The sequence below is a fragment of the Pseudomonas sp. NPDC089996 genome, from assembly GCF_044748405.1.
Taxonomy (GTDB): Bacteria; Pseudomonadota; Gammaproteobacteria; order Pseudomonadales; family Pseudomonadaceae; genus Aquipseudomonas.
Genome location: NZ_JBIVGA010000002.1, coordinates 517,477 through 559,020, shown reverse-complemented (window position 1 = coordinate 559,020; position 41,544 = coordinate 517,477). Strand labels below are relative to the sequence as shown.

General features: G+C 63.9%; 45 protein-coding genes. 16 read left to right on the top strand and 29 right to left on the bottom strand.

The annotated features are described in order from the left end of the window. Window positions 1-125: 125 nt before the first annotated feature. From ACIPW4_RS05465 to ribBA, 5 genes are all read right to left on the bottom strand, one after another. Window positions 126-1,274, bottom strand: coding sequence for an ABC transporter ATP-binding protein (locus tag ACIPW4_RS05465; RefSeq protein ID WP_400655557.1), 1,149 nt, complete (start codon window positions 1,272-1,274; stop codon window positions 126-128). A 19-nt stretch (window positions 1,275-1,293) separates the two neighbouring features. Then, the gene (locus ACIPW4_RS05460; RefSeq protein WP_400655555.1) at window positions 1,294-2,100 is read right to left on the bottom strand and encodes an ABC transporter permease; all 807 of its coding nucleotides are present in this window, start codon (window positions 2,098-2,100) and stop codon (window positions 1,294-1,296) included. A 6-nt stretch (window positions 2,101-2,106) separates the two neighbouring features. Then, a complete protein-coding gene (locus ACIPW4_RS05455; RefSeq protein ID WP_400655553.1) occupies window positions 2,107-3,024 on the bottom strand; it encodes an ABC transporter permease in 918 nt (305 codons plus the stop codon). After that, on the bottom strand, window positions 3,021-4,046 hold the full coding sequence (locus ACIPW4_RS05450) for an ABC transporter substrate-binding protein (RefSeq protein ID WP_400655551.1): 1,026 nt from the start codon (window positions 4,044-4,046) through the stop codon (window positions 3,021-3,023). The genes ACIPW4_RS05455 and ACIPW4_RS05450 overlap by 4 nt, the downstream gene beginning before the upstream one ends. Window positions 4,047-4,399: 353 nt before the next feature. After that, the gene (gene ribBA, locus ACIPW4_RS05445) at window positions 4,400-5,521 is read right to left on the bottom strand and encodes a bifunctional 3,4-dihydroxy-2-butanone-4-phosphate synthase/GTP cyclohydrolase II (RefSeq protein ID WP_400655549.1); all 1,122 of its coding nucleotides are present in this window, start codon (window positions 5,519-5,521) and stop codon (window positions 4,400-4,402) included. Window positions 5,522-5,599: 78 nt separating this feature from the next. Between ribBA and ACIPW4_RS05440 the strand changes: the two genes are divergently transcribed. Continuing rightward, window positions 5,600-5,893 carry a DUF1330 domain-containing protein gene (locus tag ACIPW4_RS05440; RefSeq protein WP_400655548.1) on the top strand — a complete coding sequence of 98 codons (294 nt, stop codon included), beginning with the start codon at window positions 5,600-5,602 and terminating at the stop codon, window positions 5,891-5,893. 114 nt (window positions 5,894-6,007) lie between these two features. On the opposite strand, the gene ACIPW4_RS05435 is transcribed toward ACIPW4_RS05440, so the two are convergent. After that, a complete protein-coding gene (locus tag ACIPW4_RS05435; RefSeq protein ID WP_400655546.1) occupies window positions 6,008-6,730 on the bottom strand; it encodes a pirin family protein in 723 nt (240 codons plus the stop codon). A gap of 55 nt (window positions 6,731-6,785) precedes the next feature. Further along, on the bottom strand, window positions 6,786-7,805 hold the full coding sequence (locus ACIPW4_RS05430; RefSeq protein ID WP_400655545.1) for an alpha/beta hydrolase: 1,020 nt from the start codon (window positions 7,803-7,805) through the stop codon (window positions 6,786-6,788). Window positions 7,806-7,952: 147 nt separating this feature from the next. Here ACIPW4_RS05430 and ACIPW4_RS05425 point away from each other — a divergent pair, with 147 nt between their 5' ends. Beyond that, window positions 7,953-8,837, top strand: a complete 885-nt coding sequence (locus ACIPW4_RS05425) for a LysR family transcriptional regulator (protein WP_400655544.1) — start codon at window positions 7,953-7,955, stop codon at window positions 8,835-8,837. Window positions 8,838-8,952: 115 nt separating this feature from the next. On the opposite strand, the gene ACIPW4_RS05420 is transcribed toward ACIPW4_RS05425, so the two are convergent. From ACIPW4_RS05420 to purU, 6 genes are read right to left on the bottom strand one after another with little or no spacing between them, the layout of a single operon-like run. After that, window positions 8,953-9,558, bottom strand: coding sequence for a sarcosine oxidase (locus ACIPW4_RS05420; protein WP_400655543.1), 606 nt, complete (start codon window positions 9,556-9,558; stop codon window positions 8,953-8,955). A 3-nt stretch (window positions 9,559-9,561) separates the two neighbouring features. Next, window positions 9,562-12,465: a 2Fe-2S iron-sulfur cluster-binding protein gene (locus tag ACIPW4_RS05415; protein ID WP_400655541.1), complete on the bottom strand. Its 2,904-nt coding sequence runs from the start codon at window positions 12,463-12,465 to the stop codon at window positions 9,562-9,564. Then, a complete protein-coding gene (locus ACIPW4_RS05410; RefSeq protein WP_400655539.1) occupies window positions 12,462-12,767 on the bottom strand; it encodes a sarcosine oxidase subunit delta in 306 nt (101 codons plus the stop codon). The genes ACIPW4_RS05415 and ACIPW4_RS05410 overlap by 4 nt, the downstream gene beginning before the upstream one ends. Before the next feature lie 12 nt (window positions 12,768-12,779). After that, window positions 12,780-14,021: an FAD-dependent oxidoreductase gene (locus tag ACIPW4_RS05405; protein WP_400655537.1), complete on the bottom strand. Its 1,242-nt coding sequence runs from the start codon at window positions 14,019-14,021 to the stop codon at window positions 12,780-12,782. Then, complete coding sequence (folD, locus tag ACIPW4_RS05400) at window positions 14,003-14,914, bottom strand: bifunctional methylenetetrahydrofolate dehydrogenase/methenyltetrahydrofolate cyclohydrolase FolD (protein ID WP_400655535.1); 912 nt, start codon at window positions 14,912-14,914, stop codon at window positions 14,003-14,005. Before folD ends, ACIPW4_RS05405 begins: the two co-directional genes overlap by 19 nt. Further along, complete coding sequence (gene purU, locus ACIPW4_RS05395; RefSeq protein ID WP_085674145.1) at window positions 14,911-15,777, bottom strand: formyltetrahydrofolate deformylase; 867 nt, start codon at window positions 15,775-15,777, stop codon at window positions 14,911-14,913. The genes folD and purU overlap by 4 nt, the downstream gene beginning before the upstream one ends. Before the next feature lie 224 nt (window positions 15,778-16,001). Here purU and ACIPW4_RS05390 point away from each other — a divergent pair, with 224 nt between their 5' ends. The 5 genes from ACIPW4_RS05390 (at window position 16,002) to ACIPW4_RS05370 (ending at window position 19,114) form a co-directional block, all read left to right on the top strand. After that, window positions 16,002-16,403, top strand: a complete 402-nt coding sequence (locus ACIPW4_RS05390) for a hypothetical protein (protein WP_400655532.1) — start codon at window positions 16,002-16,004, stop codon at window positions 16,401-16,403. A gap of 88 nt (window positions 16,404-16,491) precedes the next feature. Further along, entirely contained in the window at window positions 16,492-16,713 is a 222-nt protein-coding gene (locus ACIPW4_RS05385; protein ID WP_027918508.1) for an MbtH family protein, read from the top strand. Continuing rightward, window positions 16,710-17,429, top strand: coding sequence for a thioesterase II family protein (locus ACIPW4_RS05380; RefSeq protein ID WP_400655530.1), 720 nt, complete (start codon window positions 16,710-16,712; stop codon window positions 17,427-17,429). The genes ACIPW4_RS05385 and ACIPW4_RS05380 overlap by 4 nt, the downstream gene beginning before the upstream one ends. A gap of 57 nt (window positions 17,430-17,486) precedes the next feature. Further along, window positions 17,487-18,038, top strand: coding sequence for a hydrolase (locus ACIPW4_RS05375; RefSeq protein ID WP_400655528.1), 552 nt, complete (start codon window positions 17,487-17,489; stop codon window positions 18,036-18,038). Window positions 18,039-18,064: 26 nt separating this feature from the next. Further along, window positions 18,065-19,114: a DUF1615 domain-containing protein gene (locus ACIPW4_RS05370; protein ID WP_400655525.1), complete on the top strand. Its 1,050-nt coding sequence runs from the start codon at window positions 18,065-18,067 to the stop codon at window positions 19,112-19,114. A 115-nt stretch (window positions 19,115-19,229) separates the two neighbouring features. On the opposite strand, the gene ACIPW4_RS05365 is transcribed toward ACIPW4_RS05370, so the two are convergent. The 9 genes from ACIPW4_RS05365 to ACIPW4_RS05325 all read right to left on the bottom strand — a co-directional run bounded on the left by ACIPW4_RS05365 (window position 19,230) and on the right by ACIPW4_RS05325 (window position 26,788). Beyond that, window positions 19,230-20,099, bottom strand: a complete 870-nt coding sequence (locus ACIPW4_RS05365) for a metal ABC transporter solute-binding protein, Zn/Mn family (RefSeq protein WP_400655522.1) — start codon at window positions 20,097-20,099, stop codon at window positions 19,230-19,232. After that, the gene (locus ACIPW4_RS05360) at window positions 20,096-20,995 is read right to left on the bottom strand and encodes a metal ABC transporter permease (RefSeq protein WP_400655520.1); all 900 of its coding nucleotides are present in this window, start codon (window positions 20,993-20,995) and stop codon (window positions 20,096-20,098) included. Before ACIPW4_RS05360 ends, ACIPW4_RS05365 begins: the two co-directional genes overlap by 4 nt. Further along, the gene (locus tag ACIPW4_RS05355; RefSeq protein WP_400655518.1) at window positions 20,995-21,741 is read right to left on the bottom strand and encodes a metal ABC transporter ATP-binding protein; all 747 of its coding nucleotides are present in this window, start codon (window positions 21,739-21,741) and stop codon (window positions 20,995-20,997) included. The genes ACIPW4_RS05360 and ACIPW4_RS05355 overlap by 1 nt, the downstream gene beginning before the upstream one ends. Next, window positions 21,738-22,640, bottom strand: coding sequence for a metal ABC transporter substrate-binding protein (locus ACIPW4_RS05350; protein ID WP_400655516.1), 903 nt, complete (start codon window positions 22,638-22,640; stop codon window positions 21,738-21,740). The genes ACIPW4_RS05355 and ACIPW4_RS05350 overlap by 4 nt, the downstream gene beginning before the upstream one ends. Before the next feature lie 16 nt (window positions 22,641-22,656). Continuing rightward, window positions 22,657-23,226, bottom strand: a complete 570-nt coding sequence (locus tag ACIPW4_RS05345) for a DUF6162 family protein (protein ID WP_400655513.1) — start codon at window positions 23,224-23,226, stop codon at window positions 22,657-22,659. A gap of 11 nt (window positions 23,227-23,237) precedes the next feature. After that, window positions 23,238-23,558, bottom strand: coding sequence for a hypothetical protein (locus ACIPW4_RS05340; protein ID WP_400655510.1), 321 nt, complete (start codon window positions 23,556-23,558; stop codon window positions 23,238-23,240). Continuing rightward, window positions 23,555-24,094, bottom strand: a complete 540-nt coding sequence (locus ACIPW4_RS05335; protein WP_400655508.1) for a thiamine pyrophosphate-binding protein — start codon at window positions 24,092-24,094, stop codon at window positions 23,555-23,557. The genes ACIPW4_RS05340 and ACIPW4_RS05335 overlap by 4 nt, the downstream gene beginning before the upstream one ends. Continuing rightward, complete coding sequence (locus ACIPW4_RS05330; protein ID WP_400655506.1) at window positions 24,091-25,284, bottom strand: PepSY-associated TM helix domain-containing protein; 1,194 nt, start codon at window positions 25,282-25,284, stop codon at window positions 24,091-24,093. The genes ACIPW4_RS05335 and ACIPW4_RS05330 overlap by 4 nt, the downstream gene beginning before the upstream one ends. A 169-nt stretch (window positions 25,285-25,453) precedes the next feature. Further along, entirely contained in the window at window positions 25,454-26,788 is a 1,335-nt protein-coding gene (locus ACIPW4_RS05325; RefSeq protein ID WP_400655505.1) for a lysine N(6)-hydroxylase/L-ornithine N(5)-oxygenase family protein, read from the bottom strand. Window positions 26,789-26,987: 199 nt separating this feature from the next. Between ACIPW4_RS05325 and ACIPW4_RS05320 the strand changes: the two genes are divergently transcribed. Next, a complete protein-coding gene (locus ACIPW4_RS05320; RefSeq protein WP_400655504.1) occupies window positions 26,988-27,425 on the top strand; it encodes a hypothetical protein in 438 nt (145 codons plus the stop codon). An 84-nt stretch (window positions 27,426-27,509) separates the two neighbouring features. Here the strand turns inward: ACIPW4_RS05320 and pbpG are convergent, their stop codons facing one another. From pbpG to ACIPW4_RS05305, 3 genes are all read right to left on the bottom strand, one after another. After that, entirely contained in the window at window positions 27,510-28,436 is a 927-nt protein-coding gene (gene pbpG / locus ACIPW4_RS05315) for a D-alanyl-D-alanine endopeptidase (RefSeq protein ID WP_400655502.1), read from the bottom strand. Window positions 28,437-28,676: 240 nt separating this feature from the next. Continuing rightward, window positions 28,677-28,859: a hypothetical protein gene (locus ACIPW4_RS05310; protein ID WP_152956113.1), complete on the bottom strand. Its 183-nt coding sequence runs from the start codon at window positions 28,857-28,859 to the stop codon at window positions 28,677-28,679. 94 nt (window positions 28,860-28,953) lie between these two features. Continuing rightward, window positions 28,954-29,295 carry a hypothetical protein gene (locus ACIPW4_RS05305; RefSeq protein ID WP_400655499.1) on the bottom strand — a complete coding sequence of 114 codons (342 nt, stop codon included), beginning with the start codon at window positions 29,293-29,295 and terminating at the stop codon, window positions 28,954-28,956. Between the two features lie 160 nt (window positions 29,296-29,455). On the opposite strand from ACIPW4_RS05305, the gene ACIPW4_RS05300 reads away from it, so the two are divergent. After that, complete coding sequence (locus ACIPW4_RS05300) at window positions 29,456-30,277, top strand: shikimate 5-dehydrogenase (RefSeq protein WP_400655497.1); 822 nt, start codon at window positions 29,456-29,458, stop codon at window positions 30,275-30,277. A 148-nt stretch (window positions 30,278-30,425) separates the two neighbouring features. Here the strand turns inward: ACIPW4_RS05300 and ACIPW4_RS05295 are convergent, their stop codons facing one another. From ACIPW4_RS05295 to ACIPW4_RS05285, 3 genes are all read right to left on the bottom strand, one after another. Next, complete coding sequence (locus ACIPW4_RS05295; RefSeq protein ID WP_400655495.1) at window positions 30,426-30,668, bottom strand: hypothetical protein; 243 nt, start codon at window positions 30,666-30,668, stop codon at window positions 30,426-30,428. Between the two features lie 97 nt (window positions 30,669-30,765). Next, window positions 30,766-31,293, bottom strand: a complete 528-nt coding sequence (gene gloA / locus ACIPW4_RS05290; RefSeq protein ID WP_400655493.1) for a lactoylglutathione lyase — start codon at window positions 31,291-31,293, stop codon at window positions 30,766-30,768. A 223-nt stretch (window positions 31,294-31,516) separates the two neighbouring features. Next, on the bottom strand, window positions 31,517-31,879 hold the full coding sequence (locus ACIPW4_RS05285; protein WP_400655491.1) for a histone-like nucleoid-structuring protein, MvaT/MvaU family: 363 nt from the start codon (window positions 31,877-31,879) through the stop codon (window positions 31,517-31,519). A 359-nt stretch (window positions 31,880-32,238) separates the two neighbouring features. Here ACIPW4_RS05285 and ACIPW4_RS05280 point away from each other — a divergent pair, with 359 nt between their 5' ends. Both ACIPW4_RS05280 and cobF read left to right on the top strand, forming a co-directional pair. Then, window positions 32,239-33,528 (top strand): OprD family porin, encoded by a 1,290-nt coding sequence (locus ACIPW4_RS05280; protein ID WP_400655489.1) that lies wholly within the window; start codon window positions 32,239-32,241, stop codon window positions 33,526-33,528. A 20-nt stretch (window positions 33,529-33,548) separates the two neighbouring features. After that, complete coding sequence (cobF, locus tag ACIPW4_RS05275) at window positions 33,549-34,298, top strand: precorrin-6A synthase (deacetylating) (protein ID WP_400655488.1); 750 nt, start codon at window positions 33,549-33,551, stop codon at window positions 34,296-34,298. Window positions 34,299-34,356: 58 nt separating this feature from the next. Here the strand turns inward: cobF and ACIPW4_RS05270 are convergent, their stop codons facing one another. Further along, window positions 34,357-34,707 carry a response regulator gene (locus ACIPW4_RS05270; protein ID WP_400655485.1) on the bottom strand — a complete coding sequence of 117 codons (351 nt, stop codon included), beginning with the start codon at window positions 34,705-34,707 and terminating at the stop codon, window positions 34,357-34,359. 252 nt (window positions 34,708-34,959) lie between these two features. Here ACIPW4_RS05270 and ACIPW4_RS05265 point away from each other — a divergent pair, with 252 nt between their 5' ends. The 5 genes from ACIPW4_RS05265 to ACIPW4_RS05245 are packed head-to-tail and all read left to right on the top strand — an operon-like array spanning window position 34,960 to window position 41,459. Then, entirely contained in the window at window positions 34,960-38,427 is a 3,468-nt protein-coding gene (locus tag ACIPW4_RS05265) for a response regulator (RefSeq protein WP_400655482.1), read from the top strand. After that, window positions 38,424-39,245 carry a CheR family methyltransferase gene (locus tag ACIPW4_RS05260; RefSeq protein WP_400655481.1) on the top strand — a complete coding sequence of 274 codons (822 nt, stop codon included), beginning with the start codon at window positions 38,424-38,426 and terminating at the stop codon, window positions 39,243-39,245. Before ACIPW4_RS05265 ends, ACIPW4_RS05260 begins: the two co-directional genes overlap by 4 nt. Next, the gene (locus ACIPW4_RS05255; protein WP_400655478.1) at window positions 39,242-39,817 is read left to right on the top strand and encodes a chemotaxis protein CheB; all 576 of its coding nucleotides are present in this window, start codon (window positions 39,242-39,244) and stop codon (window positions 39,815-39,817) included. Before ACIPW4_RS05260 ends, ACIPW4_RS05255 begins: the two co-directional genes overlap by 4 nt. Beyond that, complete coding sequence (locus tag ACIPW4_RS05250) at window positions 39,811-41,037, top strand: ATP-binding protein (protein WP_400655476.1); 1,227 nt, start codon at window positions 39,811-39,813, stop codon at window positions 41,035-41,037. Before ACIPW4_RS05255 ends, ACIPW4_RS05250 begins: the two co-directional genes overlap by 7 nt. Window positions 41,038-41,081: 44 nt before the next feature. Continuing rightward, window positions 41,082-41,459, top strand: a complete 378-nt coding sequence (locus ACIPW4_RS05245; RefSeq protein ID WP_110632390.1) for a response regulator — start codon at window positions 41,082-41,084, stop codon at window positions 41,457-41,459. Window positions 41,460-41,544 lie beyond the last annotated feature (85 nt).

Below are 41,544 nucleotides of genomic sequence, written 5' to 3'. Positions count from 1 at the left end.
TCTCCCACGGTCTGTACTGCTGCGAACAGTCAGAAGCGAGCTATGTCCCTCCTCCTCCCTTCAAGTCCTACCATACAAGCGGGTTTACCCGCGAAGAGGCCAGTACAGCCACTAACCCATTGGGATCAATGCGCCCCAGCCGACTTGCTCAGGTCACTCTCAGCCCACTCGGTATAGATGCAGGCATCCGCCACCGCCCAGCGCACTTTCACCGTATCCCCAGGCTGCATCGGCATTCCGGCGGCAGACAATGCCTTCACCGTCAGCTCGGTACCGCCCGCAGTCACCACATGGCAGGTCTGGCTCTCACCCAGGAACAGCACCTCACCAACCTTGGCACTGACCTCGTTCCAGCCCGCCGGCAATGGCTCGCGCGCGGCCTGTTCGGCGGTCAGGGCCAAGGCCTTCTCCGGGCGCACCATGATCAGTGCATCCTGCTCGGCGCTCAGGCCCGGGGTCAGGCGGATCGCCACCGCCTGGCCTTCGAAGCTGCCAGCACCATTGCTGCTGGCCTTGATCCGCAGGAAGTTCGAGTTGCCCAGGAACGACGCGACAAAGGCATTCGGTGGGTTCTGATAAAGGTCATAGCCGGTACCCAGGCCAACGATCTTGCCATGGCTGAAGATGGCGATGCGCTGGGACAGGCGCATGGCCTCTTCCTGGTCATGGGTCACGTAGACGATGGTAATGCCCAGCCGACGGTGCAGCTGGCGCAGTTCATCCTGCAGGTCTTCACGCAGCTTCTTGTCCAGAGCGCCGAGCGGTTCGTCCATCAGCAGGATGCGCGGCTCGTACACCAGCGCCCGTGCAATTGCCACGCGCTGCTGTTGGCCACCGGACATCTGCGATGGCTTGCGGTGGGCGAATTTTTCCAGCTGCACCAGCTTGAGCATGGCATCGACGCGCTTGGTCGTTTCGGTGGCGCTGAGCTTGCGGATCGCCAGCGGGAAGCCGATGTTGTCACGCACGTTCAGGTGCGGGAACAGCGAGTAACGCTGGAACACCATGCCGATGTCACGTTTGTGCGGGGGCACGTTGACCAGCGACTGGCCTTCGACCAGGATCTCGCCGCTGCTCGGCGTCTCGAACCCGGCCAGCATCGACAGCGTGGTGGATTTGCCCGAGCCGCTGGAGCCGAGGAAGGTCAGGAATTCGCCGTCCTGGATTTCCAGGTCGAGGTTGTCCACGGCGGTGAAGTCGCCGTAGTGCTTGTTCAGGCCGCGCAGGCTGACCAGGGTCTTGCCGGGCGCGTTTTCTTTGATCACTGCACTCATTTTTATTCTCTCCGCGCGCTCAGGCGTTTTCGGTGCGCCGGCGCAAGGCGGCGGCAATGAACATGACGAGAAGCGACAGGCCGATCAGCAGGGTCGAGGCCACGGCGATCACCGGGCTCAGGTCCTGGCGCAGGGTGGTCCACATCTTCACCGGCAGTGTCTGCAGGTCGGGGCTGGCCATCATCACGCTCAGCACCACTTCATCCCACGACACCAGGAAGGCGAACAGGCCGCCGGCGATCATGCCCGGGCGGATCGCCGGGAACGTCACCTTGAAGATCGCCTGCAGGCGCGAGGCACCGCAAATCACCGCGGCATCCTCGATCGACTGGTCGAACAGTTTCAACGAGTTGATGATCGAGATGATGGTAAAGGGCAGGGCGACGATCACATGGCTGACCACGAAGGCGAACAGCGTGCCGGTGTAGCCAAGCTTGAGAAACAGCGCGTACACCGCCACGGCGATGATCACCAGCGGCACGATCATCGGCATGGTGAACAGCCCGTAGAGCATTTCACGGCCGGGGAAGCGGCCTCGCACCAGAGCGAACGCGGTGGGCAGGCCGAGCAGCACGGCGGCAATGGTGGTGAGCACGGCGACCTTGAGGCTGGCCAGGGCGGCGTCCATCCACTCCGGATTGGAGAAGAACTGGCCATACCATTTGAAGGTCCAGCCCGGTGGCGGGAACACCAGCCACTGGGACGAGCCGAACGACAGCAGCACGATGAACACCACCGGCAGCAGCAGGAAGGCCGCGATGACCCCGGTGGTCAGGTACAGGCCGGTACGCAGCGGGCGGCCCATGGCATTGGGAGACAGGAGCATGGCGGTTTACCTCGCGTTGCCGACCGGGGATTCCGGCTGCAGCTTCAGGTACAGGTAGAAGAGCACCAGGGTGATCACCACCAGCAGTGCGGCGGCGGCGCTGGCCAGGCCCCAGTTGAGGAACGACTGCACCTGCTGGATGATGAACTCGGGCAGCATCATGTTCTGCGCACCGCCGAGCAGGGCCGGGGTGACGTAGTAACCGAGCGACATCACGAACACCATCAGCGCCCCGGAGAACAGCCCCGAGCGGCACAGTGGCAGGAACACCTTCCAGAAGTTGGTCCACGGGCTTGCGCCGCAGATCGAGCCTGCCTGCAGCACCATCGGGTCGATGGCGTGCATGGTCGCCTGCAGTGGCAGCACGATGAACGGGATCATGATGTAGCTCATGCCGATCACCACGCCAGTGAGGTTGTGCACCATCTCCAGCGGGGCATCGATGATGCCCATGGCCATCAACGCCTTGTTGATTACCCCCGAGCCCTGCAGCAGCACCAGCCACGAGTAGGTGCGTGCCAGCAGGCTGGTCCACATCGACAGCAGCACGATGTTCAGCAGCCAGCGGCCCCAGCCCTTGGGCACCAGGGTGATCGCCCAGGCCAGCGGGAAGCCCAGCAGCACGCTGATCAGGGTAACCACGCCGGCCACCGAGAAGGTGTTGAACAGCACCCGGGCATAGGCCGAGTTGGCGAACAGCTGCTCGTAGTTGCCCAGCCCTGGCGTTGGCTCCAGCACCCCGCGCAGCAACAGGCCGACCAGCGGGGCGAAGAAGAACAGGCCGAGGAACAGCAGCGCCGGCAGCAGGTTGCGGCTGCCTTTCCAGCGCTGGCTCAGGCTGACGCGGCGTGGGGCCGTTCCCGGGGCGCCGGTGCCCGTGGGGGCACCTTGCGCGTTATGCAGGGCGTTGATGGCAACTTTCATTTGACCAACCACTCATTCCAGCGCGCTGCGATGGCCTGGCCGTTTTTCGCCCAGTAGGCAAAGTCCAGGGTGACCTGGTCCTGGGCATAGGCGGTCGGCAGGTTCGGCGCAAGGTCTTTGTCGAGCTTGCTGACGCTATCGAGGTTCACCGGGGCGTAGGCGGTCTTGTTGGCGAATTCGGCCTGGCCTTCGGCGCTGCTGGCATTGGCCAGGAACTTCATGGCCGCGTCCTTGTTCTTGGCACCCTTGGGGATGACCAGGAAGTCGGCCATGACCAGGTTCTGCTTCCAGCTCACGCCCACCGGTGCACCGTCTTGCTGCAGGGCATAGACGCGGCCGTTCCAGAACTGGCCCAGCGAGGCTTCACCGGAAGCCAGCAACTGCTGCGACTGGGCGCCACCGCCCCACCAGACGATGTCTTTCTTGATGGTGTCGAGTTTCTTGAAGGCGCGGTCCAGGTCCAGCGGGTAGAGGTCTTTGGGGGCTACGCCGTCGGCCAGCAGGGCCAGTTCCAGCACGCCGGGGCTTGGCCATTTGTACAGGGCGCGTTTGCCAGGGTAGGTCTTGGTGTCGAACAGCGCGGTCCAGTCGGCCGGCTTGTTGGCACCGAGCTTGCCTTCGTTGTAGCCGAGCACGAAGGAGAAGAAGAACGAGCCGACGCCGTGATCGGAAACGAAACGGGGGTCGATCTTGTCGCGCTTGATCTGGCTGAAATCGAGGGGTTCGAGCAGGCCTTCGCTGGCGGCACGCAGGGCGAAGTCGGCTTCGACGTCGACCACGTCCCACTGCACGTTGCCGCTCTCGACCATGGCCTTGAGCTTGCCGTAGTCGGTGGGGCCGTCCTGGACGACTTTGATGTCGGTGCTTTTGGTGAAGGGTACGGCCCATGCTTCTTTCTGGGCGTCCTGGGTGGTACCGCCCCAGCTGACGAAATTCAGGCTGTCAGCGGCCTGGGCGGCCTGACATGCCAGGGTCAGCAGGCTGGCGGACAGCACTGCGGTTACACGTTTGCTCAACAGCATGGTTACGCCCTCGTTGCTTTTGTTATTCGAGGCGGGGCTTCTGGTGCGCCCGCCAACAGTATTCGGGGAGCAGCTAAAACAAAGTGTCTTGTGGCCGTTGGTAATTGTAGGTGCCGGCCTGCAGATTCAAGGTCTACGGGATATCATATTATGGTATTCCAAGCTTTTGGCAAGAGGAATGAGGCTACCGGCCATCACTCCGTACTCATCAGACTGCCGCAGCCTTTGTAGGAGCGGCCTTGTGTCGCGAAAGGGCCGCGAAGCGGCCCCGGCAATTTATGTGTTGACGCTGAAATCCTGGGGCCGCTTTGCGGCCCTTTCGCGACACAAGGCCGCTCCTACTGGGGAAGGTGTCAGCCCAACATGGCGGGCTCGAACGGAATGCTCTGCACCACTTCCAGTTCGTACCCGGCCAGCCCCGCATATTTCAGCGGTGGCCCCAAATGACGCAGCTTGCCCACACCCAAATCCTGCAGAATCTGCGCCCCGGTCCCGACCTCCGAATACACCTTCGACTGCCCACGCTGGTAAGGCCGCACCGGTTGGGTCAGTTGCGGCACGCGCTCGAGCAATGCCTGGGAAGACTCGTGGTTGGCCAGGATCACCACTACCCCGCAACCTTCCTCCGCCACCTTCTGCAGCGCCGCCCACAACGTCCAGTTGGCGGGGCCTGCGTATTCGGCACCGACCAGGTCACGCAGCGGGTCGATCACATGCACCCGCACCAGGGTCGGCTGCTCACGGCGGATATCGCCCATGACCATGGCCATGTGCACGCCGCCTTCGATGCGATCCTCGTAGGTCACCAGGCGGAACGTGCCGTGCACGGTCGGCAGTTCGCGTTCGCCGATGCGCTTGATGGTCTGCTCGGTGCTCAGGCGATAGTGGATCAGGTCGGCGATGGTGCCGATCTTGATGCCATGCTGGGCGGCAAACACTTCCAGGTCGGGACGACGGGCCATGGTGCCGTCATCGTTGAGCACCTCGACGATCACCGAAGCCGGGGTGAAACCGGCCAGGCGGGCCAGGTCGCAACCGGCTTCGGTATGCCCGGCGCGGGTCAGCACGCCGCCTTCGCGGGCGCGCAGAGGGAAGATATGGCCCGGCTGCACCAGGTCTTCGGGGCGCGCATCGGCCGCCATGGCGGCAGCAACGGTACGTGCCCGGTCAGCGGCGGAGATGCCGGTGGTGACGCCAGTGGCAGCTTCGATCGACACGGTGAACGCGGTGCTGAACACGCTGCCGTTGGCCGGTACCATCTGCTCGAGCCCCAGGCGCTGGCAGTGGTCGTCGGTCAGCGTCAGGCAGATCAGGCCGCGCGCCTGGCGGGCCATGAAGTTGATGGCCTGGGCGTCACAGCGCTCGGCGGCGATCAGCAGGTCGCCTTCGTTTTCCCGGTCCTCGTCGTCCACCAGCAGCACCATCTTGCCTTGCCGGTAGTCTTCGAGGAGTTCCTCGATGGTGTTGAAAGCCATGTTGCACACTCACTGTGGTGGGGTGATTTTATGGTATACCATCATACACAAATATCGTTGCTACAGGAGAACCCGCGGATGAAGGCCTACTGGATCGCCCACGTCGACGTGACCGACCCCGAGCAGTACCAGCAATACACCCAGCGCGCTCCCGCTGCCTTCAAGGCATTCGGTGGTCGCTTCCTGGCTCGCGGCGGGCGCAGCGAGGCGATGGAGGGGCGGCCCACTCCACAGCGTAGCGTGGTGATCGAGTTCGATTCCTATGAGCAGGCGGTGGCGTGCTACCGGTCGGAGTTGTATCAGGAGGCGTACAGCCATCGCCAAGGGGTGGCAAAGGCCGAAGTGATCATCGTTGAAGGCTTCGAGCCCTGAGTCTTTGCTGATGGGCCTTTCGCGGGCACGCCCGCTCCCACAGGTACTGCACAGTTTTCAGAACCTGTGCGGTACCTGTGGGAGCGGGCGTGCCCGCGAAGAGGCCGGTCCTGCTTATGGCATGCCAGGCAACTCATGGGGCCGCAGGTCGAACACCAGCACCTCTGCATCCACGCCATTGCCCAGCTCCAGCACCTGTTCCTGCCTTACCCGCACCCCATCCCCCTCATTCAGCATCTGGCCATTGAGCTCGATGCTGCCGCGAGCCACATGCACATAAGCATGGCGGTTCTTCGGCAAGGTCAGCGTCGCACGCTCCGCGCCATCGAACAGGCCCGCATACACCCGCGCGTTCTGCCGCACCTGCAATGATCCTTCGGCACCATCCGGCGAGATGATCAGGCGCAACTTGCCGCGTTTCTCCTCGGCACTGAAGTGCTGTTGCTGATACCGCGGCGTCGCTCCTTTCACATTGGGCACGATCCAGATCTGCAGGAAGTGCACCGGCTGCGCCTGGCTGTGGTTGAACTCGCTGTGCGCCACGCCATGGCCGGCGCTCATCAGCTGCACGTCACCCGGGCGGATCACCGAGCCGGTGCCCAGGGTGTCCTTGTGCTCCAGCGCGCCTTCGAGCACGTAGGAGAAGATTTCCATATCGCGGTGCGGGTGCTCGCCAAAGCCTTTGCCAGGGATGACACGGTCGTCGTTGATCACCAGCAGGTCGGAAAAACCCTGTTCGTCCGGGTTGCGGTAGTGGCCGAACGAGAAGGTGTGGAAGGATTTCAGCCAGCCATGAAAGGCCAGGCCGCGGTCTTGGGCGTTACGGACGGTGAGCATGACGAGTCTCCAGTGAGGGCAGGGCTTCTGGACCCTGCCATGGGGTTGGCTGGCGTTATTGCAAATGCACGTTCAGTTCGTTTGCGGCCTGGCGCATGGCCGCCTTCACAGCCGGCACCTGGCTCAACGGGTTGAGCAGCCCGTAGTCATGGATCATGCCGTTGTAGCGCACCGAGGTAACGGTCACGCCCGCCGCATTCAGCTTGCGTGCATACGCTTCACCCTCGTCGCGCAGCACATCGAACTCGGCCGTCTGCACCAGCGCCGGTGGCAGGCCTTTCAACTGTTCACTGCTAGCCCGCAGCGGCGAGGCGTAGATCTCTGCCCGTGCCTTGGCATCAAGGGTGTAGTTGTCCCAGAACCATTTCATCATCCCGGTGGTGAGGAAGTGCCCCTCGGCGAACTGCTTGTACGATGCCGTCTCGAAGCTGGCATCGGTCACCGGCCACAGCAGCAGCTGGAAGCGCAGCGCCGGGGTGCCGGCCTCTTTGGCCTTGAGCGCGACCACCGCCGCCATATTGCCGCCTACGCTGTTGCCGGCCACGGCCAGGCGCTTGCCGTCGACGCCGATTTCCTTGCCATGCGCGGCCACCCATTGGGTTGCGGCGTAGGCCTGGTTGATCGCCGTCGGGTAGTGCGATTCCGGCGACGGGGTGTAGTCCACATAGACCGCCACCGCGCCCGAGCCGACCACCAGGTCGCGGATCAGCCGCTGGTGGGTCGGGAAGTCGCCCAGCACCCAGCCGCCACCGTGGAAGAACATGAACACCGGCAACTCACCTTTGACATTGGCCGGGCGCACCACTTGCAGCGTGATCGACTGGCCGTTGGCCTGGATGGTGTGTTGCTTGACCTCGATACCGGACAGGTCGACCTTCACCGAAGCCTGGGCACCGGTCAGCACGGCGCGGGCGTCTTTCGGGCTGAGCTGTTCGAGCGGCTTGCCGCCACCTTGCTCGAGTGCTTCGAGGAAGGCTTGGGTGTGCTGTTCGACGCCTGGGCTACCGGCAGCGAATGCGCTGGATACGGACAGGGCGAGGAGAGAGGCGGTAAGGGTCTTGTGGACAATGTTCATGAGCGAATCCTTTTCTGTGCAAGTGTTGGTAGTGGGCGTCTTGCCTGGCCTTCAGGGGCCATCGCTGCGACCTGTGTGTAGATTAAGCAGATGCACTCTTGGGAAAAAGCCGCTATAAAGCGTTTGACTGTCACCAAGAGCGAGACAATGAACCCGTACGAAGACATGCGCATCTTTGCCCAAGTGATGGAGGCCGGCAGCTTCACCGCCGCAGCCGACCGCCTGGGCATGTCCAAGCAATCGGTCAGCCGCCGCCTGATGCAGCTCGAAGAGCGCCTCGGCGTGCGCCTGCTCAACCGCTCCACCCGGCGCCTGGACGCCACGCCGCTGGGCCAGCATTACTACCAGTCGGCGCTGCGCCTGCTGGGTGAAGTGCAACAGGTGGAGCACGACATCAGTGGTCAGACCCAGGCCCTGCGCGGCACCCTGCGCCTGAGTGCGCCGCTGTCGTTCGCCATGGCCCACCTGGGCTGCCTGCTGACCGAGTTTCTGCAGTTGCATCCGCAGGTGGATGTGGAGGTGGACCTCAGCGACCGCCCGGTGGACCTGATTGGCGAGGGCTATGATTTGGCGCTGCGTATTGGCGCGCTGGAAGACTCCAGCCTGATCGCCCGGCGCATTGCCGATGTCGAGCGGGTGTATTGCGCGAGCCCGGCGTACCTTGAAGCCCATGGTGTTCCGACCAGGCCTGAACAACTGGCCGAGCATGATTGCCTGCCTTACGGGCACTCGCGGCAAGTGCAGTGGCAGTTCAGGCAGGCTGGCAAGACCCAGTCGATCCAGGTGAGCGGGCGGATGCGCGCCAACAATGGCGAGTTGCTCAGGGATGCGGCGATTGCCGGGATGGGGGTGACCTATTTGCCGACCTTCATCGTCGGCCAGGCGCTGGCGGACGGGCGCCTGGTGACGGTGCTGGATGAGTGGGTGCCGCCGGCATTACAGCTGTCGGCTGTGTATCCGCAGCACCGCCAGGTGGCGCGGCCGGTGCAGGGGTTTGTGACCTTCCTGCGCGAGCGGTTGGTGCAGTTGTAATGCCGGGGCTGCTTTGCAGCCCTTTCGCGACACAAGGCCGCTCCTACAAGGGAATGCGATCTCCTGTAGGAGCGGCCTTGTGTCGCGAAAGGGCCGCACAGCGGCCCCAGGGATTTCAGACGATCAATTCATCTACCCCAACCCACCCGCCATCGAACTCATCCATGGCATCCAGCATCGCCTCCTGGAAATACGCCAGCGACGCCCGGTCGAACAGCAGCTGCAACGCCGGCATTTCATCACTCCCGACATTCACCACGATCACATTGATCCGCGCCGCCGAAGTCTGCGCCACGGCGCCGATTGGAAACGCCTGCTGACGCAGATCAACCCCGCACAACTTGGCCATCACTGCACTGCAGTGCGCCCCCGACAGCTGCAACCAGGCATGGCTGTCCTGACGCGGCAGCAGGTAGTTGCGCCGGGCATCTTGTACCCAGGCATTTTCTTCGGCGGCTACCCGCGCGCCCTGGTCGGCAAAGCTGCCGAGCAACAGGTACTCACTGGCTGACAGGCGCGCCACCCAGCTCCCGTCGTCCTGGCACAAAGCCTGGTTAGGCAGCGAGGGCAGGCGGTAACCGCGTGCCTCCAGGTAAGCCGCACTGTCCCCGCCGCGAAACCCGACTCGCGCCAGTTCGGTCAGGTCGGTCAACGCACAGGTGTTCAACAGCTCGGCCCGCGGGCTGCGTGGGATGAAGGCTTCAGCTTTCAGGCTGGTCATGGTTCACAGCTCCTGGCGCAAGTTGTCGGGATCATGGAAGGGCAGCTGCACCACCTGGGCATTGACCATCACGCCGCCTTCCACGCGGATCGGGATGTGCATGCCAGGCGTTGCCTGTTGGGCACCGGCGTAGGCCAGGCCGATGATCTGCCCCAGGGTCTGCGAGTATTCGCAGGAGGTGACGTTGCCGCTGATGTCCGCACCGTCCAGCACCAGGTGGCCCTCCAGCGGCTGCGGGCTGCCCTTGGGCAGGGTGAAGCCGACCAGCTTGCGCTTGAGCGGCTGCGCTTCGAGGATCTCGATCGAGCGCTTGCCGACGAAGAAAGGCTTCTTGCGGCCGATCGCCCACTGCATGTCGATTTCGGCCGGGTGGGTCATGCCGTCGGTGTCCTGGCTGATGATCACGTGGCCTTTTTCCAGGCGCAGCAGGCGCTGGGTCTCGACGCCGAACGGGCGGATGCCCAGCCCGGCGCCGGCCTGCATCAGCGCGTCCCACAGGCGTTCGGCGTGACGCGCTGGCACGTGCACTTCATAACCCAGCTCGCCAACGAAACCGACCCGCATGATGCGCGCCGGGATGCCGGCCACCGTGCCCAGGCGCACACCCAGATAAGGGAAGGCTTGGGCCGACAGGTCTAGGTCGGCACAGACCTTGGCCAGCACCTGGCGCGACAGCGGCCCGGCCAGGTTGACCGCGGCCAGGGCGGCGGTGACGTTGGTGATGTCCACGTCCAGGCGCCACTGCGCGTTCCACTTGAGCATCTGCTGGTAGATGCGGTCGACGCCGCCGGTGGTGGCAGTGACGTAGAAGTGCTGCTCGGCCAGGCGCGCGCAGACGCCGTCGTCGATCACCACGCCATGCTCGTTGGTCATCAGCGCATAGCGGGTGCGGCCGATGGCCAGCTTGGCGAAGCCGAAGGTGTAGAGGCGCTCCAGCAGTTCGGCGGCATCGGGGCCGCGTACATCAAGGCCGCCAAGGGTGGAGACGTCGATCAGGCCGACTTTCTCGCGCACATGGCGGGCTTCCTCCTGCATGCAGCGTTCGCGTTCTTCCGGCTTGCCATAAAAGGCCGGGCGCTGCCAGATGCCGGCGGGCATCATCTTCGCGCCCGCTTGCAGGTGGCGGCGGTGCATCGGCGTCTGACGGTACGGGTCGAACGCACGGCCGGCAACATGCGCCAGCTTCTCTGCCTGGAACGGCGGGCGGGCGGTGGTCACCCCGGTTTCGCTGATGCTGCGGCCGGTGGCCTGGGCCACCAGCCGTGCGGTGGGCAGCGCCGAGTGGCGGCCCTGGGACGGGCCCATGCCGACCGTAGAGAAGCGCTTGACCAGTTGCACGTCGCGATAGCCGCTGCGGGTGGCATTGACGATATCGCGCACCTGCAGGTCTTCGTCGAAGTCGACGAAATCCTTGCCCTTGGGGTGCGGGAAGATGGGCCAGGGAAAGTTGACCTTGGCCTCGGCAACGTAGGCCGACGGCGCCTGAGCTTGCAGGCCCAGTGCAGCGAGGGCTTCGGCGGCACTGCGGCTGGCGTCGGTGAGTACGTTGTCCAGGCGATGCCGGCCGTTCACCGAGCCTGCGATATCCAGCCCGGTGGGCAGGTCGCTGAGGGTGAACTCGTCACGGTTGACGTCATAGGCCAGCTTGCCACCGGCCTGGCACAGCAACTGATACACCGGCATGTAACCGGCGGACATGCACAGCAGGTCGCAGGCCACGCGCAGGCCGTGGTCGCCAACCTTGCCCTGGCCCGTGATCGGGCGGATGTCTGCGCCCGTGACATGGCGCATGCCCGCTTCGTGCAGGGCTTCAAAGACGGTGCTGCCCAGGTGCAGGGGAATGTCGCGACGCTTCAGCTCGCTGGCCAGCGCGGCGTCGGCAGGCGCGGCGCGCATGTCGACCAGGGCGGCGACAGCGACACCTTGCTCCTGCAGGTCGAGTGCGGCCAGGTAGCCATCATCATGCCCGGTGAGAATCACCGCACGTTGCCCCGGCTTGACCGCGTAAAGCTTCATCAGCCGTTGCGCGGCGCTGGTCAGCATCACCCCGGGCAGGTCGTTGTTGCGGAACACCACCGGCTGGTCGAACGAACCGGCGGCCACCAGGCAGCGCGTGGCGCGTACCTTGTACAGGCGTTTGTGCTGGATCACCGGCAGGTAGTTGTCGGTGAACCAGCCGTTGCAGGTGGCCTCGCACAGCATCTGGATGTTCGGGTGGCCTTCGACGGCGCCCAGCAGTTCCGCGCGCAGGCTGGCGGCACGGGTGCCGGCGATATCGAAGCGGGCGTAGGTCAACGAGCCGCCGAGTACCGGCTGTTGTTCGACCAGCAACACCTTGGCCCCGGCATTGGCGGCGTCCAGCGCAGCGCGCAGGCCGGCCGGGCCGGCACCGATGACGGCCAGGTCGACAAACAGATAGGCCTTGTCGTAGTACTGCGGCCTGAAGCCGAGGTCGAGCACGCCGAGGCCGGCCTTCTTGCGGATCAGCGGCTCCCAGACCTTCCACATGCCCTTGGGCTTGTAGAACGAGCGGTAGTAGAAACCCACTGGCATGAAGCGCGAGAACTTGCCCAGGTAGGCGTCACGGTCGTGCTCCAGGCTGCCGTTGAAGTTCTGCCCGGCGACCACCAGACCGTCACGGGCAGCCTCCATGTCAGCCAGCACGTTAGGCTCTTCGGGGAGCTGCACCAGGGTGTTGGCGTCCTGCCCGGCCATGCTCAGCGGGCCGCGTGGGCGGTGGTACTTGAACGAGCGTGACAGCAGCCAGCGGCCGTTGCCGAGCAGAGCGCTGGCGATGCTGTCACCGGCAAAGCCCAGGCAAGGCTGGCCGTCGAATTCGAACCGCAGCGGCCGCTCGCGGTCGATCAGCAGGCCCATGGGCGCGGGGAGGCGGGGGAGGCTGTTCATCCGGCGATCTCCGGGGTGGCGGCGGGGGTGAAGTCGACGCGGCGGTCGAACAGGTCTTTCGGGTCGAAGGTGCTCAGTACCAGGTCGCTGACCGTGTGGCGCTCGGCCAGGAACCAGTAGCTCGAAGCATTGTGCAGCCACCACTCGATGACCACGCCGGCCAGGTTGTCGCTGTTGAACACGTAGTCGGCCCACTCGGCGTCACTGCAGCGAGCAGGGTCGGGCATGTGCTTGAACTCGCCACCGTAGGTGAACTCGCTGATGTTGCGCGGGCCGTTCAAGGGGCAGGTCAGGATCTTCATCGTCGTGTGCTCCTAATGGCTGGCCGCAGTGGCGCCCATTTCGTTGACTTGCTGGAAGCGGCTGAAGCGCTCCAGGGCGAAGGGCGCAATCATTTCCGGCACCTTGCCGCCACTGGCCACCAGCTCGGCCATGGTCTTGCCGCAGATGGGCGTCGCCTTGAAGCCCCAGGTGCCCCAACCGGCGTCCAGGTAGTAGTTGTCCACCGGCGACAGGCCCATGATCGGGCTGTAGTCCGGGGTCATGTCGGTCATCCCGGCCCACTGGCGCATCAGCTTGGCGTTGGCCATGAAGGGGAACATCTCGATGGCGTGGGCCAGCAGGCTTTCCTTGAGGTCGAGGGTGGAACGGGTGTTGTACAGCGGGTACGGGTCCGAACCACCGCCGAAGACGATCTCGCCACGGCTGGTCTGCTGCACGTAACAGTGCAGCGCCGAAGAGCTCACCAGCGGGTCGAGGAACGGCTTGAACGGCTGAGTGACCATGGCCTGCAGCGGGTAGGTGTGGATCGGTGCGCGGATGCCGGCCTTGGCCATCAACAGCGAACTGGCGCCGGCCACCGCCTGTACCACGCAACCGCACTGCACGGTGCCGCGGTTGGTCTTGACCGCTTCGATGCGGCCATTGCGGATCAGCAGGTCCTGCACTTCGGTCAGTTGGTGAATTTCCACGCCGCGCTTGGCGGCCTGTTTGGCGTAGCCCCAGGCCACCGCGTCATGGCGCGCGGTGGCGCCGTCGATGTGCCAGAGGCCGGCCAGTACCGGCAGGTGGCCGGGGTCGAGGTTCAGGCTCGGTACCAGCTCGCGGATCTGCTGGCGGTCGATCATTTCGGTGCGCCCGCCGAAGTGCTTGTTGACCTCGGCGCGCTGGCGGAAAGCACGTACCGTGGCGTCGGTGTGCGCCAGGGTCAGCTGGCCACGTTCGGAATACATGATGTTGAAGTCGAACTCGTTGGACAGGTGCTGGAACATCCGCACCGATTCTGCGTAGAAGCGCACGCCTTCGGAGGTCAGGTAGTTGGAGCGGATCACCGCGGTGTTGCGCGCAGTGTTGCCGCCGCCCAGGTAGGCCTTTTCCAGCACGGCAACATTGGTTATGCCGTGGTACTTGGCCAGGTAATAGGCAATGGCCAGGCCGTGGCCGCCACCGCCTATGATCACCACGTCATAGCGCGGCTTGAGTTCGCTCGGTGGCGGCAGGTCGACCTCCACCGGGTAGTCGGCGCTCAGGCCGTATTTCAGCAGGGCGAAAGGCATGCGGTGCGCTCCTGGTGGGCGGCCTGCTGTTGCAGGTCGAGGGCGAGCAGGGTGTTCTTCATCAGGTAGGCGATGGTCATTGGGCCGACGCCGCCGGGTACCGGGGTGATGGCGGCAACCTGAGGCAGCGCGGCGGCGAAGTCGACGTCGCCGACCAGGCGGCTGTGGCCGCCTTGCTCGATGCGGTTGATGCCGACGTCGATCACCACGGCGCCGGGCTTGAGCCAGTCAGCGCCGATCAACTGCGGCTTGCCGACGGCAGCGACGACGATGTCGGCCTGGCGGCACAGCGCCGGCAGGTCGCGGCTGCGTGAGTGGACCACGGTCACCGTGCAGTCGGCCTGCAGCAGCAGCGCCGCCATCGGTTTGCCGACGATGTTCGAGCGGCCGACCACCACCGCATGCTTGCCGCGCAGCTCGCCGCAGGCATCGCGCAGCAGGCGCATGCAGCCGCTGGGGGTGCAGGGCGTAAGCACGTCGCGCCCCTGTGCCAGGCCGCCGACGTTTTCGCTGTGGAAGCCGTCCACGTCCTTCAGCGGGCTGATCGCCTGGAGAATGCGGTGTTCATCCACATGCGTGGGCAATGGCAGCTGTACGAGGATACCGTTGACCTCGGTGTCACGGTTGAGCCGGTCAATCAAGGTCAGCAGCTGAGCCTGGGTGGTATCGGCAGGCAGGCGATGCTCCAGCGAGCGGATGCCCACTTCCCCGGCGCGCAGCACCTTGTTGCGCACATACACCTGGCTGGCGGCATCGTCCCCGACCAGGACCACCGCCAGGCCCGGCTGCACGCCAGCCTGGTGCAAGGCCTGCACCTGCTCGCGGACCTCGGCCAGCACACGCGCAGCGGTGGCCTTGCCGTCGATCAGCTTGATGCTGGGGATGGCGTTCATTTGAAGATCACCGTGCGGTCATGGTTGAGGAACACCCGGTGTTCGAGGTGGTACTTCACCGCGCGGGACAGGGCGATGGTTTCGGTGTCGCGGCCGATCGCCACCAGGTCGTCGGGGGCATAGGCGTGATCCACGCGCTGCACTTCCTGCTCGATGATCGGGCCTTCATCGAGGTCGCTGGTGACGTAATGGGCGGTGGCGCCGATCAGCTTGACCCCGCGCTGGTAGGCCTGGTGATAGGGCTTGGCACCCTTGAAACCGGGCAGGAAGGAGTGATGGATGTTGATCGCCCGGCCCGACAGCTGGCGGCACAAGTCGTCGGAGAGAATCTGCATGTAGCGCGCCAGCACCACCAGTTCGGTGCCGGTGTCCTCGACGATGCGCATCAGCGCGGCTTCCTGCTCGGCCTTGGTCTCCTTGGTCACCGGCAGGTAGACGAAGCGGATGCCCTGACGCTCGGCCATCGGCCGCAGGTCGAGGTGGTTGGAAACCACGGCGGTGATCTGCATGTCCAGTTCGCCCTTGGCGTGGCGATAGAGCAGGTCCGCCAGGCAGTGGTCGAACTTGCTGACCATCAGCAGCACGCGCAGTGGCCGGGCGCTGCTGTGCAGGCTCCAGTCCATGTCGAAACGCTGGGCCACATCGGCGAATCCTGCTTCCAGCTGCGGCGTGTCACCGCTGACACCGGTGTTGTAGCGAAACACCGCACGCATGAAGAAGCGGCCATTGTCCTCGTCGTCGAACTGCGCCATCTCGCTGATGTAGCAACCGTGCTCGGCCAGGTAGGTGGTCACCGCCGCGACGATGCCGGACACGGCCGGGCAACTGACGCGCAGGATAAAGTGATCGGGAGCGGGGTGCATGTCGGATAGGCCTCGTGATGGAGTGGGGCAGGTCTGGCACAAGGGCAAAAGAAGCTTCGCGGCGGGCGAAGTGATGTTTCTTGATGGGAATATAAATTTCCCTTGGGGGATTTATAGGCGAAGCAAGGGGGCGTGGTCCAGTGGTTTGTGAAATTTTTTATCCTGTCAGGAAAGTTTTGTTCATGCCTTCACTGCGAACAGGCGGGTAAGGCTATGCTTGCTCCATGAGCACCCCACCCCCTCTTCGCCAACCTTGCCCCCCTGGCGCCTGTGACTGCGGCCGCGAACACCTGGGCGAACATCCGCCAGCGGCCCGGCGCATCCTCCTGCTCACCCGCCAGGAAGAAAAGCGCCTGCTCGAACGCCTGGAAAACCTCAAGGACCTCGAAGACCTGCAGCGCCTTCAGCAACGGCTGTACGAAAACCTCGGCATCCGCGTGCATATCAGCCCCGGCTTCAACGAAGTGCGCACCATGCGCGGCATCGTCATCGAACTCGACGACCAACCCGGCCTGTGCCGCAAGACCCGCCAGTCGATCCCGGCGGCGATCCGCCGGGGGCTGGAGCGCAATCCGGAGGTGGCGTTCCGCTTGCTCGACGCGCATGACCTGCTGAGAGACGCGTGAGGCTAATTTTTCCTGCGCGCCCTACGTCTACCTGAGAACATCCCTGCGCCAGGCGCGCAGCGGCATCCATCACCCAAGGAGACAGGCAATGACTTCCGTATTCGACCGCGACGATATCCAGTTCCAGGTAGTGGTCAACCACGAAGAGCAATATTCCATCTGGCCCGACTACAAGGCCATCCCCGAAGGCTGGCGCGCGGTGGGCAAAAGTGGGCTGAAGAAGGACTGCCTGGCCTATATCGATGAAGTCTGGACCGACATGCGCCCCTTGAGCCTGCGCCAGCAGATGGCTGAAGCTGCCGCCCAGTGACCACGCTCAACCTGCTGTGCCTGCCGTACTCCGGGGCCAGCGCCATGGTCTACAGCCGCTGGCGGCGCAAGCTGCCGGCCTGGCTGCAGGTGCGCCCGGTCGAGCTGCCCGGGCGTGGCGCCCGCATGGGTGAGCCACTGCAGACCGATATGCAGGCGCTGGCCCGGCAGTTGGCCAACGAGCAACGGCTGGTTGCCAGTGCGCCTTATGCGCTGCTCGGCCATAGCCTGGGCGCACTGCTGGCCTTCGAACTGGCCCACGAGCTGCAAGCGCTGGGCTGCCCGCCGCCCACTGCGCTGTTCGCCTGCGGCACCGCAGCGCCGACCCGGCGCGAGGACTATGACGGCAACAACTGGCGCGCACCCAAGAGCGACGCCGAACTCAAGCACGAACTGCGCGAGCTGAACGGCACCCCGCCCGAGGTGCTGGACAACGCCGAGCTGATGAGCCTGACCTTGCCGGTGCTGCGCGCCGACTTCCTGCTCTGCGGCCGTTACCAGTACCGTCAGCGGCCGGCCTTGCAGTGCCCGCTGCATGTGCTGGGTGGCGAGGCGGACCGGGCCAGTGCGGAACAACTGCAGGCCTGGCGCAAGGAAACCCACGGCACCTTCTCGCTGCAGATGTTCCCCGGCGGCCATTTCTTCATCCACGAGCACGAGGACCGCGTGCTCGGCGCGTTGACGCAGGCCCTTGAAGCGCATCGGCTTTCTGCCTGATTGACGTTGTCGCCCGCCTGGGAGAGGCTAGGCCTTTTCCCAGGCGAGGGGCAGACAATGCTGATCGAATATCACAAGGCCACGCTGCTGGCCGTCGACATCCAGGAAAAGCTCATCGGTGCCATGAGCGACCCACAGGGCACCCGTGCCCGGGCTCGCTGGTTGCTGGCCGCCTGCAGCGACCTGGAGCTGCCAGTGGTGATCTCCGAGCAGTACCCCAAGGGCCTGGGCCATACCTTGGCGGAACTGATCGCGGTGGCCCCGGCGGCCGAGGTGGTTGAAAAGTCCCATTTCTCCTGCGTGGCCGCCGAGTGCCTGCCCCCAAGCCTGATGGCCCGTGAGCAAGTGATCGTCTGCGGCATGGAAACCCACGTCTGCGTGCTGCAGACCGTGCTCGGCCTGCTGGGCCTGGGCAAGCAAGTGTTCGTGGTCGAGGATGCCTGCGACAGCCGTACCCCGGCCAACAAGGCTGCCGGCCTTGCGCGCATGCGCCAGGCCGGGGCGCAGGTGGTGACCCGGGAGATGGTGCTGTTCGAGCTCATGGGCAGCGCCAGCCACCCGCAGTTCCGTCATGTCAGCAAGACCTACCTGGTCGGTGAACAGCCCTGAACGGGCGGTTATTGGCGGCAGGGCTGATGGCCCTGGCGCTGCTGCAGGGCTGCGCCGGGCGCCGCGAGGAAGAGCCCGAGGCCGACCCGGCCAAGGTGCGCGCCCAGCTGATGCGCCTGCTGCCGGCGCAGGCCAGGGACCGCGAAGGCTGGGCCAAGGATATCCAGGTGGCATTCGAGGCCCAGCGCATCACGCCGAGCAAGCGCAACCTGTGCGCGGTGCTGGCGGTGACCGAGCAGGAGTCCACCTTCAACGCCGACCCGCAGGTGCCCAACCTCGGGCGCATCGCCCGTGAGGAAATCGACCGCCGCGCGGCGCGCCTGCACGTGCCCAGGCTCTTGGTCGACGGTGCGCTGAACACACCCTCGGGCAACGGCCAGAGCTATCAGCGGCGCCTGCTGGAAGTGCGCAGCGAGAAGCAGCTGAGCGCGCTGTATGACGAGTTCATCGCGCGCCTGCCACTGGGCAAGACGCTACTCGGCGGCCTGAACCCGGTGCACACCGGCGGGCCAATGCAGGTCAGCATCGAGTTTGCGCAAAAGCACGCCCAGGATTATCCCTATACCTATGACGGCACCGTCCGCCAGGAAGTTTTCAGCCGCCGAGGGGGCATGTACTTCGGTATCGCTCATCTGCTCGGCTACCCCGCGCATTACGAGCGCCAACTGTACCGTTTTGCCGACTTCAACGCGGGCTGGTACGCCAGCCGCAATGCTGCGTTCCAGGCGGCCTTGAGCAACGTGACAGGGACGGAGCTGGAGCTGGATGGCGACTTGATCGCCCCCGGCTCGATCATGCCCGGCAGCACTGAACTGGCAGCGCGCAAGCTGGGGGTCAAGCTGGGGCTGCGTAATCCGCAGATTCGCAGCCAGCTTGAGCTGGGTGACAGCCTGGCGTTCGAGGACAGCAAGCTTTACAGCGGAGTGTTCGCTCTGGCCGATGCGAAGGGCAAACCCGCGCCGCGAGCGGTGCTGCCGGGGATCGAGCTGAAGAGTCCGAAGATTACCCGCAAGCTGACCACTGCGTGGTTTGCCGGGCGGGTGGATGAACGTTATGAGCGGTGCATGAACCGTTAGACCTCACTGGCCTCTTCGCGGGCAAGCCCGCTCCCACAGGAATATCACTGACCTCAAGAACAGTGATATCCCTGTGGGAGCGGGCTTGCCCGCGAAGAGGCCGGTACAGGCGATATCACCCTTCGCCCAGTGCTCCGACCACCTGCTCGACACTCGCCTTGAGCCCAGCCACCGCATCCTCGGGATCACTCTCCACCACCAGCAACTTCGCCCCGGCCGCCGCGATCACCTTGGCCAGCGCCGCATCCGGCTGCCGATGGTCCAGCACCAGCGCCACATCCTGCTGCTTGAGGTTCTCACCCAGTGCCTTGAGCGCCGTCTCATCCCACTTGCCATCCGCCGGCAACGGCTGCTCCACTACATCCAGGTTCAACCCGCTGGCCAGATATCCCAGGCGCTCGGACAGGCTGACCACGCTCAGGTTGTCGACCTTGGCCAGTTGCGTCTGGCTGCTGGCGGTCATCTCCAGCAGCTGGCGCTTGAGCGCCGCCAGGTTGCCCTGGATCCTGACCTTGTCGGCAGGCGCCAGGCGCTCCAGGTCGTTGGCCAGCACATCGGCCATGCGCCCCAGGTTGGTCGGGTTCAGCCAGGGATAGGCGCCATAAGCGTCGTCGCCGCTCACGGCGATGCCCGGCAGCGCGCCATCCACCGGCCGCGCGGCATCGATCTCGACGATGCGGATGTTGCTGCGCCGGGCCATCGGGTACAGCGGGTCGTCACGCCAGATCGAGCGCACGCCGATCACCGCGTCAGCCTGCTCTGCGGCCTTGGCCAGTGCAGCGCCGCCACGGCTACTGAAGTACGACGGTTGGCGGCTGGCCGGCAGGTTGGCTGGCGCGGCACGCTTGAGCTGCACGGCGGTGCCGTCGAGGAGGGCGCTGGCCAGGCTGTGGGTCACGGGCAGGGTGGTCAGTACTTGCGTGGCCGATGCCAGTGCCGGCAGTCCGGCGAGGGCGATGGCAAGGGAGAGGTGTTTCAGGTTCATGCCGGGTTTCCTTGCAGGCGAGGGACGAGGGCGCGGGCCAGCGCGGCGAGGGCGAAGCAGATGCCGGCGACCAGGATGATCGCAGCGCCCGAGGGCACCGGCAGGTCGAGGACGATCGGCAGGAGGATGCCGAGCAGGGTGCTCAAGGTGGCAATCAGCACCGAAACGAAGAAAAAGCCCTTCAGCGACTGGCTGACCAGGCGCGCCGCCGCTGCTGGGATCACCAGCAAGGCACCGACCAGAATTGCCCCGATCACCTTTACCGAGGCCACTGTGACCAGCGTCACCAGCACCACGAACAGGTAGTCCAGGGTCTTCACCGCCACCCCGCGCACCGCCGCCAGCTGCGGGTTGAAGCTGGCCAGCATGATGCGGTTGTACAGCGGCAGGGCCAGTGCCAGCACCAGCACGGCGACAATGCCCAGCACCACCAGGTCCTGGCCGCTGACGGTCAGCACCGAGCCGAACAGCACGTTCTCCAGGATATGTACGTTGATCTTGCCGGCCAGCATCAGCAGCAGGCTGGCGCCGAGGGCCAACGACACCGACAGAAACACGCCGATCAGCGTGTCAGGCGACAGCCCGGTGCGGTTGCGCAGGAAGTTGAGCAAAATGCCGAACAGCAGGCAGTAGCCGAACAGGCTGCCATAAGGGCCGGTATACGGCTCGCCGAGCAAGATGCCGATGGCGACCCCGGTCAGCGCGGCATGGCCGACGGCTTCGGAGAAGAAGGCAAAGCGCTTGACCACTACCAAGGTGCCCAGGCCACCCAGGACCGGGCCGATCATCAAGCCGGCCAGCAAGGCATTGATCACGAAACCGTAGGCCAGCGCCTCCGGCAGGTAGCCAGCGCCAGCCCATTCCTGGACCAGCTGGCGGAATGCTTCAAAACTCATCAGGCAAGGCTCTCGCTGCGAGGGTGAACGGAGAACAGGCTGAGCAAGCGCTCCGGGGTCAGGGCCTGGGCGGGTGGGGCATCGAACAGCACCTGTCGGCTCAGGCCGGTGACCCGGTCGGCCAGGCGCAGCACAGCTTGCAGGTCGTGCTCGATCCACAGCACGGTGGTGCCGGCCTGGCGCCAGCCCTGCAACAGTTGCTCGAACACCTGGATGCCGGCTTCGTCGAGCGCCGACATCGGCTCGTCGAGCACCAGCAGTTGCGGCTCGGGAATCAGGCCCTGGGCCAGCAGCACGCGCTGGCGCTCACCGCCGGACAACGCACCCATGCGCCGCTTGCGTTTGTCGAGCATGCCGACCCGCGCCAGCGCCGCGTCGATCGCCGGCTGCACTCGGCGTGACAGGCCGAGGAACGCCGGGCGCCGCTGGCACATGGCGGCCATGAAGTCGTCCACAGTCATCGGCAGCCCGCGGTCGAATTCCAGTGCCTGCGGCACATAGCCAATCACTTGCTGCGCGCCTGGCCAATGCAGGGTCAGTTGGCCCTGATGCGGCATTTGCCCGAGCAAGGTCTTGATCAGCGAACTCTTGCCGCCGCCGTTGGGGCCGACGATGGCATGCACGCTGCCTGCGGCAACGCTGAACTGCACCTGTTCGAGGATGCGCGTGCGGCCCAGGGTCAGGTCGATGCCGGCGAACTCGATGCGCGGCCCGCCGGGCGCCGTCAGGTTGGCGGCGGCGGTCATGCGCGGTTCTCCTGGATGGCGCGGACCACGGTATCGAGGTTGCGCTTCATCTCCACTTCGTACTTTTCCTTGGTGTACTCACCGTAGGAAATGTGCGTCAGGGGATACAGGCGCACGCCGGATTCACGCTGGATGGTTTCCACGTAGGCCGAAGGGAAGTCCATCTCCGAGAAGATCACTTTCACGTCCAGCGCCTTGAGCTGGTCGATGGTCTTTTTCAACTGCGCAGGGCTCGGTTCGATGCCGTGGGCGGGCTCGACGACGGCGGTCACTTCCAGGCCGAAATCGCGCACCAGGTAGTCATAGGCGGCATGGATGGTGGCGACGCGGAAAGTGGCGGAGGGCGCTTCGGTGACTTTGGCCAGGGCCTCGGCACGCAATGCGCGCAGGCGCTTGGCATAGGCGCGAGCGTTTTGCGTGTAGAGCTTGGCGTTGTCCGGGTCGAGCTTGCCCAGCTCGCGGGCGATGTTGTTGACCTGGGCGATGGTGGTGCTGATCGACAGGAAGGTGTGCGGGTTGACCACCTTGCCGGCGCCGCGGGCGGCGATACCGGTGGCTGCGAGCAACGGCACGTTCTGGTTGGCTTCGATGGTTTTGATATCAGGCTTTTCGCTGGCGGCGATCATGCGGTCGGCGAAGTCGTCATGACCAACGCCATTGAGTACCACCACGTCCAACGAGCCGATGCGCTTGATGTCCTCGGCGCGGGGTTCGTAGGCGTGCGGGTTGAAACCCGCCGGAATCAGCGGCACCACTTCGGCCTTGTCACCAACGATATTGCTCACGTAGCTGTAGTAAGGGTGCAGGGTGATGCCGATGCGCAGGGGCTTGCCGGCGTCGGCCAGGGCCAGCGCCGGCAGGGCGCAGGCCAGGAACAGGGCGAGGGCTTTGCGGAACATGGAAGAGTCCTTGGGTTCAGTGACGGTGTTCGCGGGTGACCCCGGCGTCGTAATGGCTGACCACCTGCTGCCAGCCGGCAGCGATCAGCGCGGCTTGGCCCAGGTCGTCCGGAAGCACGGCGGCGCTGTCGCGGCGCAGCCAGACGTCGACTTCGCTGCTGCCAGCGTCGGGCAGAATCATCAGGAAGCTGCCCGCCACCTGTGGCGCCTGGCTGCGGCCCAGATAGGCACCGCTCGGCAGCCACTGCCAATGGTGGCTGCCACGGCTCTGGCTGCCGGCGTCGACCACGAACGGTGGCAGGCCCTCCTCGGCCAGGGCCTCGACGCCAGGCGTGGCATCGCTTTCCTCGCGCAGCATCTGGATTTCGTCGAATGCCACGCGCAGGTCGGTATAAATGCCTTGTTCGGCAGCTGTAAGGTCGCGGCGGGCGTCGATCTGGTGGCTGGCGATGGCCTGCTCGTCCTCGCGCTCGCCGCGCAGCAGGACCACGCTGGCCGCCAGGGCGATGATCAACAGGCTGATCAGCAGCACGTACAGCGTTTCGTGCCCGGCTCCGGCCGGGCGCACTACCTGGGTATGGCTCATGCCTGGGCCACTCATGGTTGCGCGATGTCGGCGTAATCGACTTCCACCACGTGGCCCGGGCCTGCATCGAACAGCACGTAGAACTCGCCGTCGGGGCGTTTGAAGGTCAGGGTCGAGTCGTCACCGAGCTTGCCGCCAACCAGTACTTGCTCGTCGTAGCCGATCACATCGAGGGTCACCCCAGCGGCGCCACTGCCATCGGAAAAACCGCCGGTGCATTTGACCTGGCCGCCTGCGACCTCCTCGCACTCGCACATCGGGTTGTGGGCCAGGGCCGGGCCTGTGGCCAGTACCAGCAAGGGCAGGGCGAGCCTGCGCATCAGGTGTTTCATGGTTTGCCTCCTTGTTTTGCGAGCCAGGCGACAGTGGCCGGCGAAGCCTTGGCCAGGGGGACGGAGGCCTGGTGCATGCTGCCGTCCCAGCCTTCGAGGGTGATCCAGATCTGCGCATCGGCCCGGGTGCGCGGCGGTATCGGCAGGTTGGTAACCATGCGGTATGGCGCACCGAAGAAGATGGTGCCGGCTGCACGGAGGCTGCGTGGCTTGCCGATGCGCAGGTAGACCGCTTTGACATCGTCGATGCAGGCCTTGCACAGCGCCGCGTTGAACAGCTTGAAGTGGCCGGCAGGGCCATCGGTGCGCGGTGCTTCGTCACGCAGTTCGGCAAGGTCGAGGCTGTACGGGCCGACCTGGATGCCGCTGATCGGGTTGGCGCCTAGCCCGGCATCGCCGCGAAACAGCTTGGCATCGGCAAAATACTTGGGCATGAAGCCCAAGGGGATGAGGATCAGCAGGATGTTCAAGTGAAAGCGCCACTTCAGCCACCACTGCTTGAGTGGGCGTGCGGGCAGGGCTTGGGCCTGGCTCATGGGCGGACCTCCAGGGTGGTTTCGCGGCTTGTGTCACGGGGGGCACGTTCACTGCGCTTGAGCGCTGCGGCAGTGGCCTGGGCGGTGCGCTTGGTCCAGATCAGCAGCCCACTGAACACCATCAGGGTCAGGACCAGGCCAAAGAAGAACCAGATCAGCTTGATCGGCAGGCCACCGAAGTCGCCGGTATGCAGCGGGCGCATGGACTCGGTGAAGAACTCCAGGGCGGAGCGGTCGCTGAGCAGGAACTGGCTGTCGACCTGGCGGGTATAGGGGTTGACCGACGCACTCTGGAACATCAGTGGATACCAGCCACGCCCGCCCATTTCGATGTGGCTGTAGGCGGTGGCTGGCAGCGAGATGGAGGTGATGTCCAGGCTCGGGATGGCCAGGTTGGCGATACGCGCGGCCTCGTCCACGTCGATGCGCGGCGCCGGGCTGCCATCCGCGGTTTGCGGCACTTGCTCACGGGCGATCACCGGAACGATGGGTTCGCTGGAAATGGTGATCTGGTTGTCGAACAGGATCGCCCGGGTCAGGAACCAGATGCTGGTGATGGATATGACCGCGATGAACCAGATCGACCAGACCCCGGCCAGACGATGCACGTCGCCCCAGAAGATGCGCGGGCCATGGCCGGTGCGTACGGGTTTGAAGAAGCCTTTCCAGAACTTCTTGTACACCACCAGGCCAGTGACCAGCGACGCCAGCATCGGCAGGCCGAGCAGCGAAACCATGTACCAGCCCCAACTGAAGCCATTGGTGAAGGGCACCAGCCACCAGCCATGCAGGGCCCGGGTGAAGGCCTCGAAGTTGAAGTCGGGCATCTTGCCCTGGATGGCACCGGTATAGGGGTTGACGTAGAGCATCGGGCTGGAGCCGTCTGGCAGGGTGACTCGCGCCGTCAGCGCGAAGTGCGAGCCGTCCGGCTGGCTGAGCGAATTGACGGCCATGTCCGGCTCAGCCTTGTGCAGAGCATCGAGCACTTGCTGGAAGCTCAGGCGTTCGGTGTTGTCGTCGGGCTTGCTGGCACGCACATCGGGGTTGGCCAGCCAGACGATCTCCTGGCTGACCACGGCCAGCATGCCGGTGAAGCAAACGATCAGCACGAAGAACCAGATCGGCAGGGCGAGCCAGCTGTGGACCAGGAACCACAGCTTGGACTTGGATTTTTTGGGTGATTTGGCCATCGGTCCGTCTTCTGAAAAGGGGGCGAGCATAAGCCCAACCAAAAGGGGCTGCTCTTATAAGGACGAATGAGAATGGAAATCCTGCCAGATTAAATGCAAGCAAATGTTTCAGAGGGTCGCAAACGCCGACAGGGCGCACATGGCGCCCTGTCGGTGGGGGCTGGATGATTCAGGCGCTGGTCAGCGCCACAGCAGGTTTGGCGTTACCGTGCTGGCGTGCCAGGTCCTGGTACAGCGACTGGCCGATTTCCGCGGCACGCGATGGCAGCACCGAGAGCAGGGTGTCACTCAGGCCATGGCTGTTTTCGCAGAACCCTTGCAGATACACCGAAGCCTGCATGTCCGGGTTGGCCAGAACCCGGTAGTTGCGGTCGACGCTGAAGTCTTCCACATAGTTGGCCAACGGCGCCAGCAGATCGCGGTGCGAACGGCGCTCGTAGCCAGTGGCGAGAATCACGGCGTCGTAGCGGTGGGTCTGCTGCTGGCCGGTGGCCAGGTCGCGCAGGGTCAGTTCGATGCCGTCGCGGGTAGCCACCACGGCTTCGATCTGGCGGCGGCACAGCACGTTGTGGCGGAACTGGTGGGCGACCTTCTGGCGATAGAGGATGCCGTAGATGCGCTCGATCAGGTCGAGATCCACGACCGAATAGTTGGTGTTGTGGTACTCGCCGACCAGTTTGGCGCGTTGGTCGGCCGGTTCGTTGTAGACCAGGTCGGTATAGTCCGGCGAAAAGATTTCGTTGACGAACGGGCTGTCATCGGCCGGCTTGAGGGCGGAGCCGCGCAGCACCATGTCGACCTTGACCGACGGGTAGCTGTCGTTGAGGTCGATGAACGCCTCGGCGGCGCTCTGGCCCGAGCCGATCACGGCGATGCGCATCGGTTTGCCGGCCGTGCACGGCAGCTTGTTCAGGCTGCTCAGGTACTGGGAGTGGTGGAAGACCCGCGGATCGTCCCTGAACGCGCCGAACTTTTCGGGAATCTTCGGTGTGCCGCCGCTGCCGACCACCACCGAGCGCGTGCGCCGGCTGACTTCGCGGCCTTGCGTATCACGGGATATCAAGCGCAGGTGCTCGACGCGCCCGGCCTTCACTTCAGGCTCGATACGCAGCACTTCTTCGCCATACACCGCCTGGGTGGCGAAATGCTCGGCGGCCCAGCGCAGGTAATCGTTGTACTCCAGGCGGCAGGGGTAGAAGGTGCCGAGGTTAATGAAGTCGGCCAGGCGCTGCTTCTGGTGCAAGTAATTGACGAAGCTGTACGGGCTGGTCGGGTTGCGCAGCGAAACCAGGTCCTTGAGAAACGAGATCTGCAGTTCGCTCTGGGTGGCCAGGGTTTCGCCGTGCCAGCGGTATTCCTTCTGCTTGTCGATGAACAGCGCATCGAGGGCGTGACCCTGGCTCTGGGCGAGTTCTTCCAGGGCGATGGCCAGGGCCAGGTTGGACGGGCCGAAGCCCACGCCGATCAGGTCCTTGATAGTTTCCGGGTGTGCAGACTGGCTCATGGCTGCGATTCCATAATGGGTCGAATGTGGGCGCATGCCGGGCAAAGGCGTCTGCGCTTGTACATGGGTTGGAACGAGCCAGCGCAAGCGTAATTTACTGCCCGGGAGGGTGCCTGCGCTCAGGCGGGCCTAAAGGTTTGCACCTGCCGGCCGATACGCATGCCAACTCAAGGACCCATTGCAAGGCAGGGAGAATGACATGGTAGGTATCGCAGCAGTCAGCATCAGCAGCGCTTCGGCCCAGGCGGCCAGCACCCTTCAAGCCAGCGACGGTGAAAAGACCGAGGCGGGCAGCTTGACGCTGCAGGTCGACACGTCGAAAGTCCGCGGTGGCGGGCAGGCCCAAGCGGCAGGTGGGGCTCAGGAGAGCAGCGAGAGTTCGGAGCCTGCGCACATCAGACAGCTGCGCGAGATGATCAAGAAGCTGCAGCAGCAGATGGCGGAGGAGCAGAAGCAACTGGCCAGCCTGATGGCGCAGAAGGGCGACGACACCGCCAAGATGACAGCGATCACTGCCAAGCAGGCCAGCATCGCCACCCTCAGCGGCCAGATCATGACGGCGAACGCGCAGTTGCTCAAAGCGCTGCAGGAAGCCGGTGGCAGCAGTGCCGGCAACGTGGTCGACACCCAGGCCTGAGAAGGCCTGGCGCTGTACTTGTGGCCTTCTCAAAATTTGAAAAGCGTACGCGCTCCCACAGGGGTGGCGGCGCGTCAGCGAAGGTTACTCCGACGCCAGGCGCGCCTTGTTGTGCTTGTCCGACTTGTACTGCATGGCCACTGCCGGTGCCGGCTTGGCCGCGCCGGTCTCCAGCCACTGGCGCATGCGGGTGGCGTCGGCGAAGTGGGTGTACTTGCCGAAGGCATCGAGGATGACCATGGCCACCGGGCGGTTATCCATCTTGGTCAGCAGCACCAGGCAGTGGCCGGCCTCGTTGGTGAAACCGGTCTTGGTCAGCGTGATGTCCCAGTTGCTCTTGTTCACCAGATGGTCGGTGTTGCGAAAGCCCAGGGTGTAGTTGGGCTTGCGGAAGGCCACGGTCTTTTCGCGGGTGGTCGACAGCTCGCTCAGCATCGGGTACCTGCGCGATGCCATCAGCAATTTGGCGAGGTCCTGGGCGGTAGAAACGTTGTGCGTCGACAGGCCGGTCGGTTCCACATAGCGGGTGTGGGCCATGCCCAGGCTGCGAGCCTTGACGTTCATCGCCTTGATGAAGGCCGGGTAGCCGCCCGGATAATGGTTGGCCAAGGTAGTGGCGGCGCGGTTTTCCGACGACATCAGGGTGATCAGCAGGGTTTCCCGGCGGTTCAGCTCGCTCCCCAGTCGCACGCGCGAATACACGCCTTTCATGTCCGGGTTGTTGGCGATGGTCATGGTGAGCATTTCATCCATCGGCAGCTTGGCATCCAGTACCACCATTGCCGTCATCAGCTTGGTCACCGAGGCAATGGGTACCACGCGGTCGGCATGGCTCGAATACAGTTCCTGGTTGGTATTCAGGTCGATCAGCAGGGCGCTGCCAGACGCCAGGTGCAGCTTGGAAGGGTCGCGCTGGACCTGGGCCGGGGGTTGTGCAGCAGCGGTCGACGGAAGGGTCGCAGTACCTGTGAGCAACAGCAGCAGGCTGAGGATGGACAGGGATGTTTTCACGTTGAGGCTCACTAAAAGTTGGTATGTCGTTGGCTGTGCAAGGGTTTTCCCCCAAAAAACCGATGCATTGTGGAGTATGGCTGAAGTGCTGTCGATTGCTCGTTGAGCCACCTTCCAGAAATGAAAAAACCTTCATGCTGTATCGGTTTTCCTGGCTCCGTTCGTCGGTTCGCTTAGGCAAAAAAAGACCCGCCATTCGGCGGGCCAGAAGGGGGAGGGAGCAACGCACAACACATTGGGTCAAGCGATCAGGCAATCGGCCTGTAGCTGTTCAGCCAGCGCCTGGGCCGAGGCGCGAGTTGCCAGCGGGCCGCTGACGGCTTCGCCATTGCTGACCAGGTACCAGCAGGCCAGCAGGCCTTGCTCGCGCAGGGTGACAGGGACGGCAGTGCCGACGACGGACATGATCTGGATAGTGGCCATGGGGACCTCCTGTGAAACATGGCCCTACCTTACGCAGCAGCCGACGGGGTTTGAAATCAACTTGCTCAATAGTGCTCATCAGTTTTATCAACGATCACCAGCGCGGCGGCCCGTAATACACCGGAGGCGGGCCGTAGTACGGGCGATACGCCGGCGGTGGCGGGGCGGGCACGTAGTACGGCTGGTAGTACACCGGCTGTGGCGGGGCCTGCACATACACAGGCGGTGGCCCATAGTAGGTGGGCTGGCGTTCGACATAGACCGTGCGGTCGCGGCCGCCATATACCGTCGCCCCGACCACGGCCCCGACCACGGCAGCGCCGAGCAGGGGGCCTGGGCCATACCAGCCATGGCCGCCGCCGCCATGGGCAGAAGCTTGCCCGCTGATGGCCATGGCACCGACCAGCAGGGCGATTCCGGGGAGATGACGGTTCATGAGACTTCCTCGCAAGGTAACCCCACGCTTGGGGCCTTATTACTATGACTCCGGTCTCTGTCAGCCAAGCGCAGGGAAGGGTAAAGGTTGTGTAAGGGACGACAAGTGGTCGCATCTGGTAGGCTGAAAAAACGATTCAGTTATGAAAAAGGAGCAGGTTATGGCGACAACTCCCAGCAGAGACACCGTGCTGTGCATATCCCTTGCCGGACGGCCTGGCACCTTCGGCGTGCGTTTTCATAATCACCTCTACCAACAGCTCGGGCTGGACTACTACTACAAGGCCATGAGCACTGACGACCTGCCGGCTGCGGTGGCCGGCATCCGCGCACTGGGCATTCGCGGCTGTGGCGTGTCGATGCCTTACAAGGAAGCCTGCTTGGCACTGGTCGATGAAATCGATCCGTCGGCGGCGGGGATCGAGTCGGTCAATACCCTGGTGAACGACGCGGGTCATCTGAAGGCCTACAACACCGATTACCTCGCCGTGCGGCAACTGCTCGAGGCGCACCAGGTCGACCCTGCCACCGCAGTCGCCTTGCGCGGCAGTGGCGGCATGGCCAAGGCCGTGGCCAGTGCGTTTCGCGATGCGGGCTTCGGCGAGGGCATCATCGTCGCTCGCAACGAGCAGGCCGGGCGGCAGTTGGCGGATGTCTGTGGTTATCGCTGGGTGGCGGAGCTGGGCGACCTGTGCCCGCCGATGCTGGTGAACGTGACACCGATCGGCATGGCGGGCGGCCCGGAGGCCGAGGAACTGGCATTCAGCGAGAACGCCATTGCGGCGGCCGAGCGGGTGTTCGACGTGGTGGCGATGCCGGCGCGCACGCCATTGATCCGGCGGGCCGAGGCGCTGGGCAAGCCGGTGATCACCGGGCTGGAAGTGATCGCGCTGCAGGCGCTGGAGCAGTTCGTGCTGTACACCGGGGTGCGGCCGACCCGCGAGCAGGTTGATGCTGCAGTCGCCTATGCACGGGATGCCTGATCTGCACCGATCTTTTGTGGGAGCGGCCTTGCGTCGCGAAAGGGCTGCGCTGCAGCCCCAGCGATATATGCATCAAGGCTGATATCCTGGGGCCGCTCTGCGGCCCCTTCGCGACGCAAGGCCGCTCCCACAAAGTCCGTGCAAGTCTTCAGAAGGCCTTGTGCCCCTTGTCCAGCTGCTCGTCGACCAATGCCCGGCCATGGGCCAGCGACACGTGTTGAGCGTTCTCAAGGTCCGAGAAGAACTTCATCGGCATGGCCATTCGCTTGCTGGTGTGCCCTTGTGGATCGGTGATCAGGCAGCCGGCGGCATAGGGCAGGGGGGAGTCGGGGTGGGGCATCACGCTGGCGGTGATGGTGTGGTCGCGGTATTCACAGTGAAGAGATTGCATCGTCCTTTACCTCGCTGTGGCATGTGAAGCTGTTACCTTCATATACCACAGCAAGGGGCCAGGAGTTCCCGGCCCGACGAGCGCGAGCCGACGGCTGTCAGCCCTTCAGTTCAGCCGGCTGGATCACTTCCACCCAGTAACCGTCCGGGTCCTTGACGAAGGCCAGGTGGTTCATGCGACCGTCCTGCAGGCGCTTCTGGAACGGCACCTCGAGTGCCTCGAAGCGCGCACAGGCCTCGCGCACGTCCGGCACCGAAATGCAGATGTGGCCGAAGCCGCGTGGGTCGGTGTTGCCGTTGTGGTAGGCGAACTCGGGGTCGTTCTCGGTGCCGTGGTTGTGGGTCAGTTCCAGCACGCCCGGAATCGACTTCATCCACTGGTGGCGCGCGGCGTCGTCGGCAGGGATCTGCGCCGGGTCGACCAGGGCCAGGAAGTACAGGCTGAAGGCTGCTTCAGGGAAGTCGCGCTTGTCGACCAGGCGGAAGCCCAGCACACGGGTGTAGAAGTCCAGCGATTTCTCGATGTCCTTGACCCGCAGCATGGTGTGGTTGAAGACGAACTGGGCGGTGGCGGCGTCTGGCTGTGCGGTGACGCCAGGCAGGGTTTGCAGATCGTGCAGGCTCATGGGTACTCCAGAGACGGGGCTGGCACCCAGGTGCCAGCGAAAAGACAGGCAGCCATGATACGGCAGTGAAGCGTTTGCGCAAATGAAAGCGCCCTGCTCGGGGGAGCAGGGCGCCGGAATTAGAGGCCCGCATGTGCGGGCGCGTGATGGGGTCGCTAGTCCTTTAGCTGTCTCGATACTGCTGCAGCCGTTGTGAAAAAAGTGTGAAGTGGGTGTTGATGTTTCATTGCCGTACCCAGCTTTCCACGGTAGCGGCCCCGTACTGTTCTTTCCACGCCTTGAGGCCACGGTGGTTGCCACCTTTGGTCTCGATCAATTCGCCACTGTGCGGGTTTTCGTAGACTTTCACCACGCGCGGGCGGCGCTGCTGTTTTGTTGCAGTGGCAGTGCCGCGGGCTACCGCCTTCGGGTCGAGGATGGCGATGATATCGCGCAGACTTTTGTCATAGCTTTTCATCAGGCCGACTAGTTTCTGCTCGAATTCGATTTCGCGTTTGAGGCCGGCATCCTTTTTCAGCGCCTCCAGTTGTGCCATCTGTTCCTGGAGCGCTTTTTCGGCAGCACGAAACTCTGCAAGTCTGGACACTGTAATCACTCCTGTACGTATTCCGTGGCAGGGCGCGACGAACATTGACAAGGACTAAACGCCCGCCACGCGGGTGGGTAAACCTGTTCGCTGACATCGAGTGTAGACACTTGCAGGAATTCGGTAAACCGCAAACTTTTTATAAGTAAGGCGGGAACTTTCCAAGTTTTCCGGACGGTAATTCAGGCGCTGTTCAGCGCCGCCTGCCCGGGCTTCTAGACCATGGTCCAATGGCCCGGAACAGAGCGTCTGGGTGATCATTTCAGATGATGATCGGCTGATGTTCTGCCGCGACGCATTCGCGTAACGCAGGTGCGTCACGATTTGTTTTTTTGCCTTTCTTGTGGATGTTCCCTCGCATGTTTTCCCCCCTTCCTCTCGCCCCCGGGCGCCGTGTTGTCGGCGTGTTCCTGTTGTGTGCCGGTGCCCATGCCCAGGCCGCCGGTTTTCTTGAAGACACTCGTGCCAGGGTCGAAGCACGCAATGTCTATTTCAACCGAGACTTTCGTGACGGCCACAGCAGTTCCAGCCAGGGTGCGTCAAAGCGTGAAGAGTGGGCGCAAGGCTTCATTCTCAATGTGCAGTCGGGTTATACCCAAGGGCCGGTCGGCTTTGGTGTGGATGCACTGGGCATGATCGGTTTCAAACTCGACTCCAGCCCGGGCGACAGTAACAGCGGTTTGCTGCCGTCCTCTGGCCGTGACCCGCGGCACGCCGCCGACCAATACGCGAAGATGGGCCTGGCGGGCAAGGTCAGGGTTTCCAATACGGTGTTGAAGTACGGCTCGATGATGCCGGATGTGCCGCTGTTGAAATACAACGATGGTCGCTTGCTGCCGACCATGTTCCATGGCGCGATGCTGACTTCTGAAGAATTGCGCGACCTGAAGTTCACCCTGGCTCGCCTGAACAAGTACACCGCGCGTGATTCCACCGATCGCCAGGATATTCGCGTGCATTGCAAGAACAAGCGCTATGCCTGTGATATCGAGGCCGACCACTTCGACCTGGCCGGGCTGGATTACCGTTTCAATGACCAGCTCAGTGCCCAGTATCAAGTCGCCAAGCTGGAGAACATTTACCGCCAGCACTTCCTGGGCCTGGTCGCCAGCCAGCCGCTCGCGGTCGGCAGCCTGTCGGCAGACCTGCGTTTGATCAAGAGCGATGATATGGGCAATGCCCGCGCCGGCGAGATCGACCACCGCGCCTTCAGTGGCATGCTCGGCTACAGCCTGGGTGGGCACAAGCTCAGCGCCGGCTGGCAACGCATGTATGGCGAAAGCGCCATGCCGTACCTCGATGGCAGCAATCCGTACCTGGTCAACTATGCCCAGGTAAACGATTTCGCCGCTGCCCAGGAGCGTTCCTGGCAACTGCGCTACGACTACGATTTCAAAGCCCTTGGCGTGCCCGGCCTGAGCTTCTTCACCCGTTACATCAACGGCGACCACATCAAGGTCCCGGGCAGCAACGCCGAAGGCAAGGAATGGGAGCGCGACACCGAACTCAAGTACCAGGTGCAGAATGGTACCTTCAAGGATGTCAGCGTGCGCCTGCGTAACTCTACCTACCGCAGCAACTACGAGCAGTGGGCGCGTGACATGGACGAGACCCGGGTCATCGTCAGCTATAACTTCTCTATTCTCTAGCTCACAGGCCGGGCACCGCCATGAAAGACTTGTTGCTGATCGGCATAGGCCCGGGCGATCCACGCCAGATTACCGTCGAAGCAATCGATGCATTGCGCAGTGCCACGGTGTTCTTCGTGCTCGACAAGGGTGGCGGCAAGGATGAGCTGGTGCGCTTGCGCAAGGCCATGCTTGAACGCTACCGGCCAGAGGGCGGCTACCGCCTGGTGCAGGTGGCGGACCCACAGCGCGACGCCCGGGCTGCGGATTATGCAGGCGCGGTTCACGACTGGCACCGCCAGCGTGCCGCGCTGTATGCGCGGTTGATCAGCGAAGAGATGGGCGCCGAGGATATCGGCGCCTTCTTGCTGTGGGGCGAGCCGGGCCTCTACGACAGCACCTTGCGCATTCTCGAGCGGGTCCGCGACCGCGGCGTGGCGCTGCGTTTGCGGGTGATCCCGGGTATAAGCAGCGTGCAGGCCCTGGCGGCGCGGCACCAGGTCCCCCTCAATCGCATCGGCGAGCCGCTGACCGTACTGCCAGGGCGGCGCCTGGCCGAGCACGGGCAGGTGGACAACGTGGTGGTGATGCTCGACGGCCAGTGCGCGTTTGCCACCTTGGAGGATCCGGCGCTGATGATTTACTGGGGCGCTTACCTGGGCACCGAGGATGAGGTGCTGATCGCCGGGCCTTTGCAGGCAGTCAAGGCCCATATTCTTGAGGTGCGCGAGCGCGAGCGGGCGCGCATGGGGTGGATCATGGATACCTACCTCCTGCGGCGGGAGCTCTGAGGTGGGTTGCTGTGCGGGCCTCTTCGCGGCTAAAGCCGCGAAGCAGGCGCCGCCGGCTTCAAGGTGTACGCAGTATCTCACTCACCTTGTCGCGCAGCTGGTCGATGGAGAACGGCTTGCCGATCAGGTACATGCCCTCGGGCACGTCGAAGCTCTCGGCATAACCGCTGGCAAACAGCACCGGCAGCAACGGCCGCACCTCACGTGCCTTGGCCGCCAGCGCTTCACCGCGCATGTCCGGCAGGCCCACGTCGGTTACCAGCAGGGCCAGTTTCTGGTCGGCGTCCTCGATCACCCTCAGCGCCGCCGCGGCATTTCCCGCTTCGAGGGTGCTGTAGCCCAAATCGTCGAGCACTTCGACCATCAGCATACGGACGATGTCGTCGTCTTCGACTACCAGAAGTTGCATGGTGGGTTTCCTGTTTAAAAAGTCATGTCCCTACTCTGTGCGCCAGGCAGTGACAGAAGTTCCCGAGGATACCGACTGTGGCATTTCGATGGAACGATTCTGACACCCAGCCTTCAAATACTGGCTAAATGCCCTGCCGAAGCGGCTCAAGCGGGTTAGAATCGCTTGTTGACCGGCAAGCGCAGCGGCAGCCGATAACAGGCTTCAGCCGCCACACTTTTCAATGGACTTTTTTCGCGCGGGCGTTTTCAGATGATTCAAGCAGCCTCGATGGACCAGCAAAGCTTCCGCAAGCTTTTGAGCCGCAATATCGGCCTGCCCCTGGCAGTGGGCCTGCTCGGCGCCGTGGCGTTTGTCGCGGTGATCAACTACCTGCTTTCGGCCATGCAGTGGGTCGAGCACACCGACCGGGTGATCGGCAATGCCAACGAAACGGTCAAGTTGTCGATCGACATGGAAACCGGCATGCGCGGTTTTCTGATCACCGGTGATGAACGCTTCCTCGACCCCTACGAGGTGGCCAAGCCGCGCATCCTCAGCAGCCTGCAGAGCCTGCGCGGCATGGTCGAGGACAACCCGCAGCAGGTCGAGCGCATCGACCGGCTGGTCGCCCTGCAGCAGGCCTGGAACGATTTCGCCAACGAAATGATCAAGCTGCGACGGGGCGCTGGCGACTATCAGGCTTCGATTGGCAATGGCCGCGGCAAGCGCATCACCGACGAGATCCGCAAGGAGTTCGACGGCCTGATCGCCACCGAGCAGCAATTGCGCATGGCGCGCAACGAGAAAGTCAGTTCGGTCACCGTCACTGCCATTTCCGCTTTTGTGCTGCTCATCGTCGGCCTCAGTGCCTTGCTCGCCTACTTCGGCCGACGCGATCTGCTGGCGCTGTCGGGCAGCTACACCGACAACCTGCAGGCGCAGCAGCGCGCTGCCGAGCGCCTGGAGCACCAGGCCTGGTTGCGCAACGGGCAGACACAACTGGCCCAGCAGGTGCTTGGGCAACTGACCCTGCCGATGCTGGGTGACAACATCCTGCGCTTCTTTGCTGCCTATCTGGGTAGTGTGGTCGGTGCGCTTTACGTGCGTGACGAACATGGTCGCCTGGTACGCGTGGCCACCTATGGCCTGGACGCCAACGAGCAGGCGCGCGAACAGGTACTGGGTGACCACCATGGCCTGCTGGGCCAGGCCGTGCGCGAAAACCGCCTGCTGCGCCTGGACGATTTGCCGGAAGATTACTACCACCTCAGTTCCGGCCTGGGCAGTGGCCTGCCGCGCAGTGCAATGCTGATGCCGGCCAGTGATGAGGGCCAGATCAATGGGGTGCTGGAATTGGGCTTCCTGCGCCCTATGCAGGAACGTGACGGCGAATTCATGGAGCGGGTTGCCAGCAATATCGGCACTTCCATCGAAAGTGCCCGTTATCGGCAGCGCCTGCAGGAAGTGCTGGCCGAAACCCAGCAGCTCAATGAAGAACTGCAGGTCCAGCAGGAAGAGCTCAAGACCGCCAACGAAGAACTCGAAGAGCAATCACGGGTGCTCAAGGAATCCCAGGCTCACCTGGAAACCCAGCAGGCCGAGCTTGAGCAGACCAACGAGCAGTTGTCCGAGCGCACCGACGCCCTGGACCGCAAGAACGACGAGCTCAGCCAGGCCCAGGAAGAGCTGCAGGCCCGTGCCGACGACCTGCAGCGCTCGAGCAAGTACAAGTCCGAATTCCTTGCCAACATGTCCCACGAGCTGCGCACGCCGCTCAACAGTTCGCTGATCCTCGCCAAGCTGCTGGCCGAGAACGGCGAGGGCAACCTCAGCGCCGAGCAGGTCAAGTTCGCCGAGTCCATCTACTCTGCCGGCAACGACCTGCTGAACCTGATCAACGATATTCTCGACATTGCCAAGGTCGAGGCCGGCAAGCTCGAAGTGCGGCCCGAAAGCACCCAGCTCGAGCGCCTGGTCGAAGGCCTGCGCGGCATGTTCCTGCCGCTGGCCGAACACAAGGGCCTGGGTTTCGAGGTCACGGTCGAAGCCCGGGTGCCGGCCACCGTGTTCACCGACCGCCAGCGCCTGGAGCAGATTCTCAAGAACCTGCTGTCCAATGCCATCAAGTTCACCGAGCGCGGCCAGGTCAGCCTGAACATCGGCTACCAGGCCGGCAGCGGCATCATCTTCTCGGTGCGCGACAGCGGCATCGGAATTGCCACCGACCAGCAGCAGGCGATTTTCGGCGCCTTCCACCAGGTCGACGGCACCAGCAACCGCCGCTACGGCGGCACCGGCCTGGGCCTGTCGATCTCGCGCGACCTGGCGCATTTGCTGGGCGGGCAGATCAGCGTCGACAGCAGCCCCGGGCAGGGCAGCGTGTTCAACCTGATCATGCCGGAACGCTACGAGTCGCAGGGCGAGGAGATCGAGGCGCTGAGCTTGCGCCCGGCGGTCGATAGCTTGCCGCCGGCGCCGGCAATTGCCGCGCCGGCCGTATCCAAGCGCCCGGTCCCGACATTCAGCGATGATCGCGAGCGCGCGCCGTTTGGCAACCGCTGCATCCTGGTGGTCGAGGACGAGCCCAATTTCGCCCGTATTCTCTTCGACCTGGCCCATGAACTGGGTTACAGCTGCCTGGTGGCACAGAGCGCCGACGAGGGCTTCGAACTGGCCGAGCAGTACATTCCCGATGCCATCCTGCTGGACATGCGCCTGCCCGACCATTCCGGCCTGACCGTGCTGCAGCGCCTCAAGGAGCTGACCACCACCCGGCACATCCCGGTGCACATCATCTCGGTGGAAGACCGTGTCGAGGCCGCCATGCACATGGGCGCGGTGGGCTATGCGGTCAAGCCGACCAGCCGTGAAGAACTCAAGGAAGTCTTTGCCCGACTGGAAGCCAAGCTGACCCAGAAGCTCAAGCACATCCTGCTGGTGGAGGACGACGACCTGCAGCGCGAGAGCATCGCCCGCCTGATCGGCGACGACGATGTCGAGATCACCGCCGTGGCCATGGCCCAGGACGCGCTGGCGCTGCTGCGCGAAAATATCTACGACTGCATGATCATCGACCTCAAGCTGCCCGACATGCTCGGTAACGAACTGCTCAAGCGCATGACCGCCGAAGACATCCGGTCCTTCCCACCGGTAATCGTCTACACCGGGCGCAACCTCACCCGCGAAGAAGAGGCCGACCTGCTCAAGTATTCGCGCTCGATCATCATCAAGGGCGCGCGCTCACCCGAGCGGCTGCTCGATGAAGTGACGCTGTTCCTGCACAAAGTGGAATCTCAGCTGTCCCATGAACGCCAGCGCATGCTCAAGACCGCGCGTAGCCGCGACAAGGTGTTCGAGGGGCGCAAGGTGCTGCTGGTGGACGACGATGTGCGCAACATCTTTGCCCTGACCAGTGCCCTGGAGCACAAGGGGGCCATCGTCGAGATCGGCCGCAACGGGCGCGAAGCCATCGAGCGTCTGGAGCAGCACGATGACATCGACCTGGTGCTGATGGACGTGATGATGCCGGAGATGGACGGCTTCGAGGCCACCCGCCTGATCCGCCAGCAACCGCGCTGGCGCAAGCTGCCGATCATCGCCGTCACCGCCAAGGCGATGAAGGATGACCAGCAGCGATGCCTGCAGGCCGGCGCCAATGATTACCTGGCCAAACCGATCGACCTGGACCGCCTGTTCTCGTTGATCCGCGTGTGGCTGCCGCAACTGGAGCGAATTTGACTAGCGAGCGCAACACCGACATCGAGATCCGGCTGCTGATCGAGGCGATCTACCTCAAGTACAGCTACGATTTTCGCAATTACTCCGGCGCTTCGATCAAGCGCCGGATCCTCCACGCGCTGCGTCAGTTCGACTGCCTCACGGTGTCAGCGCTGCAGGAGCGGGTGCTGCACGACCCGGGCATGTTCATGCAACTGCTGCAGTACCTGACGATCCCGGTCAGCGAGATGTTCCGCGACCCTGGCCACTTCCTCGCACTGCGCCATGAAGTGGTGCCGCTGCTGCGCACCTGGCCGTCGATCAAGGTGTGGATTGCCGGCTGCAGCACCGGTGAAGAGGTGTATTCGATGGCCATCCTGCTGCGCGAGGAGGGCCTGCTCGAGCGCACCATCCTCTACGCCACCGACATCAATCCGCACTCGCTGGACCGCGCCAAGCAGGGTATCTACTCGATGCAGAGCATGCGCGAGTACGAAGAAAACTACCGGCTGGCCGGTGGCCGTCGCGACTTTGCCGAGTACTACACCGCGGCTTACGGCAACGCCATCATGGACAGCAGCTTGCGCGACAACGTGACCTTCGCCGACCACAGCCTGGCCACCGACAGCGTGTTTTCCGAAACCCAGCTGGTGTCGTGCCGCAATGTGCTGATCTACTTCAACAAGGACCTGCAGGACCGTGCCCTCGGCCTGTTCCATGAGTCCTTGTGCCACCGCGGCTTCCTGGTGCTGGGCAGCAAGGAGTCGGTGGACTTCTCGGCCTACAGCGACCGGTTCGAGCCGCTGGTCAAGCCCGAACGGATCTACCGCAAATCATGAACGGCGTGCGCGCGGTGGTCATCGGCGCCTCGGCGGGTGGCGTCACGGCACTGTTCACGGTGCTGGGTGCATTGCCCGCCGGTTTCGTCATACCGGTGCTGTGTGTGCTGCACCTGCCGGATGACCGCCACAGCCAGTTGGCCGAGGTGTTGCAGCGGCGTCTGCATCGGCCGGTGCGCCAGGCCTGCGACAAGGAAGCCATTGCCCCGGGCCAGATCTACGTGGCCGGGCCGAGTTATCACCTGTCCGTCGAAGCCGATTTCAGGCTGTCGCTGAGCCAGGAGGAACCGGTGCATTTCTCGCGCCCGGCCATCGATTTTCTCTTCACCTCGGCGGCCGATGCCTACGGCCCCGGGCTGCTTGGCGTGCTGCTCACCGGGGCCAACGAAGACGGCGCCCAAGGGCTTGCCTATATCAAGAACAGCGGCGGCCGGACCGTGGTCCAGGACCCCCGCGACGCACAGGTGGCGCTGATGCCGGAGGCCGCCCTGGCCCTGCACCAGCCCGACCTTATCCTTTCTCTGAGCGGTATCGGGCAATTGCTCGCTACCCTGGAACCCAGCGCATGCTAAGCCACACCCCTGCCAAACTGCTGATCGTCGACGACCTGCCGGAAAACCTGCTGGCCCTCGCTGCCCTGATCCAGGGCGAAGACCGTGAGGTGCATCAGGCGCAGTCGGCGGAGGCGGCCTTGTCGCTGTTGCTCGAGCACGAGTTCGCCCTGGCCATTCTCGACGTGCAGATGCCGGGCATGAACGGCTTCGAACTGGCCGAGCTGATGCGCGGCACGGAAAAGACCCGCAATATCCCGATCGTCTTCGTCACCGCCGCCGGGCGTGAGATGAACTATGCCTTCAAGGGGTACGAGAGCGGCGCGGTGGACTTTCTGCACAAGCCCCTCGAAACCTTGGCGGTGAAGAGCAAGGTGTCGGTGTTCGTCGACCTGTACCGCCAGCGCAAGGTGCTCGACCGGCAGTTGCAGGCGCTCGAGCGCAGCCGCCAGGAGCAGGAACTGCTGCTGGCCCAGTTGCAGGTGGCACGTGGCGAACTGGAGCATGCCGTGCGCATGCGCGATGACTTCATGTCGATCGTTTCCCATGAGGTGCGCACGCCGCTCAACGGCCTGATTCTGGAAACCCAGTTGCGCAAGATGCACCTGTCCCGCGGCAGGCTCGACGCGTTCAGCCCCGACAAGCTGCAGGCCATGGTCGAGCGTGACGAGCGACAGATCAACAGCCTGATCCGCCTGGTCGAGGACATGCTCGACGTGTCGCGCATCCGCACCGGCAAACTGTCGCTGCGGCCCAGGGCGTTCGACTTGAGCCAGCTGGTGCGCGGCCTGGTGGAAAACTTCACGGCCCAGGCCACGGCGTTGGAGACGCACATCGAGCTGCAGCGCTGCGAACCCTTGCAGGGGCAATGGGACGAGTTTCGCATCGAGCAGGTGCTGGCCAATCTGTTGTCCAATGCCTTGCGCTATGGCGAACGCCAGCCGGTGCAGGTGCGCGTGTTCGAGCAGGATGGCATGGCCTGGGTGCAGGTGCAGGATCACGGCATCGGCATCAGCGTCGCCAACCAGCTACGGATCTTCCAGCAGTTCGAGCGCGTGGCCACCCAGCAGGCCAGCGGCGGGCTGGGGTTGGGATTGTATATCTCCGAGCAGATCGTCCAGGCCCATGGCGGACGCATCCACGTGGAAAGCGAGGAGGGCAAGGGTGCCACGTTCAGCCTGCAACTGCCGCTGGCGGGCGCAAGCGAACAAAACGACCAGCTGCGGGCAACCTCTGCGTAAGCCTGGTGTCAGATGGCCAACTGTATGAATTTCAAGGCATTGTCATGAGTGAAGATGCACAAGATGTGGTGCTGGTGGTCGAGGATGAGCCGGCCATCCGGATGATCCTGCGCGATTACCTGGCAGGTGAGGGCTACCACGTGCTGGTGGCCGAGGACGGTGAGGAGGCGTTCGCCATTCTGGCGAGCAAGCCGCACCTGGACCTGATGGTGACCGACTTCCGTTTGCCGGGTGGCATTTCCGGGGTAGAGATTGCCGAGCCTGCGGTGAAGTTGCGACCGGACTTGAAAGTGATCTTCATCAGCGGTTATCCGGCAGAGATCCTCGAGTCCGGCAGCCCGATCGCGCGCAAGGCGCCGATCCTGGCCAAGCCGTTCGACCTCGATACCCTGCACGAGCAGATCCAGGCCCTGCTGCGCTGAGCGCACAGGCAGAGCGATCGCCATGTGGGAGCGGCCTTGCGTCGCGAAAGGGCCGCGCAGCGGTCCCAGGATCCCAGCGTCACTG

What these genes read in the sequence shown, in the direction of transcription:
- ACIPW4_RS05385 (WP_027918508.1), top strand. Translation starts at nt 16,492, where the DNA reads ATGACTTCCGTATTCGACCGCGACGATATCCAGTTCCAGGTAGTGGTC.
- ACIPW4_RS05255 (WP_400655478.1), top strand. Translation starts at nt 39,242, where the DNA reads ATGAACGGCGTGCGCGCGGTGGTCATCGGCGCCTCGGCGGGTGGCGTC.
- ACIPW4_RS05265 (WP_400655482.1), top strand. Translation starts at nt 34,960, where the DNA reads ATGATTCAAGCAGCCTCGATGGACCAGCAAAGCTTCCGCAAGCTTTTG.
- ACIPW4_RS05330 (WP_400655506.1), bottom strand. Translation starts at nt 25,284, where the DNA reads ATGGCCAAATCACCCAAAAAATCCAAGTCCAAGCTGTGGTTCCTGGTC.
- ACIPW4_RS05305 (WP_400655499.1), bottom strand. Translation starts at nt 29,295, where the DNA reads ATGAACCGTCATCTCCCCGGAATCGCCCTGCTGGTCGGTGCCATGGCC.
- ACIPW4_RS05465 (WP_400655557.1), bottom strand. Translation starts at nt 1,274, where the DNA reads ATGAGTGCAGTGATCAAAGAAAACGCGCCCGGCAAGACCCTGGTCAGC.
- purU (WP_085674145.1), bottom strand. Translation starts at nt 15,777, where the DNA reads ATGCACCCCGCTCCCGATCACTTTATCCTGCGCGTCAGTTGCCCGGCC.
- ACIPW4_RS05245 (WP_110632390.1), top strand. Translation starts at nt 41,082, where the DNA reads ATGAGTGAAGATGCACAAGATGTGGTGCTGGTGGTCGAGGATGAGCCG.
- folD (WP_400655535.1), bottom strand. Translation starts at nt 14,914, where the DNA reads ATGAACGCCATCCCCAGCATCAAGCTGATCGACGGCAAGGCCACCGCT.
- ACIPW4_RS05435 (WP_400655546.1), bottom strand. Translation starts at nt 6,730, where the DNA reads ATGCTCACCGTCCGTAACGCCCAAGACCGCGGCCTGGCCTTTCATGGC.
- ACIPW4_RS05345 (WP_400655513.1), bottom strand. Translation starts at nt 23,226, where the DNA reads ATGAGCCATACCCAGGTAGTGCGCCCGGCCGGAGCCGGGCACGAAACG.
- ACIPW4_RS05365 (WP_400655522.1), bottom strand. Translation starts at nt 20,099, where the DNA reads ATGAACCTGAAACACCTCTCCCTTGCCATCGCCCTCGCCGGACTGCCG.
- ACIPW4_RS05280 (WP_400655489.1), top strand. Translation starts at nt 32,239, where the DNA reads ATGTTTTCCCCCCTTCCTCTCGCCCCCGGGCGCCGTGTTGTCGGCGTG.
- ACIPW4_RS05335 (WP_400655508.1), bottom strand. Translation starts at nt 24,094, where the DNA reads ATGAGCCAGGCCCAAGCCCTGCCCGCACGCCCACTCAAGCAGTGGTGG.
- ACIPW4_RS05340 (WP_400655510.1), bottom strand. Translation starts at nt 23,558, where the DNA reads ATGAAACACCTGATGCGCAGGCTCGCCCTGCCCTTGCTGGTACTGGCC.
- ACIPW4_RS05325 (WP_400655505.1), bottom strand. Translation starts at nt 26,788, where the DNA reads ATGAGCCAGTCTGCACACCCGGAAACTATCAAGGACCTGATCGGCGTG.
- ribBA (WP_400655549.1), bottom strand. Translation starts at nt 5,521, where the DNA reads ATGGCTTTCAACACCATCGAGGAACTCCTCGAAGACTACCGGCAAGGC.
- ACIPW4_RS05320 (WP_400655504.1), top strand. Translation starts at nt 26,988, where the DNA reads ATGGTAGGTATCGCAGCAGTCAGCATCAGCAGCGCTTCGGCCCAGGCG.
- ACIPW4_RS05370 (WP_400655525.1), top strand. Translation starts at nt 18,065, where the DNA reads ATGGCCCTGGCGCTGCTGCAGGGCTGCGCCGGGCGCCGCGAGGAAGAG.
- ACIPW4_RS05295 (WP_400655495.1), bottom strand. Translation starts at nt 30,668, where the DNA reads ATGCAATCTCTTCACTGTGAATACCGCGACCACACCATCACCGCCAGC.
- ACIPW4_RS05440 (WP_400655548.1), top strand. Translation starts at nt 5,600, where the DNA reads ATGAAGGCCTACTGGATCGCCCACGTCGACGTGACCGACCCCGAGCAG.
- ACIPW4_RS05450 (WP_400655551.1), bottom strand. Translation starts at nt 4,046, where the DNA reads ATGCTGTTGAGCAAACGTGTAACCGCAGTGCTGTCCGCCAGCCTGCTG.
- ACIPW4_RS05250 (WP_400655476.1), top strand. Translation starts at nt 39,811, where the DNA reads ATGCTAAGCCACACCCCTGCCAAACTGCTGATCGTCGACGACCTGCCG.
- ACIPW4_RS05355 (WP_400655518.1), bottom strand. Translation starts at nt 21,741, where the DNA reads ATGACCGCCGCCGCCAACCTGACGGCGCCCGGCGGGCCGCGCATCGAG.
- gloA (WP_400655493.1), bottom strand. Translation starts at nt 31,293, where the DNA reads ATGAGCCTGCACGATCTGCAAACCCTGCCTGGCGTCACCGCACAGCCA.
- ACIPW4_RS05360 (WP_400655520.1), bottom strand. Translation starts at nt 20,995, where the DNA reads ATGAGTTTTGAAGCATTCCGCCAGCTGGTCCAGGAATGGGCTGGCGCT.
- ACIPW4_RS05300 (WP_400655497.1), top strand. Translation starts at nt 29,456, where the DNA reads ATGGCGACAACTCCCAGCAGAGACACCGTGCTGTGCATATCCCTTGCC.
- ACIPW4_RS05430 (WP_400655545.1), bottom strand. Translation starts at nt 7,805, where the DNA reads ATGAACATTGTCCACAAGACCCTTACCGCCTCTCTCCTCGCCCTGTCC.
- ACIPW4_RS05310 (WP_152956113.1), bottom strand. Translation starts at nt 28,859, where the DNA reads ATGGCCACTATCCAGATCATGTCCGTCGTCGGCACTGCCGTCCCTGTC.
- ACIPW4_RS05405 (WP_400655537.1), bottom strand. Translation starts at nt 14,021, where the DNA reads ATGCCTTTCGCCCTGCTGAAATACGGCCTGAGCGCCGACTACCCGGTG.
- ACIPW4_RS05375 (WP_400655528.1), top strand. Translation starts at nt 17,487, where the DNA reads ATGCTGATCGAATATCACAAGGCCACGCTGCTGGCCGTCGACATCCAG.
- ACIPW4_RS05350 (WP_400655516.1), bottom strand. Translation starts at nt 22,640, where the DNA reads ATGTTCCGCAAAGCCCTCGCCCTGTTCCTGGCCTGCGCCCTGCCGGCG.
- ACIPW4_RS05460 (WP_400655555.1), bottom strand. Translation starts at nt 2,100, where the DNA reads ATGCTCCTGTCTCCCAATGCCATGGGCCGCCCGCTGCGTACCGGCCTG.
- ACIPW4_RS05420 (WP_400655543.1), bottom strand. Translation starts at nt 9,558, where the DNA reads ATGACCAGCCTGAAAGCTGAAGCCTTCATCCCACGCAGCCCGCGGGCC.
- ACIPW4_RS05455 (WP_400655553.1), bottom strand. Translation starts at nt 3,024, where the DNA reads ATGAAAGTTGCCATCAACGCCCTGCATAACGCGCAAGGTGCCCCCACG.
- ACIPW4_RS05410 (WP_400655539.1), bottom strand. Translation starts at nt 12,767, where the DNA reads ATGAAGATCCTGACCTGCCCCTTGAACGGCCCGCGCAACATCAGCGAG.
- ACIPW4_RS05415 (WP_400655541.1), bottom strand. Translation starts at nt 12,465, where the DNA reads ATGAACAGCCTCCCCCGCCTCCCCGCGCCCATGGGCCTGCTGATCGAC.
- ACIPW4_RS05390 (WP_400655532.1), top strand. Translation starts at nt 16,002, where the DNA reads ATGAGCACCCCACCCCCTCTTCGCCAACCTTGCCCCCCTGGCGCCTGT.
- cobF (WP_400655488.1), top strand. Translation starts at nt 33,549, where the DNA reads ATGAAAGACTTGTTGCTGATCGGCATAGGCCCGGGCGATCCACGCCAG.
- ACIPW4_RS05425 (WP_400655544.1), top strand. Translation starts at nt 7,953, where the DNA reads ATGAACCCGTACGAAGACATGCGCATCTTTGCCCAAGTGATGGAGGCC.
- ACIPW4_RS05270 (WP_400655485.1), bottom strand. Translation starts at nt 34,707, where the DNA reads ATGCAACTTCTGGTAGTCGAAGACGACGACATCGTCCGTATGCTGATG.